The sequence below is a fragment of the Metabacillus sp. 22489 genome, assembly GCF_052044855.1.
Taxonomy (GTDB): Bacteria; Bacillota; Bacilli; order Bacillales; family Bacillaceae; genus Metabacillus; species Metabacillus niabensis.
Window position 1 is genome coordinate 1 of the sequence record NZ_JBQENT010000036.1, and the last position, 55,613, is coordinate 55,613.

The following is a 55,613-nucleotide window of genomic DNA, read 5'->3' on the forward strand; positions in this document are numbered from 1 at the left end:
AATTAATGTAGTGGGACTTGGGGTGACTGGCAAGTCTTTTTTTATGCACCTATCAAATAAAGTGCAGGACTTTGCATTTTTCTCTTGCAAAGGTCTGCACTTCTATTTTGCAATACACATTTTGAGCTTAATTATTATAAAAGCATCCATTTTTAACATCAAATTCCAGAGATTAACTACTCAAAAATCACTTATATTGGATGTGCTTTATTCCTTTTGAACATGCTAATCATTGTTAAAGACAAAATAGTATGAAAGGAGTTATTTATGATGAACAACAAAGACTATTTAACTAATGCTCCAAAACAAGAAAAAATTATATTACAAACTGATGGTAGTTCTCCTAACAAAAGGAATATCGATGGAAATTCCGTCCTTGAGCACAAAAATTTGGAAGTAGCTAATTCCTACATTGCTAGTAAAGAAATCGGACAACAAAGGGAAAATCTTTAATAAATAGAGGTAAACATGTTTAGTTATTCTAAACAGCTTACCTCTTCTATCGTTCAATTCTATTTATTCTTCTATAAAATAGTCTGGAAAGTCTGTAATTACTCCGTCTATTTTTGAATCTAACAGCCCTTTAATCGATTTTTTATCCCGAACTGTATAGGGCATTACCCTCATTTTATATGAATGAATGCGCTTCACAAGGTTCTTTGTGATTAGCGCTTTATTTGGATTTATATATTGAACGAGCTTTGACCAATCTTTTAATTGAACATTTGATATCCCATGAATCCGATATTTTACTAATAGCCCTAATTTGAGAGTTGGCAGCTGTTGATGTACCTTTTCTAATAGTTCAAAATCAAATGATTGCACAATAATATCATTTGTTTGCTGTTTTTCCGATAATATATTTGTTAGTTTTTCAACAATTTCAGGATATAAGTTTGGGTTTTTTATTTCAATCAAAAAACTGATTTTTCCAGAAAACTCTGTTAAAACTTCTTGTAATGTAGGGACCTTTTCTCCTGAAAAATTTTTATGAAACCACTTTCCTGCATCTAATTGTTTTATTTCATTATAAGTAAGATTGCGAATTTCTCCGACTCCATTGGTTGTTCGATCAACCGTAGGGTCATGAATGACAACAAGCTCTCCATCCTTTGACATTTGGATATCAAGCTCAATAAAATCAGCCTTTAATTCTACTGCCTTCCTAAAAGCAGCCATCGTATTTTCTGGAGCATACCCTGCAGCTCCACGATGTGCAACAACGAGAAAATGCTCGTGTTTCCAATATACATTTCCCTTTTTTACACGATATATTTTATTAAATACATTCTTAAGCGACATCTCTCCAACTCCTAATCAACTCTTCTTTTCTATTTAAGCACAATTCTTTGTCAACATTGTTAAAGATCAAGTATAGTTACCATATATATTATAATATAGGAGGATTCATCATGAATGAAGTTATTAAAACCTTAACAAGCCATCGATCTTTTCGACATTTTGAAGACCGAGAAATCCCTACTGAACAGCTAGAAGCTATCCTTACTTCTGCTCAAGCTGCCCCTACTTGGATCCATGGTCAGCAAGTTTCCGTTATTGTAATCAAAGATAAAGCAAGAAAACAAACATTAGCCTCATTATGCGGTAATCAGAAACATATTATTGAAGCTCCGGTATTCCTTATTTTCTGTGCAGATTTTTATCGTACAAAGCTCGCTAGTAAGATTGAACAAATACCAATGGAGGCAATTCATGATGTTGATATGTTATTAGTTGGAGCAACCGATGTCGGTATCTCCTTAAGTAATGCAATTGCAGCATCTGAATCATTAGGTTTACAAATTGTTCCGATAGGTGGTATTCGTAAAAATCCTATAGAGGTTGTTGAGTACTTGAATTTACCTGAATATGTAATTCCAATTTGTGGCTTATGTATAGGCTATGGTTATAATGATCCGGGGCATAATCCACGATTACCAAAAGAAGCATTTATCCATCAAGAAGTCTATAACAAAGATCAAGAGCAAATCATTCATACATATAATAAAACATACCAAGAACATCAAAGAAAATTAACTGATCATGAAAACCCTCCTACATGGACAGCAAGGGTAGCTAGCTTTTATAAGGGAAAGCATTATAATGACCGATATCCTCATGTAGCCTCAATGTTAAAGAAACAAGGCTTCACTTGTGATGACATATAAAATTGAATTAATTTCAGTTTACGATCTGATAAAAACGGGTATTGGCTCTTTGTTTAGCTATTAAATAACAAGCCATGAATTATTCTTGTACAGAAGATATGGAGGGGTGTAAATGAACAAAATAAATAAACATTCGGTCCATCAAGCTGAGAATAGTGAAATTTTAACATTGGCTAACTTAGCAATAGCAAATGGAGTTAGCAAAGAGGCTTTCAAGAAATTTATTGAACAGAAGAAACAACATCTTCGTAAATCATCAAAAATTAAATAATAAAAAAAGAGGGTGACTGAAATGGTCTGCCCCCTCCAATAAACACTGATAAATTGTAAACTAGCCTCAAGATTAGGTCTATTAGTGTTGTTAGGAGTCTGGTACCTTTGGTTTTTGAGACACCCTCTTTTTACTTCATAATTTAAAGAGCTGATTTGAGTTGCTTAAAGGTTTCAATAAACATTTTAGGATTTTCTTTAATAGTATAGCAGTACAAGCCTTTTATCGTATGTAAATAAATAAGCCCCATTTGATTTGAAAAAGGACGAAAAGACATATCTAATACCTCATGTTGGTGAAAAACTTCCCCATCGGTCCAAACAGCTTCTAGCGAAAATGCAATCATATACTCTTCTTCTTTATAATGCTGTTGATTCTCTTCAATAGAGCGTATAACTTTTATATAAGGTAATTGTGCGATCATTTTTTCACCGTTATCCCTCTATTTTAGTTTTATTTATATAAAGCTCCTCTGGTATATTTGCAAGGAATGGAGTAGCTTCCATTGTATAAAAGATCAATAATTCATGCATCGCCCTAGTACATGCTGTATAGAAGAGGTTTCTTGTCTCTTCACTCCCGTATTGTTCATACGAAGCATTAAACAATATTACACAATCAAACTCAATTCCCTTAGCTAAATAGGCTGGAATAATGACTACACCAGAATCAAATTGATTGCTTCTTTTATCAATAAGTTCAACCTCGATACTATCTTTAAGTATGTCAAAAACACGATTTGCTTCCTTTTGAGTTTTACATATGATTGCCGTTGTTTTATATGTGCTGTTATTTTTTATTTTATCAACAATTTGAGCAATTATTTCGTTTTCATCATTTTTTTCTAAAATAATTGGCTTCTGTCCATTACGATTAAAGGGCTCAATTTCTTCGTTTTTTTCTAATATAGCTGATGTAAATTCAATGATTTGCTTTGTAGAGCGATAACTTCTAGTTAATTTAATCGTTTCAATGCTTTCACCATTAAATAAATCCTTTAACACTTCTATCCCAGTATGTGAATGATGTGCATAAATTGCTTGATTTATATCGCCGAGTACTGTAAAACGGGAATTTGGAAATAAATGCTTTAAAAAAGCAAATTGAAACGATGAGTAATCCTGAGCCTCATCAATAAAAACATATTTAACACTTGTGTTGACTTTAAACCCTTCAATCTTTTCCTTTAAATACAAATAAGGTGTTGCATCTTCATAAGGAAGGTGATTGTTATTTAAATGCTTTCTTGTATATTGGCTAATTTCTTGCCAGTCAAGATTTGTTATATGTGAAATCGTTAAGTGCAAGTCAGTTGGGTTAAGAGTAAATAATTGCTGATAAATTGCCTTCATATTAAGAAAGTCAAGCCGTTTTATTTTTTTTATTACAGGACTCAAGGCTCGTTTAACTACATAAATGCTTAATTGTTCTTGCTCTCTTTCAAAATCATCAAACGTATCTTGCGAGAAACGTTTTTGCTTACTTAACTTTTGAAAATAAAACTGATATTCCTCTTTATCTAAATATTGAATTTCATCTTCAACCCACTCTTTTTTTCTCTCACTTTTTTCAAGTCTTTTTAGTTCAGATAGTAACCATGTAGCAGTAAGTTTGACTCGATTAGTAATCGATAGTTGTTTATCTAATGAATAAAAATAATCAGATATTTCTAATGTAGAAATTACAACTTCATTTCTAAACACAATATCTTGAAACACTAAATTTTCATTACTTAAATGTGTTAAATATTGTTCAACAACATGTAAAAATTGGATCGATGACTTATATTTTGCTGATTTTTTTCTTACCTCGTAATCCTGGTCATGTTGAGCAGTTAGCATATATTCCATTTGAGAAAAAGGATCTTCTACATGAAAGGAATCACCTAAGGAAAATTCTAAATACTGTTGGAATGTTGTTTGCTGCATATTTTCTTCCCCTAGCTCAGGCAAAACATTGCGAATATAGCTATTGAACATCGGGTTAGGAGAAAACAATAATATTTCTTCAGCATTTAGTGTCTCACGGTATTTATATAGTAAAAAGGCAACTCGTTGTAAAGCTGCTGATGTTTTCCCACTCCCTGCAGCACCTTGAACGATTAATAGCTTCCCCTTTTCATTACGAATGATTTTATTTTGCTCCTTTTGGATAGTAGCAACAATGCTCTTCATTTGTGCATTTGATTGCTTACCTAATACTTCTTGAAGGAGCTCATCACCTATTGTTAGACCAGTATCAAACATCCCTTCGATAATACCATCTTTTATAATAAACTGCCTTTTTAATTGTAATTCACCTGTAACAGTACCACCTGGTGCCGTAAATTTAGCAGGACCAAGAGAATAATCATAATACAAACTCGAAATGGGGGCACGCCAATCGTAAACTAAAAACTCATCTGATTCGTTATCCAAAAATGAGGCTATTCCTAAATATATTCGTTCTATATCCTGTTCTCCATCTTCCTTAAAATCGATCCGGGCAAAGTACGGCGCCTCAACTAAACGTCTTAAGTTTTTAACATCCTTATGTAAATGTTTATGACGATGTTCACGTTCAGATAAAAATTCAGCTTGCTGCTTGATGCTAGTTGCAGTTTCTCCCGCTTCAACAGCATCGTCCATATTTACAGTAACATCTTCCCAGAAATTTCTTCTAATCGAAAGGATATCTGACTTCACTGTTGATGTCTGCTGTTCCAATAAAGCTAGCTCGCTTTTCATTTTTTCGATGACTTTATTGATTCTTATTTGTTCAATATGTAATTCCTGTTTATTTTCTGACATGAAACCCCGCCCCTCGTAACTTTTTCCAATTGTGAATTATCATCATAACAAATATAAAGTTTTAAGAAAATATATCACTTCTCACTATTTCGTGAAAAAGTTAAAAAACCCTACATTTTTATGTATACTAAATGTTGTGGGCAAAGGAGATTAATTTATCATTTAAATACGAAAAGAAGTTAACAGGAAATGTTAACTTCAATCTGCTACTTTTTGCTTTAAAAATTTTACGCTTATTGAAAATCAAACTCTGATAAAGAGTCCATATGACTTGCGATCATCGCGATAATTGTACTTGCTTCTTCTTTACTAAAAATAAAATTTGTTTCATCTTTAATGAGCTGATCATCGTCTGTTTTTATCCGATTTATTCTTTTAAGCACACCGTCACCAGTCTCTTGAATAATACCGAATTGATATGTTACTTCCACTTCATCCTCGTGCATAAAAGCAGTAACCTCTGGTGTTTCCCACTCTACATCGATTTCCTCAAGAACATTATCTTCTTCGATATCCTGAGATTCATCATAATCCTCTTCATCATCGTCATTCATATACATATGAAAACTTTCGTGAACTGCATCAATGATTTCTTCAATATCAGATAGGATCGTACGAGACATTTGATCATATTCAAAATCAAACGATTCAATGTAAAATTCAACATTGTAAGGGTCAAAGCAAAGCGTACAGAAGTAATCTCGCTCATCATCCTCTGTTTCAACAAAAAACTCAATTCTTGGATGCTTAGCTCCCCTATCGATGGACATATGACCAACTTGATCATATTTTTCACAAATTGATTCAAGATGATCTTGTAATTCTGCACTTATCCTATCAAACCATTCCATACTCATCTTCTTTCACCCTTTCCTACTTCCTCACTTTTCCAAAAAGAACCTAAAGTACTTTTAGCTTTCTTAAGGCGCTAAACAAACCTAGTATGTCCTTATTTCTAGCCATATTTTCATTTTTCATGAAAGTTGTTATCAAAATTAGGTTATCTCTCATAGGATATTAACATCATTTTCTTCAAAGAAGGAGGAGAATCTTTTGGTATATAGTAAAAAGAACGATAATCCGACTTTATATATAAACACCAAAAATATACAAGCAAATTCAAATCAACAAACCTTCCGTCGCAATTATTTACAAGAATTCATGTATCTTCAAGCAGAATTAAATTCGTCATTAACTAATGCTACAAAAGAGGTAAGCAGGCTTATCTCTAAAACGAGTACAGAACAAAAAAACCAATTCAACCATGTATTTAAACATTTACAATTACACGAGGAACGAATTGAGCCGTTGAAAAATTATATAATTAAACAAGAGGAAGCACATAATGCATTAATTTCACGCTTCGAAACACTTAACACCGCTAATCAAGGCCTATTAGAAAAGCATAAGAAAGATGAATTGTTAAACCAAGCGATCATCGACCAATTAACAATACAGGATACGTCACTACATCAGTTAACAAAAAAAGTAGAGCATTTCGAAACTCTCCATAGTCAGTTTCATGACCAATTGGCTGAGCAATTGAATGTAAATGAGTCGATAAAAAATAATTTAGAGCTCCAAGAATCTTTCCATCAAACGATATTAGAACGTGTTGAAAGTCAAGATGCCATTCATCAAAAAATGGCTCGCGATATGGATAGTTTAAGAGCAACACTATTTGAAAGAATTAATTATGTTGTTGAAAAAATTGAAGAAAATTATAAGCAAGTATCCGGTTATATCTTTAAATTATTTAACAAAGCAAATTTCAAGCATAATCATGAGACCGAAAGTGAGAAAAAGAAAAAGGAAACTGTTGGATGAAAATGAATGATAATCGCTAAAAGGGTTAATCTGCTACAGGAATTATATGTATAAAGATTAGCCCTTTTTAGCATTTGAATTAGTCAGATCAAAATCTGCTTTCTACTTCTTCACAATCTTGATGGTCACCATAAATCATTTTTAACATTTCTTCTGCAGCATCATAAGAAACCTCATGATAAACCTTAGCAAAATGCTTTAAACTATCACAAAATCCCACATTGTCCTCGCCAACACTTTCAGACCAGCTTACAAAATTATGAAAATCCTGTAGTGGATCGTAGGAATTAAATTTTGTCACAACATCATCCGAATTTCCAAGAGTGGTCACTTCAATACCTTGATATGTTTCTGGATGCTCCTCTGCATATTTCACACAGGCATAAAAAATCATAGCTCTTGCTCCTTTCATAGAGATGTAAAACAACAATTATGTAAAAAAATGAACTGATACGTTTTTTCTTAAATTAGTCTTTACTTGAGAGATAAAATTATGTGGAGGAGCCTTCATTTACTTAATTTACTTGTTATTTAAAGAAAAATGAAAAAGAATGAAACCAGCTGATTTCATTCTTTTAAATAAGGTTTTATTAAATTGTAGTAAACTTATATTTCGTAGTTGTTTTATACTCTTCTCCAGCCTTTAAAATACATGGTGAAAATTTCGGGTGGTGAATTGAATCTGGCAGCCCTTGTGTTTCTAAACAAATAGCTAAGTATTTTTTTGATTGAACATCTCTTACCTTAAAGCTATCATCCAACATATTTGATGTATACACAACAACACTTTGTTCATCCGTCTCAATAATTAGCTTTCTTCCACTTTCTTTGTCAGCTAACATTATTTCTTCATTATGATTTTCATCTAATAAAAATGGATGGTCTATCCCTTGTCCAACTAATTTAATTTGAGGATGTTCTGACAATACTGCTTCTTTTATTTCTTTACCATCTTTAAAATCAAATGGTGTGCTGTCAACGTTTAAAAATTCACCTGTCGGAATAAAATCATTATTAAGCTCAAGTATTTTTTGACTTTTAATTTTTAATTGATGTGACAATATATCTTTTTTTACATTTCCAGATAAATTAAAATACGTATGATTTGTTAAATTTACCAATGTATCTTTATCAGTTGTTGCATAATATTTTATATGTAATTCATTTTCGTTATTCAACAAATATGAGACTTTAACAGTTAAGTTACCTGGATAACCAGCTTCTCCATCTTTACTGAGATACGAAAATTCAACACCTACTTCACTTTCTGTCTCAATCAATTCAGCATCCCATACTTGTCTATCAAAACCATTTGGCCCACCATGTAAATGATTCGTATTTTCATTTTGTGGCAATGAATATTGTTGCCCATTAAGTTCAAATTCCCCTTTATCAATTCTTCCAGCCACTCTACCAACAACAGCACCGAAATAATTCGTTCTTTCTAGGTAAGAGGCTACATCATCATATCCTAGGACAACGTTTTCAATTTCTCCATTTTGATTAGGAGTTTGTATTTCCGTGATAATACACCCTAATGTAATACATGAAATGCTCATACCTTGATTATTTTCAAGTTTATAAGAATAAACCGTATTCCCTTCATGTTCTCCGAATTTTGTAGTTGTAATTTTCATTTTTCTCTCTCCTTAAAGCACCGCAATGTTTGTCTTAGATATATACAAAATATCTTCTTAATTAATTATAGATTTATCATCTAAATTCCTGCAAAAAACAAAATTTTTCTTAAAAATCGACATTATTTTTAATTATTTCTTTATCATTATCCCATTACAAAAACGAGTGATTTCTTCATTTGCTAATGTCCATCTTTTTGTCAATGTTTGGTGATTTGTTCGCTTAAAAAATACAATCCTTATTCGCTTGTTCTTTTTGCGAAAAATTCGATTATAGCGATTAAATACATCCGATCTCGTTCCATAAATAAGTAAAATTGGCATGGTTAATTTATCTACCTCATCATAAAAATTTGTATGTAAAACCTCTTCATAATAGCGAGCCCAAATTTCCTTTTGTGACTTTTTCATATGTTTATTTAATAGCTTTCTAACGGTTTTATTTTTCGTATGACTTTTTGCTAAAATTGTCGCATACAAGTTTGGATGATTTTCTGCCATATAAAATCCTAATTTATGCTCTATCGCAAGCAAAGTATTATAAACTACAGGGTAACCCCCAAATAAAATCAAGCCCTTCACTCTATCCTGAAAATGGGTTGCAAGATACTGTGCAATTGTCCCACCAGCTGAATAACCACAAATAACTGCAGTAGAAATGTGTAATGTATCTAACAAAGATATTATTTCATTACCATACTCCACAATTAAATTTTCATGTTCATGTAGCCTATCACTGTCACCATGACCTGATAGATCTGGAAAGATCACTCTAAATTTCTTCTGAAGTCTATATTGATAATGAAAAACGTACCTTCCCATTCCTGGAGGATGTATAAAAACGATTGGTATTCCGGAGCCAATATCATCATAAGCAATTTTTTTCCCATCAATATAAGCAAAATTTGTCATATAAACACCCCTCTAAAATAATAGCGATTATATTATCTCTCATAAAAATGAATGTTAGCCTATTAAATTCTAATAAGCTGGTAATATCTGCTTGTTAATATGTGAATAAAATCAACAAAGCTGTGAGAAATTAATGATACTTTCACTCAAAAAACTTTTTAACGAAACTTTAATGTTCACCTAGTAAATATATGGAAAAATAAAATAAGTGAATAATTTTATTGATTTGAAACAAAATATATTTCAAATCAGCAACGGGTTAGCCTAGAGGATAAAGCATGGTGCAATTCCAGCCTAACCCACCAAACAACAACAATATTCATAAGGAGATGGTTTAACATGGCAAGTAACGGTAATAATTCAAACCAACTATTGGTACCTGGTGCAGCACAAGCTCTTGATCAAATGAAATTAGAAATTGCATCAGAATTTGGCGTTAACCTTGGTGCAGAAACAACATCTCGTGCAAATGGATCTGTTGGTGGAGAAATTACAAAACGTTTAGTATCTTTCGCTCAACAACAAATGAGTGGCGGAACACGATAATAAAAACTTCATACACTAATGGCTAAAAAAGGCACCTTTTTAGGTGCCTTTTTCATTCATGAAACGAGATAAGCTGGTAATGATAAACAAGTGGAACTAAATTTATAAGGAGTGAAAGAAATGATTAATGAAGATTTTGATGAGTTTATCCAGGCTGAAGCCCGTCATAAATCCGTGTATCTTGGCTCTGACCAAAAAAATGCGCACAAAAAGAAAATAAAAAAGGATGAAAATTCAAGAGGTAATACAGACTCCTATATAGGTGCAACAGGAAGAGATGTTTTTGATAAATAATGTAAAACGAACAAAAACAGTAGCGACAATGGTTCCCCACTGCCTCTACTGTTTTTTCTTATCTTGCCTTAATAAACATTTGTACCCATGCACCATGATAAAATCCAACACCAATTGTGTCATATTCTGGCTTTAATATATTTGCGCGATGGCCAGATGAATTCATCCATGCATTCATTACCTCTTGCGGTGTTTTTTGACCTTTTGCAATATTTTCACCTGCAGATGAGTAACTAACTCCAAATGTTTTTAACATATCGAAAGGTGAACCATAGTTTGGGCTAGTATGTGAAAAGTAATTTGAATTAATCATATCTTCTGCCTTTTTCTGTGCTACATTTTTCACATCAGCTCGATGTGATAATGCTCTTAATCCTGCTTTAGCTCTTTCCTGGTTAACCAATTGGACAACTTGTTCTTGGAAACCACTAGGACTTTGTGCAGATGCCTTAAGACGAATCACTTCACCTACATGCATATTCCTAGGCTCGACATTTGGATTTAATTGCATTAACTGTCTATAGTCTAAACCGTATCGCTTAGCTATGTACCAAAATGTATCACCTGGAGAAACCTTATAAAATTCAAACGGTGCTTCTTTATAGCTTTTAGTTTGTCCATTTGTCACAGATGGAACGATAAAAAGCAAAATCAATGTTGCCATTAAAAACTTTTTAAACATATCTTTCCTCCTTAGCCAATAAGTTAATTTTCCACTTTTCTAGTTTGGCTAAGTTTCAGAAATGAATGCATTAAATTTTCTCAACACCTTTTTTCATATTAGTTCAATTTACGTTGTTTCTTTAACTAAAGAATACAAACAGTACCATTCATATTCTTCCTCTAACTACTTATTCACCTTTTACTTGCAAGAGACTCATACGTTTTCTTTAAAATATCTTGTAAATAGCCGTTTTATCGCTTACTTTTAAAAAGGATAAGTTTAGTAAAGGATGATTGAACGTTGACAAATAATCAAAATCGAATATTGCAATTAGATATTATTCGTGGGGTTGCACTTTTAGGTATTTTCCTTGTAAATATGCCTAGCTTCCACTCTCCACAGTTTATGTACTCATTTTTTGGTCTTTCGCAAAGCTATTCAGAATTTGAAAAAGCTCTAGCAATTTTCCAAAAATTATTTATTGAAATGAAGTTTTATCCAATCTTTTCATTTCTTTTCGGATTAAGCTTTTACTTGTTCCTTTCCAAATATCCTGTATTTTTCTTTATAAAACGAATGATCGTCCTTTTATTAATTGGTCTTTGTCATTTACTTTTTCTTTGGTATGGTGATATTCTTCATGCTTACGCACTAACTGGCATTATGCTAATTCCTTTTTACCGCCTTAAACCAAAACAAATTCTTATTTGGTCAATAATATTTCTTTTTACTTATCATCTTATTCTGTTAAGTAGTATATTTAGCTCAATAAAATTTGTTTACGACGAAGGATTCATTAATGAAAATATTAAAGCTTATGTCACACATTATCAAAGTGATTCATATTTTCATTGGTTCTTCTCTCATTTACAAATAGAAGTAATTCCAATCCTTTTTCAATTACCATTATCTATTTTTCCTATATTAGGCTTTTTCTTATTAGGCCTATATGCTGGCAAGAAAAACCTTTATTCCATCTCATTACAAAATATACGATTAATAAAGAAACTTATCGTTTGGTGTTCTTTTATTAGTTTGTTATTAGTGATTACAAACTTTATTTTATTGACATATGACATATTTACTTCACCAATTCAACATTCGACAAGCCAATTTGTCAAGAGCTTAAGCGGTGTTTCGTTAAGCATTTTATATATGTGTATCATATCCATATGGGTAACGAAGGAGAAATGGAAAAAAGGACTTCTCCCCTTTCAATATGTTGGACGTATGTCATTAACAAACTATCTTTTCCAATCATTAATTTCTATCGGAGTAATTAGAATTTTCGATTTATATGGAAAGCTCAATTTGATAGAAGGTACTCTATTATGCGTTCTTATATTTGCATTGCAAACGATAGTTAGTTATATTTGGCTCTTAAAATTTAGAAAAGGACCGATTGAGTGGTTTTGGAGAAAAGTAACAAAAACATAAACATTTGTTCATGGATAAATTTACAATGTTCTGAGAAAAATATGTAGAGAATAACTTAGGAGGTTAAAAGATGGACATTAAACGAGTTAAGCAAATTTTATCTTCTTCAGCAGATATTAAAGTGTTATACAATGGAGCATCAATTTGGATTGATGAATTACATGAAAATGAAGGATTAGTTACTTGTCATTTAAGAGGTCCGCTTGAAGAGAGAACACAAGTGGCGGTTTCCGAGCTTGTTGAAGAATAAGTCCTTTCTACCAATTAGTTAAAGTTGGAAACGCCTTGGTGATTTTTATACATATTTTCAGAAAATAAGTGTATAATGTATTTAGAACTTAATCTCCTTTCTAAAGGATGTGTTTAAATGAGATTTCAGCAGCAAGTTGAAAAACCACCTGAGGTAAGCTTAAAAGTTTGGTCTTGTGGTTCAGAAGAATGTAATGGCTGGATGAGGGATAATTTTAAATCAAACGATAATCCTGATTGTCCTCTTTGTGGACACGCCATGGTTGAAGATGAACGTACTTTACCTGTCTTAGAAAATTTTTCAGCAATCCATATGAAAAAAGAATCATAAGAAACACATTGTTTAGAAAATGAAAAAGGCTGTTTTTTGGCCTTTTTTATTTGTCTTTTAAAATTCAAATAGACTTCACTTCCTAAAACTTTCAAAATCATGAATACTCTTCAGCTTTCTTTCTTGTACTTATTTTTTAAATATAGGCAATCAACAATTATGCGAGACATTTCACATAAGATCGCCTACTTAGAGGTGTTGAAATGTCTTCAATAAAACAAGATTTAGTTGATATTGTTAAAATATATAGTAAGGATCCATTTGACCCTGTTTATGTTAGCTCGATTCCACAAGGCTGGACATTACACGGGAAAGGAAATTTTGCCGCAGTTTTTTCACACCCTTCCCTTAAAGGAAAGGTAGTAAAAATCTATGCAGAAAATCGAAATGGAATTGTTGATGAAATTACTGTATATAAAAAGCTTGGGGAACATAAAGCATACTCAGAACTTGAGGAATATGGAGAACGCTACCTCGTGCTAAAGAAATTAGATGGGATAACATTGTACCAAGCGTTTAAAAAAGGTGTGTTCATTCCTAATTCTGTTATAAGTGACATTGATAAAGCAATCAATTACGCAATACAGAGGGGCCTTAATCCTACTGATATTCATGGTAAAAATGTCATAATGAATAATGGGCATGGTTATATTGTTGACGTATCCGATTTTTTAAAACCGTATTCCTGTCCTAAATGGAAGCATTTTAAATTTGCCTATTATACGTTTTATTTACCAGTTTTCAGAAGATTACATATCTCTCTCCCTAATTGGTTTTTAGAACGAATAAGAAAAGGCTATCAGCTATATTTACGAATAAGTGGTTTTAGAAAAAAACAAAAAAATCTTGACTAACTAATGTACCTTGAAAGAAGGAGGAACTTATTCGTTTTCTCCTTTAGCTTTCTTATTTGTTGCTAACACAGCTTTTTTTAATAATTCCTCAAATCCACCTTCTTTTAATACTTTTATCCCTTCAGCAGTTGCACCTCCAGGAGTAGTAACTTGACTTCTTAGTTCTTGAGGCTCTTGACCTGTTTTTAACATTTCGATTGAACCGTAGACCATTTCACTTACTAATTCAGACGCTACCTTTCTTGACACTCCTAATTGCTCGGTAGTGTCAATTATCGCTTCTACAAAAAGGTATAAAAAAGCTGGTGCACTACCAGTTATTGCTGTTAAGAGGTGAATATCATTTTCACTACAATAGTGTGAATGACCGATGGCATTAAGTAGAAATTCCATTGTTTGTTCATGTTGCACTTTTACATGATTTCCATATGTAAATAATGTCATTGAATGCCCTACTTCTGCAGCAGTATTTGGCATCATCCAGGCTACAGGGGTCTTTTCTGGGAGGTATGTTTCAAGAAAAGTTGGACCAATCCCAGCAGCAATTGTAACGATAAATTGATTTGTTATCAATAAATTCATCTGCTCAAGAATGATTGGATGTTGGTCAGGTGGAATAGCAAGAACAATTACTTCCACTTCATTTATTATCTCCTTCCAATCTGCTACCATCTTTACCTCGTATTTTTCAACTAAATATTCTAATCGATTCGAATCGTTTCGATTTGAGATAAACACATTTTCTAAATTCCCACCATTTTTACGATATAAACCTGCTATAATAGATTCTGCCATCCGACCTGCGCCAATAAATAAAATCGATTGCATCATGATGATTCGCCTCTCTTATTTCAATAATGTCTTGATAATTCCTTATATTCCCTTATCTACGTCAGTGCTCATTATAATTTTTTCACTTCAACAACTCCACAAACTTAGAGAAGATCGTTATTTTCAGATTTTTGTATTGAAATGTTCAAAAAATATCATAAAAAAAGACGTCTATTAGACGTCTTTTTTAAACGAATTGAGGCGAAGACTACACGCCACATCGTGTATTACCTATTAAAAGGCTTGTCTTTCGACTTACTCAATTTAGCTCATCGCTATTTCACTATAACACAAAAAAATATAATTGGGAAGACTATATTCTCTTTCAATAGTTTTTATTCTTTTTAACTTTTTAGACAAGTTCACCTCTATTTGTTCATATAGTTGTTGTAGACATGCATTGGGGGGAATAATATGAAATTTATTGTTATTAAACGAAAATGGCTTTTCCTTGTTACTGCAGTAATACTTGCCTGCTGTGCCTATTATTATTCAAAAGGGGCAATTCCTACTTTTCAAAACACTCAAGAAAAGGCAAATTCACTAGAATACCACATGGTTACCGGAGAATTTTCAACAACAACTAAAGATGGCAAAAAAATCGAGGCTTATCGATTTGATCCAGGGACAATCGTCGTTCCAAAAAATGAAGAGGTTTCATTGAGAATTTTTGGTGTCAATGGGGAAGAGCATCCGTTTTATATAGAAGGAACGGATATTAAAGGAACTGTAAAAAAAGGTGAAGAAACTTTAGTTTCATTAAATTTTAAAGAAGCTGGCACTTATAAATTAATTTGTGATACGCATTCCCATGAAGGACATGGAATGCCGATGATAGCTTACATTGTTGTTCAATAGTATTTTTAAGGTCCTAATACGAAAGAAGCTATCTTTCGTATTAGGACTCTTCCTTAACTTTACATAGGTATTTAACCTTGTTTAGCGTCCTTTAATAAATAGTCAATTAGTTTATCATCTTTCGCAAGCCCAACCTGGTAAGTTCTTTTCAAATGACGTTCAGCTGCTTCAAATGATGGAGAGGTATGAGATACCATTTTGTGATTTTTTTCAATTACCCACAAGCCATTTTCTTTTTTATATAATAAGAATAAGTCATCATCCCGATTTTCATAAAGAGCACAACGTTCTTTTACATTGAGTTGATTGTGACGCGCATCCTCTTTTAATGGCTTGAGCTGGAATGGCTTTTCTACAAAAAGTTTAAATGCTTCAGTTGTTAAAGTGCAGCCTGCGGCCTTAGCATGTCCCCCACCGCCAAATTTTCCTGCAAATTCAGAAACATCTATATGATCATGAATCGTTCTAAAACCAACCTTCTTACTACCCATATTCAAAATCACAATACAATCTAAATGTGGGTATTCCTTTCCCAGCGTATTTCCCAATTCTGAGTGATAGGATTCAGCATGAACAATACCTACGCATAGATTTTCTATGAATGTTTGAATTAGCTCCTTCCGCTTCCTGCGGATGTATCTTTCGGTTTTCTTTTCTTCTAAATCTAAAAGCTTTACTTCAAAATCATCAAAACTGAATTGTTCATACTGCTTTATTCTCTCAAGCATACTTTCTTCAAATTCATCAATTGACTGCATATATAATAGATCATTTAATCTTTTAGCGGAAAAATTCGCATTTTTATCCCAATCCCATGTATCATACTGTCTAACAAGTTCGACATAATCCTCGAGCACTTTTGCTGGCTTAATGATCTCTTTTTCGATTAAATATGTATAAAATAACGAAGTAGCTGATGCCTTTTTCCCTTCCGCTTCTTCAACTTTAACATGTCCCCAATTATATTGATTTAAATGTAAAGCTGTTTTATGGTGATCGATTAACTGAACAGAACCACCTTTATTAACGAATTCTTCTAGCCTTTTTTCATTCTCCTGATTTACTGATATATCTGTTATGTACAAAATGTGTTCTTTTTGTTCATTGCTTGTCCTTTTTAGAAACTCCTCTACATGGTAATCTATTCGATTAACAGAAAGATAATGGACGTTTATTTTATCTCCAAAAGCAAGCTTAGCAAGAATGCCACAGCTTACCCCATCTAAATCATTATGAGAAAATAAATGATATTGCATTTACTTCACCGTCTCATTCACTTAAATTTTCGTCTTACTTCAGTATGTGTTTTATTTTAAGTTTCCTATGCATTTTTTAGGATATATTATCGACTCTTTTTCCTAAAATGACTAAGTCCCTTTCTGTTCCTTCCATATCAGCGATTTTAGGAAGGTGAGCCCATTTTTCAAAACTGAATGTTTCAAATAATCGAATGCTTGGTTCATTATGTCCAAACACAAAAGCAAGAATCGTTTTAATTTTTAACTTTGGACAATTAGCAATAGCTTCTTTTATTAGTAACTTACCAAAACCTTTTCCTTGAACACTTGGATCAAGATAAATACTTATTTCAGCTGTTCCGTTATAAGCTGGTCTACCATAAAATGATTGAAAGCTAAGCCAACCCACTATGTTATTATTTTCTTCTAAAACCCATAATGGTCTACGCTCTGCATTATGTTCATGAAACCAGGCTATCCGACTTTCAACCGTTATTTCCTCCAAATCAGCTGTTGCTAGTCTACCTGGAATTGAAGTATTATAAATTTCAACGATTCTCGTTAAATCATCAATATTAGCATCTCTAATGTTTACCTTTTCACTCATAGTCTCTTTCCTTTCACAAATCAATAGATAAAATTTTTTTAATGTTTCGCTTCAGGTATAACAATTGTTGCGATATGTCGTTCACTACGATCTTTAGACGGTTCATTTCCCATTATACTTTTCATTAATTTCGTTAGACCGGTAAGAAATTCATTATATTCTTCATCTGACAAATAAACGATCGCTTCACGAAATAATACTCCATCCCGATACAAATCAAACTCATCCTGATTAAGATATTGTTCGTATTGTCCAAGTAAATAGGTCATAAATGTTAAAAATAAATGAAGCTGTTCATCCTTCGATAAATTTTCCATTTCTTCCTTAGATGCAACTTGGTGATCAGCCAATGCATAAATTTTTTCTACCGTCCCTCGTATTTGATTTTCTTTGATAACTTTAATGATTCCTGCATCTAATAACTTATTTAAATGCCGATATAGCGTTGCTTGAGGTACATTTGTTAATCTCTCCGCCATTTGTCCGACATTTAATTCTTTTCCACCAATCAATGTTTGAACAATTTTCATCCTAACAGGGTGTAAGATTAATTTAGCCTTTGAGTCCAATTTAATCTCCTCCTTAGGTAAATGATAAAAACAGGTAAACAGGTTATTATTTTCATATTTGAGAATAAAAGGGTATTATGCTACGTTTATTTAAAATAGTAGGCAAAACCATCACTTCAAACATCCATATGTAAAAAGAATGACACTTTGGTCATTCTTCATGAACTAAGATTATGCTTGTTCTTCAAAATACTCCTTATAAAAGCCGCCAACTTTACCAGTGTTATCTATGACAAAATAAAATTCTTCTGTTTCATTTTGAACATCATATTGATTTCCAACTGTTAATACATTTTTCACAACATATTTTTTTGCATTAGTATGTATACATGTCACTTTTTTCACTGGTTGTTTCGTTTGCCAAGTTTTATGGATCATATTATTCAGTCCTTTCTATCCTCTAGTTTAACCTGAATGAAAGGAAAATGACAAATAGTATATGACAATTTTTTTAAAAATTCGCAAGTAAAAATGCTATGACAATTTCTCACTTTATTAAAGTGTTGCATAAACAGTTAGATTACTTTCTAATGAGGCAACAAAAAGAGAGGCACATGGTGGAAAAGAAATCACTCGAAATCAAAAATTTCCAGTCAAACTTAAATCCACTCATAACAAACTAGTTTTTGCATATCCATATGCTGAGGTGAACAGTAAATGGTGAATTTCAAGGAAAACATAAAGAAGAAAGTTTCAGTAAGAATAAAGGAATTAGAAATGCTTCAAAATGAGGATGGTACGTGGAATTTTTGCTTTGAAGGTGGGTTGATGACAGATGCATTTTTAATCATTTTATTACGCTCATTACAAATCAATGATGAAGAAAGCTTAATCCTCCGATTAGCAAATCGGATTATCCACTTACAAAATAGTAGTGGTGTATGGGCATCACATCCAGATGAAAAAACTGGTCATCTCTCAACAACAATACAAGCATATACAGCATTACTTTGCTCAAATTATTATACGCGTGAACATCCAAAGCTAAAACAAGCTGAACTTTTCATCCGCCAAAACGGTGGACTATCCAAAGCACATTTTATGACAAAATGGATGCTTGCTGTTAATGGCTTATATCATTGGCCACCACTTTTTTATATACCTATGTCTTTCCTGCTTATACCTTCTACCTGGCCTATCAATATTTATCAATTTAGCGGATACGCGAGAATTCATTTAATCCCAATGATCGTTGCAGCAAATAAAAAATTTTCAATACAAAACTCAAGTCTACCTGATTTAAGTCATCTTATCTCAAATCGTTCTCATAATAATTGGAATTTAGATTGTACTACGAGATCAAATCATTTATTTATTGAAGAAATGAAAAGACTCACTAATTTGCCTCATTATTTTCATCGAAAGGGATATGAGCAAGCAGAGCAGTATATGTTAAAACGGATTGAAGATGATGGAACTCTTTATAGCTATGCAAGTGCTACTTTTTTTATGATTTATGCATTAATAGCTCTAGGATATAATAAGAAATCACCGATCATTCAAAAAGCGATAAATGGATTAAAACAGCTTATTAGTACAAATTGTAATGGAATACACTTAGAAAACTCTACCTCTACCATATGGGATACAGCGCTAATAAGCTATGCATTACAAGAAGCAGGCGTCCCTACTCACCATAAAATGATTAAGAAATCAACCTCATATTTACTATTAAAACAACATAGAAAACTTGGAGACTGGAAGGTTCACAATCCAATCATAGCCCCTGGAGGCTGGGGGTTTTCTCATAATAATACAATAAATCCTGATAATGATGATACTTCAGCCGCTTTAAGAGCAATTACTAGAAGGGCACTGATCGAAAATAAAGCTAGCATCAGTTGGTTTAAGGGAGCAACTTATCTATTATCTATGCAAAATAGAGATGGTGGGTTTGGGGCATTTGAGAAGAATGCAAATTCACTGCTTTTATCATATATTCCACTAGAAAATGCACCAGACGCCGCTATAGATCCTTCAACTCCTGATTTAACCGGGAGAGTATTAGAATTTTTCGGGAATTTCGCAAATTTAACAACACAGCACCCGAGTGTGAAAGCTGCCGTTGATTGGCTTATTTCAAACCAACAGGCAAATGGCTCCTGGTACGGACGATGGGGTGTCTGTTATATATACGGCACTTGGGCTGCAATTACTGGTCTAATTGCAGTTGGATATCCCTCAACTTCTCCGCAAATTGTAAAAGCGATAAAATGGTTAGAATCGATTCAGCACGGTGATGGAGGCTGGGGAGAATCTTGTAAAAGTAGTGAAAAGAAAACATTTATTCCCCTTCCATACAGTACACCTTCACAAACTGCATGGGCTTTAGATGCAATAATCCAAGCTGGTGGCCAAAAAAGGAAATCTGTTGAAAGAGGTATTTCCTATTTATTAAGCAATGAAAAGACGAAAGAAGAAATGTCCTATCCGACAGGTATTGGATTACCTGGCCAGTTTTATATTCATTATCATAGCTACAATAAGATTTTCCCTTTATTAGCATTAGCTCATTATCTACAAAAACAATGATTTTTTTATATATTTAACTCGTTCCAAGCCATTTTCTACTATTACACTGATTTCTTATTTTACTAGATAGTAGATAAATAACTTCAACCTTTTTTTAAAACTGCATATATTGGATACGACGGAAAATGAGGAGGGTTATTGATGTCTGAACAATATCAGATTGTAATGAAGCAATGGTGTGACGATATGCTCGAAGCATATCATCAATATGTTTTAACGCTAAGGGAGCAAATTGGTACAGATACGTTAGAAAAATGGAAGCAACAAATTATTGAATTTCAAGAGGAGCTTTCGAACGAAAAATACATGGATTCAATGGAAATTTATGAACGTGCAAATGAATTATACCTTCAATTTGATTCGTATTTTTCACCTTTTGATCTCCCGCTTGAGGAAAAGTTCATACGGATTCAGCCACAATCAGGAAGTGTTCCAATTGGGGAACATTCTCTCCCACCATTACCATATGAATATGATGCATTGGAGCCTTATATTAGTGAAGAAATCATGCGACTCCATCATGATAAACATCACAAAAGCTATGTCGATGGTTTAAATAAAGCTGAAAAGGAAATGCAAGCAGCCCGTAATTCTAATAATTTTTCCCTTATAAAGCATTGGGCACGCGAGGCTGCATTTCATGGTGCTGGCCATTATCTCCATACAATTTTTTGGAGTATTATGAGTCCAAACGGAGGTGGTGAGCCCTCAGGCTTACTAATGCGCGAAATAACAAATTCATTCGGTAGTTATCAAAAATTTAAAAGACATTTTTCAGAAGCAGCTGCAAATGTAGAAGGTGTCGGTTGGGCAATATTAGTCTGGTCACCTCGCTCAAGACGATTAGAAATTCTCCAATCAGAAAAGCACCAAAATTTAAGCCAATGGGATATTGTCCCTCTTTTAGTTCTTGATGTTTGGGAACACGCTTATTATTTACAGTATAAAACTGACCGAAAAGCGTATATTGAAAACTGGTGGAAAATTGTCAATTGGCGCGAGGTAGAACGAAGATTCCATGAAGCACAACAATTAAAGTGGCAGCCATTTTAATAAAAAGATAAATGAATGAGACTGTTTAAACCGTCCAAATAGCATGATAAACTTCTAAAACAACGTATTAATAAATAAAAAACCAAAAAGGAACGTGTGCCCACGTTCCTTTTTGGATCATGCTTTTATTACTATTTTAAAAAAATTAGAAAATAACTGCTAGTATAAACCAAACAATCATTAGTAATTGAATTAATAATTTAGCAATGCTTCCACCTAAAAACCCTATTACTGTAGCAAAACCAATTTTTGCTGCTTTTTTCGTATCCTTATGAATGATTACCTCAGTAATAAGTACAGCAAGGAAAGGAATGATGATAATACCAAAAGGAGGTAAAATAAACGAACCAATAATCGTAGCAACTACAGCTATTCGTTCAGAGGTTTTTGAACCACCATATTTCTTGACAAAATAACTATTGGCAATAATATCTGCTGCAATCAAGACGATACTTAAGATAATCATACTAATCCAAAACCAAATCGATAAACCATCTGGGTTAATTAGAAACTGGTAAACAGCAAATCCACCCCAGATCATCACAATTGAAGGAATCAATGGGTATACAATTCCAACAAAACTCAAGATAAACAAAATGACAGTGATTCCCCACCATACATATTCCATTTAACTACCTACTCTCTAATATTAAAAATTTAATCCTTTTTGGTACATATCAATTACGTTTGAAATAATCAAAGGTTTCAAAAAATTAAATAAAGGCACAAGCAAATCAATGCTTTGTGCCTCTCTTTATATTTCACTTTCTATTTTATAAAATACCAAGTACATCTAAAAATACAACAATAATCACAATCGGTGCTATATATTTCAAAAGAAAATACCAACATGCAAACACCTTTTTACTTAACTTAGAACCTTGTGTAACCTCATGAAAAAGCATTTCCTTTGAAATCTTAGCTGGCACAAACAATGCAATAAATAACGCACCTAAAGGCATCAAAATATTACTGACAAGAAAATCTGCTGCATCGAAAATTGATTTATCGAATATCAAAACATCGCTTAGAACCCCATATGACAATGTTGAAGGGATGCCGAATATAAAGATACATAAACCAATAATCCATGAGAATTTTTTTCGTTTTGCTTCATTTCCTTTAGCAAGTGGAGCGACAATGATTTCAAGCATAGAGAATGCAGATGTTAATGTCGCAAATAAAAATAGCAATAAAAAAGCGATTAAGAAAAACATTCCAAAAGGCATTTGATTAAAAACTGTCGGGAGCACATTAAATAATAACACTGGTCCTGCATCTGGGGCTAAATCAAATGAAAAAACTGCTGGAAAAATCGCCAAGCCTGCTAATAAAGCAACTAATAAATTTAGAACAACAATGGAAATCGCTGACTGTGGTAAATTTTCCTTTTTCGATAAATAGGAACTATACGTAACCATAACCGAAACACCTACACTAAGGGCAAAAAAGGATTGACCCATTGCATATAAAATCGTCTCAGACGTAATATTTGAAAAATCAGGCTTTAAAAAGAAGATGATTCCTTCCATTGCACCGTCTAATGTAACAGAACGAATAATAAGAACAATAAATAAGATAAAAAGAGCTGGCATCATAAATTGGCTAGCTTTTTCAATCCCATTAGAGACTCCTTTTGAAACAATAAATATCGTAATTGCCATAAACAGTAATTGCGCGAAAATTGTCATACTTGGGTTCGAAATACTTTGATTAAATAGCTCACTATATTGTTGTTCTGTTAGTCCAGATAGTTCCCCTGTTATACCTTTAAAAATATAAATTAATATCCAACCACCAACAACACTATAAAAAGAAAGTAAAATAAAACATGTAATAATTCCTAATCGTCCGATATTGTGCCATAGTGAATTTGGTGCTATTTGTTTATATGATTGGATGGCATCCTTTTGCGTACTCCGTCCAATGATAAATTCCCCCAATAAAAGGGGCAGCCCAACCAATACAGTAAATAAAATAAAAATAAGAAAAAATATTCCCCCGCCACTTGTACCAGCAACATATGGGAATTTCCATATTGCCCCAAGGCCAATAGCTGACCCAGCAGCAGCAAGAATAAATGCAAGTTTTGATGACCATTGTTCAACATTATTACTCACAAAATCACCTCTAAATTTTCTCGTGTTAGCTAGATTGATTAGAAATGATTTTATTCAACCAATTTGATAACCAATACTATTTTAACAACATATTGATAACCATTTTATCATTTTACTACAATAATTTAAATTGCAAATTTTAAAAAAATTCCTTTGTCTTGTAAAATTATTTAGTAAGCTTACAAAGCTACGATAACGAAACATTTTTATATTTACAACGATAACCAATTTGTCTATCTTTTGGTTATTCCTAGTCGACAATTGCTTTTTTGAATTAAAAAGGGGAATGATGTTATTTTCATCATTCCCCTTCATATTATCCTTCTAATAATAAAGATTCTGGGTCCTCAAGTAGCTCTTTAACTGTTGCTAAGAAGCTAACTGCTTCTTTACCATCAACAATCCGGTGATCATATGATAATGCAATATACATCATTGGACGATTTTCGATTTTTTCAGCATCAATTGCAACTGGACGCAATTGAATTTTATGCATACCTAGAATTCCTACTTGTGGTCCATTTAAGATTGGCGTTGACATTAACGACCCAAAAACCCCACCATTTGTAATTGTAAATGTACCACCTTGTAAATCCGATAATCCTAATTTATTATCTCGTGCTTTATTAGCAAGATTTAAAATTTCACTTTCAATCCCCGCAAAGTTCAAGCGATCTGCATCACGAACGACTGGAACAACTAGACCTTCTGGTGCAGAAACTGCAATTCCAATATCATAGTATTTTTTCATGATAATCTCATTGCCTTGTATTTCAGCATTCAGCAATGGGAATTGTTTTAAAGCTGCGACAACAGCTTTTGTAAAGAACGACATAAAACCTAATCGGACTTCATGGGTTTCGAAAAATTTATCTTTGCGACGTTTACGTACTTCCATAACAGCCGTCATATCAACTTCGTTAAATGTTGTTAGCATCGCTGCTGTTTGTTGCACTTCAACTAATCTGTTTGCAATTGTCTGTCTCCGTCTCGACATTTTGATCCGTTCAACTGGTTTACTTGGATTGTCTTGCTGAACTGCAGGTTCTGATGCTTTTGCAACAGGCTTAGATTGTTCTACTCGTACAGGTGTTTCTGTATGTGCTTCAACATCTTGTTTTCGCACTCTGCCTAATGGATCAACTGTTTTTACTTGTTGTAAATCAATGCCACGTTCACGTGCAAGTCTTCTAGCAGCAGGTGAAGCAATTGGACGTTGTTTTATGTCTTCATCATTTTCTACTATTTCGGATGATGCAGTAGGTGCTTCATGGACTTTTACTTCCGCACCTTCATCTTTTCCCTTCTCTAGTGTAGCAGATACAGCTCCTCCATTTTCATCAATTACCCCAATTGTTTCACCAACTTGAACTGTATCACCAGAATCTTTATGTAATTCTTTAAGAACACCTGAATACTCAGCAGTTAACTCAACGTTTACCTTATCTGTTTCAACCTCTAAAAGATATTCACCTTTTTCAACTACATCACCAGGCTGCTTTAGCCATTGTGCGATCGTTCCTTCAGTAATAGATTCAGCAAGCTCAGGTACTTTAATTTCAGCCATGTTGTTTTCCCCCTTAAAGTACTTACTTTTAAAACAAAACTAACATTACATATGATGTAAATGTTTGGTTTTAAACTTAGTAAGTCCCACTTTTTCCTTAATTTTGTTAGTGGGGAGATTATCCCCACATGTCTTTATACATGCCTTCAAAGATTTGCCTTGTTTTCGCCTTTTTTTCAAGAAAAAGGAAAAAAATCCCTTATTTCTTTTCCCAAGTTAACGCTTCAGTAACGATACGATTTTGGTCTTTTCTATGAATATTTGGATCTCCCTCAGCTGGACTCTGTCTTCTTCTTCGACCTATATATTTAACAGGTACTCCTTGTGGTGCTATTTCTCTAAGTTTTGGATCGATAAATAACCAAGCACCCATATTTTGCGGTTCTTCCTGAACCCAGACAATTTCTTCTAATGAAGTTAATTTACTGATAATTGACGAAATAATCTTTTTAGGGAATGGATATAGCTCCTCGACCCGAAGGATATGAACCCAATCCTGATTGCCCTCAAGAGAATTTAATTTATCCGTTAAGTCAATTGCTATTTTTCCGCTACAAAGCACAAGTCTTTTTACCTTCTCAGGAGATTGTCCTAGTCCTGGTTGCTCAATGACAGGCTTAAACTCTCCTTCACTTAAATCAGATAAAGGTGAAACAGTCTGTGGATTTCGCAATAGACTCTTTGGCGTCATTATCACCAATGGTCTTACTTCTTCTCGTTTTAACAAATCAGCTTGTCGTCGTAAAATATGAAAATATTGCGCTGCATTTGTTAAATTCGCTACTTGCCAGCTATCCTCAGCTGCCAATTGTAAGAAACGCTCTAACCGACCGCTTGAGTGCTCTGGACCTTGGCCTTCAAAACCATGTGGTAAAAGCATGACTAATCCAGATTTTTGTCCCCATTTTGCACGACCGGCAGCAATAAATTGATCAAAGAACACTTGGGCAGCGTTTGCAAAGTCTCCATATTGTGCTTCCCATAAAACAAGAGTTTCTGGGGCAAACACATTATAGCCGTACTCGAAGCCAAGAACAGAACCTTCTGATAACGGACTATTATGAACCGCAAATGATGCCTTCGCATCACGCAATCGATGCAATGGTGAATAGGAATCACCTGTCTCTACATCATGAAGAACAATATGTCTTTGTGCAAAGGTTCCCCGTTGTGAATCCTGTCCAGTAATCCGAATTGGTGTACCATCTTCAAGTAAGGAAGCGAATGCTAAAGCTTCACCTAAGGCCCATTCAACTTTCCCTTCTTCTGATAGTGCTTTTGCCCGCTTTTCCAGTATTCGTTTTAATTTAGGAAATACTTTAAAATCCTCTGGCCAACTTACAAGCTCTTCATTTAACTTAAGCAATTGCTTTTTATCGATAGATGTTTTCAATTTTGGTAGACCGCTATTTACAAATTCAGGTAATTGAATTTCATGAACTTGTGAGACTTTTTTATCAGGAACTTTTTGATAGGCCTTTTCCAAAGTAGCTTGAACTTCTTCATTCATTTTTACAAGTTCTTCTGATTTTAAAACACCTTCATTAACCAATTTATTTCCGTAAATCTTACGTACAGTTGGATGTTTTCTTACCTTTTCGTATAACTTTGGCTGAGTCATAGCAGGTTCATCCATTTCATTATGACCAAACCTTCTATATCCGATTAAATCAATTAAGAAATCACTTTTAAATTTATTTCGGTATTCCATCGCGATATGTACTGCAGCTAAACATGCTTCAGGATCATCTGCATTAACGTGTACAATCGGAATTTCATATCCCTTTGCTAAGTCACTCGCATACTTTGTTGAACGAGAATCACGGCTTTCAGTTGTAAAACCAATCATATTATTTGCAATAATATGAACAGTTCCTCCAGTTTGATAGCCATTCAGTTTATTTAAATTTAGAGTTTCTGCTACGATTCCTTCACCTGGAAATGCAGCATCACCATGAATCAAAATTGACATCGCTTTATTGACATCTTGCTTTGGATGACCTTTTTCTGTGCGTTCTTCCTGTGCAGCTCGCGTATATCCTTCAACAATTGGATCAATAAATTCTAAATGACTTGGATTATTTGCTAATGTAACTTTTGCTCGAACAGTATGTTCATCTTTAATTTGCTTATTAGCACCTAAGTGATATTTTACATCTCCACTCCATCCGTAGTTAATACCGATCGAGCCTTCTGAAGGTACAAGCTCTTTATTAGGAGCATGTTGGAATTCAGAAAATATAATTTCATATGGCTTTCCTAGGACATGTGCTAACACATTTAAGCGTCCACGGTGTGCCATACCAATGTTTATCGTATTAGTGCCGACTTCAACAGCACTAGAAATTAATTCATCAAGTATTGGGACTAACATGTCCAACCCTTCAATAGAGAAGCGTTTTTGACCTACAAAGGTACGATGAAGGTATTGCTCAAATCCCTCTACTTCCGTTAGTCTCTTTAAAATAGATTTACGCTTTTCATTTGATAAATCCTTAAAGATTACCCCTGATTCAACTTGTTTTACAAGCCATGTTTTTTCTTCATAATTGTGAACATGACTGAACTCAAATGCGATTGATTTTTTATAAACTTCTTTTAAATATTGAAAAGCCTCAAGCCCATTTGAAACATGGTCTGGTGCATCCTCACAAATAAGATGTGCAGGAATTTCTTTTAAGTCTTCCTTTGTTAAATCATATGATTCTAAAAGAAGAAATTCATTTTTCGTTTTATTCTCTTCTAACGGATAAATAGCAGCATTTAAATGTCCATATCTGCGAATATTAGTCGCAAGATTCACTGCTTCTGCAACTTTTTTCATTTTATCAGCACTAATTGTTTCTTCTGTTGCAAATGTTACTTCATTAGTCTGTATAGAAGGAGAACCCCAGTTATCAAAGATTTCCTTTAATTCTATGTCAATAGAATTAGGATCGGTTTTATATCGATCATACTGTTCCATGACATAGCCGAGGTTTGGACCATGAAAGTCTTCCCAAGGGAATTTCTTCTTCAGTGTGCCTTCTGACATCTAACATTACCCCCAACTATTCTTAAATGATCAGAACTATTCTGATACTTCTCGGGAAGGATAATATTATCCTACAATATCATTAACCATTGAAAGTATAGTAGCTTGATAATAAAACGCTTCCAAAGCTATTTTAACATTGATAGTGCTATATTCCAACCCACATTAATTAAAATTTTCAAAAAAATATATACTTTTTTCGCCTTATATTCCTGACAAACGATCACTCTCTCTTAAAACGCTTATTATTATGATTTTTCATTTAATCCTCAACTCCTATTTTCTTAAAAAATCTACCTTCTATAAATTACAATATTTATTATTTTAGAGTATTTTCCTCATTATTAATTGTCTTTCGTTAGTTTTTCTTACAAAAAAGAGAGTAATGGAAAAAAATATTCCATTACTCTCTAAATTGTCTTTAATAACAAGCGCTTTAACAAAGGAAAAAGCTGTTCTGATAACTCATCGATTTTATTGACAAAAATACTGTACTTACCATATATATTTTGAATTGTTTTTTTTGTTGCTTCATCAATGTCTCCATTAGCTAAAAAGACATTCAACACTTCAATTCCCAGTTTTCTTGCCTCAAGTACAGCCTCATGTGTATCAATAATTCCATTTCTCTCATAACCCATCGCAGCCGGTTCTCCATCTGAAAAAACGAGGAGAAATTTTTGCTTTTCATTTCTTCTTATTAATTGTTTCGTCATATGGCGAATGGCATATCCGTCACGATTATCTTCTTCGGGAGATAATTGCATAATTTCAGGACCCGATTGCTGTTTAAGTGAACTTTCAAAGGAAATGACTGTATGAAAATGGTTTGGTTGCCGCGTTTTTGATGCTTCATTTGTATCTTCCCAAAAACCAACAATTTGGTGTGGTACTTGTACTGACTTTAATGTTTCATGGAAAAGAATAATTCCATATTTTGTTTGCTCCATTTTGTCATACATTGATGCGGAGCAATCGACAAGTAACGTAAAAACTGCATCAATCTGTGGTGCCTTTTCTTGTTTTTTATAAAAGAGCTTCGGATTCTCATCTGTTACTAATCTTAAAAGTTTTTTGTTCAATCTTCCTAGATGTAAATCGTTTCTTGGTAGCGTTTTTTTATGCTCCAGTGTTTTTTGGATCATCATTTTTAATTTTTTCTGAAATAATTGAACTTCATTTCGATTTGTTTTATACTTGTCCATTTCCTCTGGTGTCGGTGTTGTTGAATCTTTAAAAACTGGATAAGCGTATTTATTTTCAAGACCATAAGCAAACTCATTAGATGCATCTCGTTTATCTTTCCTATTCTCGAGTGCTTCTAATTTTGAGTAGTCATTCTTCTTTGCTTTTTTAGATGTTCCTTGTATCATACCAAGTGCTTGATCAGTGTCATCACCTTCACGTATAATACCATCCCCATTTATTGTTGTATTAGTCCCTTGTTCCAGTTCGAACTGCAAGAAACTTTTTGTTGGCTTACTTGTTTCACTATGCCAAGTTGGTAGTTTATTTTCATGGACATCTTCATCACCTTTTTTAGCTTCTTTTAAACTATCTTTATTTTTTAATTTTGTTTTTCTTTTTAAATCATCAAACAAAATTGGATTTTCTAACAGATCATATGGTAAATCCGCTAAGAAAAAATACGTATTTAACATATCTTTTTCTAAAACCTCTTCGATCACTTCCATCATTTCTGTTACAAGATTCAGCACCTGTTTAGTTGAACGACATTCATAAACCTGGAATAGCTTTGATTCAAGAAAAGGAAGGATCCGTTGAATATTTTCAATTAAAGCTGCATGATTATTGATTGGAGATTGCGCTGTTAACTGTAAATAAAGATAATTAAAAAGTGCATCTGTTGAAATACTTCGTTCTTGATGAATTATTAACTGACTTTGAAAATATTTTCGATATAAATCTCTTCTTACTGAAAATACTTTCTTTGTACCAGCACGTTCTTTTTTACACAATTCCTCAATTCGAATATCCTCAAGTAGCATTGCTAATTGCCTAGCAAAGCTTGGAAACTTTAAATGTTTTGTCTTTTCAATAAATAATCCTATTTCATGATAATTTGTGTGATGAAAATTTCCGATGCAACGTAAAAACACATCACTTTTTAATCCATTAACTGTCTCATTTTTTTCACGATGATCCCAAAAATGACTAACATAAATTTTCTTCTCGATCGGATCAAGGTAGGATTGTACACTATAATCAACTTCAACATCATTTCGTTTTGTCAAGGCCTTCGCTAAATCGGATAGTTCCATAAATAAAAATGAATCAATTTGTTCGTCATTAAATTTAATAAACCTCAAGATCGAAAACCTCACTCAAATAGTGTTTCTGCTAAATTTCGAATAGCCGCTTTTTCACGTTCATCCTCTAATTTATCGACAATTCCTCTTTCAATTGCACGTAGGGGTGGCAAATAAATTGCTAAATCACACGTATCAATAAGTGCCCGAATAGATGCAGCCTCTTCAGAAACTTGCCCATTTTGTACAAGGGTAAGCAAATCTGCTGATAGTCTCGTAAACGTATTAATTAATTGCTCGTTTTCTAAACTTGATTGTTGTGCTAAAACTTGCTTTAACTCCTGTCCTTGTATATATGGAACATCAATCACAACAAAGCGATTTTTTAATGCTTCATTAAGAGGAACCGTACCAACATACCCTTCATTTATCGCTGCTATAACTCCAAAATGTTCGTTTCCTTTAATAACATCACCGGTAAATGGATTTGTTATCATTCTTCGATAATCAAGTACACCATTTAATATTGGTAATGTTTCCGGCTTAGCCATATTGATTTCATCGATATATAATAAATGACCACGATCCATTGCTTTAACAACAGGACCTGGCACAAAATCAATTGTTGTTTCACCATTTCGATTCGCAATTGTTTTAAAGCCAAGAAGCGCCTCAGCATCCATGTCAATTGAGCAATTTATACTATGCATCGGTTGTTGAAATAAATAAGAAAGAGTTTCTGCTAGTTTTGTTTTACCAGAACCAGTTGGACCTTTTAATAGAACATTCTTTCCTAAAGATAGAGCAATAATTGCATCATATAAAATCGATTCCTCTGAAGGTGTATATCCTCCCTTACCAATAAGAAGCTTTTCTTCATCATTAACTGTAGTTAAGCTTCGTTTCTGTATACGTAATTTTATTTCTTCTGGTAATTGATAAGAATTAATATTTTCCAATTTGTTTTGCCTACTTTCATTTCACATAATGATAAATCCTTTAATCTTCAACGAGTATACTAGATAATCAACTGTTATTCAAAGATTTCATTCGATTGTTCACATCCTCGTAAATTTCACCCATCATAAACTTCATACCTATAAGAAAAAGAGCCAAAAACTGGCTCTCTTCTAGAAATTGATCTATTAAACTTTTCTTTCTTAGTTTAAATAACGTTTAGCACCTAAATAACGTTTTTTCCAATAGGAGTTATTTAAATTGCTAATGGTAACTCCAGAACTACTCGCATGAATAAATTCATTATTTCCTAAATAAATTCCCATATGTGAGGGACCTTCTTTATAAGTAGTGAAAAATACAAAGTCTCCAACAGAAGGCGAATTAACTGACTTCATAATATCCCAATATCCTGCAGTACTTAAGCGGGATACAGATGTAACTTTATTCAGGACATAATAAATGAATCCACTACAATCAAACCCAGCTGGCGTATTCCCTCCCCAACGGTAAGGAGTTCCCATTAAAGATTTTGCTTCTGAAATAACAGTATTTATTTTAGATGATGAACTAGACGGTTCCTTTGTTCCTGAAGAATTATTATCTGGTTGAATAGTTTCTTTTCCAGATAGCTTTAACTTTTGTCCGACGTAGATCGTATCTGATTTTAAATTATTTGCTACCTTGATTTCTCCAATAGTAACATTATACTGATTTGCAATCTTCCAGAGTGAATCTCCAGCTTTTACAGTATATGTATTCGTTCCACTAGTATTCGGTGAACTAGATGGAGGATTTGATGGAGTCGAATTATTCGGTTTCGTTGTGCTAGTTTTTTTCACGGTTAAGACTTGTCCAACACGAATTAAATCACTAGATAATCCGTTTAATTTCTTCAATTCACTTACTGAAGTATTATATTGTTTTGCAATTACCCACAAAGAGTCACCAGCTTTTACTTTATAAGTAGTAGCCTTTGTTGTAGTACTTGTATTTGAAGAAGTATTTGTATTTGTATTTGTCGGTGTAGTCGTTTTACTTCCAGGTATTTCTAGCACCTGACCAACTTTAATAAAATCTGTAGTTAATCCATTTGTCGTTTTTAATAATTGTACAGTAGTATTATATTCTCTTGATAGCTCCCAGAGTGTATCACCACTTTTCACTTTTACACTTTCAGCGTTTGCCATTGTTGCAAAAAGGGATGAACCTACTACAGCAGTTGCAGTCAGCCCGATAAGTTTTTGTTTCATTTCTTTAAAGTACCTCCTAATTTCTGTGTAATTTTTCCAACTATAAGTTGTATATTGATACAATTTATAGACTAGGTTAAAAGTAACATTTCATCACAACCTAAAAAACTACCAGTCTTTTATCACAACTCACATGCATATTTTAATAGAACAAAAGAAAAAAAACTACAAAATAATAAGCAAAAAGATATAAAACGATAAAAACAGGTATAAAGTTACACTACTAATCTAGTATAATCATACAAAAACATGTAAAAATAGACAATCTTTTTTTCAATAAAATTCTATTCAAACAAAAAAAGAGTAGAAAATTCCAATCCACTCTTTTTCAAATTAATATTAGTTTATCATTAGACTTGTTACATTTTACCTATACTTTTGAAATTTTCAAACTAAAGGCAAGAGAAAAACTCATTTGTTTCCGGGATTACTCCATTTTTATACAAAAAATAGACAAAACAATTATTAACCCCTTTTTTATATAGGTCTTTTTATTCATATTACTGATAAGGTATATATTTTCATGATAATTTTACTAGTGAATTCTCGTTTCCGAGGAGCTAATTGGATATAAAGTTCCATCTAAAGCAAAAGACATTCTTCCTGTTTCTTCAGATACTACTAAGATTAACGCATCTATTTGTTCAGATAATCCAATTGCAGCACGGTGTCTAGTACCTACCTTTTTCGAGCCAAAGCTTTGTGTTGTTAACGGAAGAACATTTGCTGCTGATACAATATAATCCCCTTTTATTAGCAACGCTCCATCATGTAAAGGATTTCCAGGATAGAAAATACTTTCAATTAATTGACTTGAACAATCTGCGTTGATTTGTACCCCTTCTTGAATATACTCCTCTACGGGAGCACTTCTTTCAATTATTATTAGCCCACCATGGCGATTATCTGATAAATTTTGTAATGCCTTCGCAATTTCTATTGTTTTTTTTGTAAAACTTGAGATATAGGCTTTTAAATAAAAAAAGGAAGCAGATGATTGAATGGCATTAAATCTGTCTTTTATTCGTGCAATCTCACATAATAGACAATAGTCTTTTTCATCTATTGAGTTTCTCATTAGTTGGGCTTCTTCGATTATATGTTCTAAATTGGTTGCAATGTGTTCCTTTATTTCACCAATCGTATTCGGATTTTCCACCAATTCCACTCCTTCCTCTAATATTAGTATGGTCGTTAATTTATCATTCCATTAACACTCAATTCAAATCTTAGAAAAAAATGTATGTTTTCTAAGATAAGCACCATACTATTAATGGAGGTTTTACCAATGATTACACAAAAAATATTACAATATACATTTAGTATATTAGGCGTGCTATCTTTAGGCTTCTTTTACTATCAAATGTTTAAAGGTGAAACAAAAAAAGAAAATAAACATCCAAATCGGCAATAATAGTTGGAATAGACATCTGAAAACGTAACAAAATGTTTTTTTCATGTTATAATTCAAAAGTTAGCTTTTTAGAAACGAGGATTTAATATGAAAGAAGCATCAACAAATAAAGAAAAAATCATTACTTTATTAAAGATTCTATTCCCTGTTTTAATAACTCAGCTCGGTCTATATTCGATGAATTTTTTTGATACAACAATGTCAGGAAAGGTTCATCCAAATGATCTTGCAGGAGTTGCTATCGGATCAAGTCTCTGGGTTCCTGTATATACTGGTTTAAGTGGTATTTTATTAGCAATTACACCAATTGTTGCACAATTAATGGGGGCAAATAAAAAAAATGATGTACCGAACGTAGTTATTCACTTTTTACAGTAGATCCTATATTACATATGATGAACTTAGAAGCAGAAGTTTACTCAATTGCTAAAGGATATTTAATTGCGTTATCATTCGGAATATTCCCATTGTTTTTATATGCTGTAATCCGCTGCTTTATCGATGCTTTAGGTTTTACAAGGGTTACAATGTTTATTACATTAGCATCACTCCCGATAAATTTTATACTTAACTCTCTGTTTATTTTCGGCAAACTAGGATTTCCGAAGCTTGGAGGGATAGGTGCAGGAGTTGCTTCTGCAATAACCTATTGGTGTATTGCTTTTATTGCAATTATTATAGTTGTTAAAAAACATCCATTTAAGAAATTTAACATTTTTAATACTTTCTATCGTGCATCTATAAAAGCTTGGAAGGAAATTCTAATCATCGGGATCCCTGTTGGACTAGCAATCTTTTTTGAGACAAGTATTTTTGCGGCCGTTACTTTATTTATGAGCCAATTTAATACAATTACAATTGCATCCCATCAAGCAGCTATGAATTTTGCTTCTTTTTTATATATGCTACCTTTAAGTATTTCAACGGCTTTAACTATTGTTATTGGACATGAAGTAGGAGCTAAAAGGTTTCAACACGCAAAGCAATATAGTTATATTGGAATCGGAATGGCTTTATCCTTATCACTTATCTCAGCTGCGTTCATTTATTTTTTCCGTTCTCAAGTTGCATCTATTTATACCTCTGATATTCATGTATTAAAACTTACACAGGAATTTCTTATTTACGCGATTTTCTTTCAGCTATCAGATGCTATCGCTGCTCCTATTCAAGGTGCTTTAAGAGGATATAAAGATGTTAATATGACATTTATGATGGCTTTAATCTCGTATTGGATTATTGGACTCCCTTTTGGGATTTTCCTGGCAAAATTTTCATCACTTGATGCATTTGGATATTGGATTGGATTAATAACAGGTCTTGCAGCTGGTGCAATTTGTTTATCGATTCGACTTCGAATAATTCAAAAGAGATATTCTTTAAGCATAACTTAATTTATACCCCACAAAAAGCACTTGCTCCTTAATTTGGAACAAGTGCTTTTTTAATTAAAAAAGTACATCATCTTTTGAAATTGTCATTTTTCTAAGCTTTAATATTATAAATTGTCTTATTTAATCATCCCATTTGTAGGTCCAATAAACTTCTTTTTCAAACCATTGCATCGCTTCTTTATCCTTATTCAAGATTTTTTCTTCCATTTGTTTCAGCATGCCTTCGGTTTGTGATCGATGTGCTTTCAATGCATTTAATTTAATATCCATAACATCTGTTATATTAAGAATAACATCAGGTTGACCAACCGCTTCAAATCGATTATTTGTAATTGCCATACAATATGTTGTTGGACGTTTTTCTTTTGGGCGTCGTTTTAAGGCACGGATGACGGCTGCACCACATGCATCATGGTCAGGATGTACCCCATGACCTGGATAGAACGTCACAATTAAGGACGGTTCAATTTCATCAATGATTTCTTCCATCATATCGGCAATTTTTTCATCATCTTCAAATTCAAGAGTTTTGTCCCTAAGTCCTAGCATTCTCAAATCTTGAATGTCCATCGCTTTGCATGCGTCTTCTAGCTCTTTTTTGCGGATTTTTGGTAATGACTCTCGATTCGCGAAAAGTGGATTCCCCATATTTCTTCCCATCTCACCTAAAGTACCACAAGCATATGTAACGGGGATTCCAGCTTTGCGTTTTTGTGCGATTAGACCTGCAACACCATATGATTCATCGTCTGGGTGAGGTAAGATTACTAATACATGTTCTTTCATTTTATTTAATCTCCTTTAGTTTATATTCTTAATAATTAAACGGAGTTTCACTAATTTGTAGTGCAATTGCTAATTGTCCTTCAGAATTATGTCCTGCCATAAGCAGTTGATTTTCATCATTATAAATCCAATCTGTTAACCCTTCTGCATAAACCCAGCCTTCATCAAGTTTAAGTCCAACACGATACGGACCATTACCGGTAATTTTAGCTTGGTTATACACGACCTTTGTATTACGTATAAAAGCAACAACCGTCATGTTCCCTTCATTCTTATGTGCATTATAGGCACCTGTTGTCGTTTCCAGATGAATATAAACGACTTTGTTTAAAAATTGCTCTAAATATGATTGAACTTCTTGTTTTGTTATTGGTTTCATATTTATTTCTCCTTATCATTTTTTACTAATTGTTCTAAACATTGAGAATAAACGTTGATTAACATTAACTTTTCTTTCTCATGTAATGGCGATATAATGATTCTTTTTATAGATTGGTGAAATTTTTCATAATGATTTTTGCGTAGTCGAGGATGAGTCATTTCATCCTTTAATTCTTGCTTCACAAGCTCTAAAAGTATTTCTTCCTCATTACTTCCATTTGAGACAGTACGATTGTTCCATAATCGCTTATACGCAGCTAATAGTTCTTTTGCTTCCATTGGATTCCTCATTTTTTAAAGGCCGATAGAATTTTTTCTTATTAACTTTACTTCTGCTCTTTTAAATAATTTTGAATTTGAAAAAGAAAAGAGTAAAATTGCACTCCATATAAATGTAAATGTAATCATTTCTATTTGCGTAAATGGTTCATGATAGAGAAAAATTCCAATTATTAATGTGATAGTCGGGGAAATATATTGAATTATCCCAACTAAAAACAATGGAATGCGTTTTGCTCCACTAGCAAATAGCAATAATGGAATCGCAGTTGCAACTCCAGCCCCAATGAGTAGCAAATTAGTTTGAGTATCGAACTCAAAGAAGACAGACTCCCCACCGCTAGCTAGAATTGATACATATGTAAATGCAATAGGAGTAACAACCAATGTTTCAAATGTTAAACCAATGACCGAGTTAAATTTAGTCATTTTTTTCGTTAATCCATACAAACCAAAGCTACCAGCCAAAATAAGTGCAAGCCATGGAATCTCTCCATACTGGAGTGTAATAATGAGTACACCTATAAAGGCGAGCCCCATCGATATCTTCTGCCAAAGATTTAATTTCTCCTTTAAGAATATCATTCCTAGCAAAACACTAATTAACGGATTAATATAATAACCTAAGCTCGTTTCAAGAATATGGTGGTGATTAACAGACCATATGTAGACAAACCAATTAATGCTAATTAATAATGACGACAATACAAGCGATAAAAGAACAAGTGGTTGCGAAAACAGCTTTTTGCTAATCTCTACTATATTTCCCCACTCTTTTTGAATTGAAAGCAAAATAAGCATAAAAATAAATGACCAAATAATTCGGTGAGCTAATATCTCTCCTGAAGATACATTGTCAATCTTTTTCCAATATAGAGGTAATACCCCCCAAAGTAAATAAGAGCCAGCTGTAAAAATAATTCCTTTCCGATATGTTAATTCGTCTGATGCTTGCAATATGATTCCCTCATTTCTTATTCACCTATTGACCATTATAAACTTGTTAATCGAAGTCCTACAACTTATAAGCTTTACTAACAGAAGCATTCTTACATGCATAGTCTGCTAATAACGAATTCTTATTAAGGAAGTGACAATATGTTTCCCTGGAATAAGCAATTTCCATTTAACCATTCTGAATTCACAAAACAATTTCAAGAAATGAATCCAAAAGAAATTGAAAACTATATCCAAACTGTTATGTCTAGTATCTTCGGCAATGACTTTTCAAAAAACTTCCCATTTCAAGGTGAAATGCAAAATAATCAATCAAAAAATCTCCCTGCTCAAACTGCTCCTGAAATTTTTGAAACAAATGACTATATATATGTCAAACTTGCTGTTAACAGTTCAGAAATTAACTCTTTAAAAGTTCAACATACAACGACACAATTGATGCTTATCAATAATCAAAATGAGGATATCTCACCTTTAACCTTTATGTTACCTGCACCTGTAAAACGAAAGGGTACAAAAGCAAGATATATTGACGGATTTATTGAAATACAGCTTATAAAATTAAAAGAACACTCAATTACAGAAGTAGAAATCTCAAAATAAAAGGAATTGTAAGTATTGGAAACTTTATGATATTGAAATAAAAAAGAAGACCTTCCACTTAGAAGGCCTTCTCCTTATTTATCGATAAAACCCTGGATAGCCACCACCGTAAAAGTTTCCATAGCCACCATACGGACTACCGTAGCCGTACGGAGCAAATCCTCCTCCATATGGAGGATAATAATAAGGTGGTCTCGGTCTAAAAATGGCTGAGCCGACTAACCCACCAAGTAATCCACCAACAAATGGTGCACCAAAAAAGAAGCGGTCATTTGGATAAGGGTGAATTCCATTACTCATCATATAATGATTCATTCAGGTTACCTCCTCAATTATTTACCTACACTAAAAAGTATTCATATAAGCACCTAATTGAGTGGGCAAATTGCCACATTTAACGAATTTCTACATTTTTATTCTTCATAAATCATTTTCTTTGTCATACCACCATCAACTACAAGGTTAATACCAGTAACAAAATCATTATCCTCCATCGTTAAATATAAGCAAGCTTTTGCAATATCAGTTGGTTTTCCAACTCTATTTGAAAAATGTTGTAGATGGTCTACCTCGGTTAAATCTTCATAATTGCCAGTCTCAATCCACCCCGGAGAAATCGCATTCACTTGGATACGATCATTTCCTAATGAAGCAGCAAGTGCATGAGTTAATGCGATTATTCCTCCTTTTGTAGCAGCATATGCTTCAGAGTTTTCTTCAGACATTAAAGCTCTTGTTGAGGCAATATTGACAATTTTGCCACCATGTTTGTTTTCTCGCATTATTTTTGCAGCTTCCCTTGAGGCAAACATTACACTTGTTAAGTTTGTCGAAATCATTTTTTCCCATTCGCTTTGTGTAATGTCATATGGTGAGCCGAATTTTGATATTCCTGCATTATTAATTAAAATATCAATTGTACCAAAATGGTTCTTTGCTTTATTCATTAATAAAATAATATCATTGATTTTTGAAACATCAGTCTTTATAAATTTTACGTTAAAGGATTGATTTAAACATTGGTCTTCCAAAACAAGCCCTGCTTCTTCATCAATATCAGCAATAATTACATTATAATTCTTCATTGCGTATTGCATTGTAACTTCTTTTCCAATACCATTAGCACCACCAGTTACAATAACTGTTCTAGTCATGATTTATCTAAATCCTCCTTAGGAGTACAAAATGTATTTGCCCATTTATTAAGCTCTTTCATGACTCCTTCAAGACTTTCTCCTTTTTGTGTCAATTGATATGTGACCTTTACAGGAGTCTCATCGTAAACAAATCTTTCCACTAATCCAGCTTGTTCTAACTCCTTTAATCGTTCTGATAGCATTTTTTGACTAATACCGGGAATAATTTCTGTCAAATCTTTAAAACGTTTAGGACCGTCCAATAATACATGTATAATAATTCCAATCCAACGTTTTCCTAAAAGTCGAAAAGCTGTTTCCATTTTAGGACAAAGCTGAATCTTCATAATAATCTCTCCTCAATATAATTTCTTGACTGATTTTTTCACTTCGATTAATATGTTTACTGTCGACTTACTAAAAGTAAGTTTATTACTTTTAGTATAGAATAATTTTCTTAATATATCAACTTAGGAGGAATTTAAGCTTGACTACAACTACCGCTATTGATTTATTTGACATCATAAAACAACGATCATCAGTAAGACATTATGACTCATCAGTCTCTATCTCTAAAGAGGAGTTAACAGAAATATTATCATATGCCACAAAAGCTCCATCGGCTTGGAATTTACAACATTGGCATTTTACAATATTCCATAGTAAGGATTCCAAACAAACATTATTACCAATTGCTTTTAACCAAAGTCAAATTACTGATGCATCTGCAATCATTGCGATTCTTGGTGATGTGGAAGCAAATAAAAATACTGACGATGTTTATGATCCCCTAGTTACAGAAGGATTTATGACATCTGAAATTAAAGAAACACTCGCGGGACAGATTAATCGAGCATACACAAGTGAAGCTTTTGCAAGAGATGCTGCATTTACTAATGCATCTTTAGCTGCCATGCAACTGATGTTAGCTGCAAAAGCAAAAGGCTACGATTCATGTGCGATAGGCGGATTTAATAAAGAACAATTTATGAAGGAATACAAAATCGATAAGAGATATGTACCTATCATGTTAATCTCAATTGGAAAAGCCCTAAAACCTGCTCATCAAAGCTATCGTCTTGATGTTGATAAAGTTTCAACCTGGTTATAAGTATCCCTATAAAAAAAGCAGAGCACAAGTGGCCCTGCAATTTAATCAAACTAATATATAATAAATATGGCAATACCTAATCCGTCGAAACGAATTGGGTATTGCCTTTGTTTATTCCATTTTTTCCTTTAATACACTAATTGCTTTTTCAAGCTGTGTATCATTTTCTTGAAGTTTCTTTTGAATTTCTTCATATAATTTTATTGTTGTTTCTCCAGTAATTTGGCCGTTAACCGTTAATTTATGCTTAGCTTGGAATTCCTTTACTACTTCTTCTGTTTCTTCATCAAAGGAGTTTTCTTCATTAAGGCTTTCATATCCCAATGCTTTTAACATTGTCTTCGCTGATTTCACTTCATCCGAAGATACGCCAATTTTTAGCACACTTTCTGGGTTTACATATGAGACATGAGCATATTCAGGTAGTTCCACTTTTACTTGTGGTTCAATCCCTTTTTCATGTATCCATGTTCCATCAGGTGTTAACCATTTAGCAGTTGTAAATTTCACTGAAGAATTATCTTTAAATGTTTGTGCCGTTTGGATTGTCCCTTTTCCAAAGGTTTTTTCTCCAACTAACGTGATACCTGCTGATTGATTTAGTGCTGCAGCCATTATTTCACCCGCACTTGCAGTTCCACCATCAACTATTACTGTTGCAGGCAAATCAACTACTTGATTATTTTCAGACTTATAAACTTCCTTCGAACCATTATTGTTCTCAACCTGCATAATATTTTTACCTTTAGGTACAAATAATTGGGACATTTCAATAGCGCGATTCATTAAACCACCAGGGTTTTGTCTCAAGTCAATGACTAAGCCTTTAACATTTTTCTTTTGTAAATCAGCTATGGCTTTTTCTAGTTCCTCTGTTGTTGATTCAGAGAATTTCGTAATTTGAATTTTCCCTATATTATCGTCAATAACTTCTGAATATACAGTTTCTAAAGGAATCGTATCACGTGTTATCGTAAAGGTTAGTTCACCAACCCCTTCACGTCTTACGACAAGTTTAACTTTAGAACCTTTCTCTCCTCTTATCTTCAATACAGCTTCATTTACTGTAAGTCCTTCCACAGATTCACCATCTACTGTTAAAATAATATCTTTTGTTTTTAAACCTGCCTCTTCAGCAGGGGAACCTTTAATTGGCGAAACGATCATAATGTTACCATTACTTTCTTGAACCTCTGCACCTATACCTTCAAATGATGAGGAAATATTTTCATTAAAGCTCTTTGCTTCCTCAACATCCATATAAACGGAATATGGATCTTCTAACGAATTTACCATACCTTTAATAGCGCCTTCAACAAGTTTATCTGTTTCAATATTTTTGTAGTACCCTTTTTCTAAAATTTCATATGTTGATTTTAGCTTTGCAAAAGGATCACCTTCATCAACTGATTGGTTTACACCATAAAATTGGAGGAAACTAAATGTTATCCCCGAAGATAATATGGCAGTAATGATGATCCAGATTATAAACTTACTTTTTTTCACAGTACAACTACACCACCTTTATGTATGTTCCTATTATGTCTAAACCATGTTCCATCCGTCAACAAATTTAATTAAGAATATGTATTTTTAGCAGTTCACATATATTTTTTTCCATTCGACAATAACTACGATACTTTTTTATTAATTTATTGTAAACTTTATTACACACATGTAAATACAGGAGGTCTTGATGATGCAACTAGCTGAATATATTGGAAAAACAGACTTTGAAATTATTCGTTTTGCCTATTTATTAATTCAAGATATTGAAATGAAAATAAAAAACAAAGCTTTCTTTTATAAAAACCAAATTATAACATATATAAATAAACAAATAGATTATTTTCTTCTTACACTCCATGAAAAAGATGCCTTACTTAACATATATAAAACCGAAATTCACCAAATCCTTGAGCCAAAATTAAAAGAAATTTATAAAAAGTATCGTCTATTTTATTGTCTATAAGAACCGTACCATTTTCATCCTCATATATTGGATAAGAATGGGAGGAATACGGTTGAATTATTTACATTTATTATCTAGCTTAGGTATAGGCGGTGCACATCCTGGTGGATTAATGTTAACAAAACAAATTTTTGAATCTGAACAATATCCACTTGATTATAAGATTTTAGATGCGGGTTGCGGTACAGGACAAACCACAGCTTATTTGACTCAATTGGGGTATAACGTTACTGGCATTGATATTAATATGCAAATGATCGAACATGCAACAATACGTAATCATATAAATCAATTAAATATTCCATATTATGTTGAGGATCTTGCGCATACTTCATTTTCAGACGCATCCTTTGATTTGGTATTATGTGAATCAGTTTTACAATTTACTTTTTTGACAAAAACACTTTCTGAAATAGCAAGGATATTAAAATCAAACGGTTCTGTCGTTGCTATCGAAATGGTACAGGATGGTACACTGACTAGTGAAGAACAATTTGAAATTAAAAGCTTCTATGGCTGTGAACAAATATATACGATTAGCGAATGGAAACAATGTTTCTTAAAACATCATATTCCTCTTAGTAAAGTGTTAACAAAGACTGACATTCTATTCATAGATGAAAATGAACCAACGACAGAATTTTCACCTATTGAAAATATTCCACAAGATGTTTTCGAACTCCTCTCTGAGCACGAAAGGCTAACACAAAAATATTCAAATAAATTATCATTTTGCATACTTTTTGGACAAAAATGCTAATTCCTTAATTGATAGAAGCTAGGTTATTTGTACAATCTCTTTGTATTTAAAAAACATAAGATATGATGACTAAAATACAAGGAGGAAAAAAATGTCCCAACATTATTATGATTTATGCTGCAGATATAACCGTAAAGTAGTTCGAATACACGATCGTCATGGAAATGTTCATGTCGGGAAAATTTGTAGAGTCACACGGAGCAAGGTTTTTATTCAACCATTTAATCGTCGTGGAAATGGCTTTGGACTAGGTTTTTATGGTGGATATGGTTACTATGGTTATCCATATGGAATCGGATTAGGTCTAATTACAGGTATAGCTTTAGCAGGATTATTTTTCTGGTAATGAGCTAAAAAAATTGGGAGATTAGAGTATCTCCCAATTTTTTATTTCATTATAGTTAATACTTCTTTATATATACTAACAACATCATCCATTTTCATTCGCACTAACCCACTTGATGAGGGAGCAACAAAATCGATTACACCTTCAACTATTTGTTTATTTTGCCTGCCCCAATGTGTTTTACTTATTTGCGCATATTTCAAATAAACACCTTTGCCTACAAAAAAAGCAATTTTTGGTCTGTAGGTTGTTATTTTATTCCTAAGAATCTGTCTTCCTATTCTGTATTCATCTGACGTAATTTCATCCGCACTTTTAGTTGGTCGAGATACAATATTAGTAAATCCAATGCCCATTGATAATAAAATATCGTCTTCATCAGGCTTGTAGAGTCTATCCGTTATCCCTGCTTGAAAAAGAATTTTCCAAAAACGATTAGATTTACTTGCGTAATGATGTCCTACTTCACCTGAGACGAGACTTGGATTAAAGCCAATAAAGAGTATGTCTAGATTTTCCTTAATTCTATCCATCCGATCACCAAACATAAAATATTAACTACAGCAAACTTTTCAAAAGCTAGATTTTTTTTACTTTATTAAAATATTCTTCTAATGTTAATTTATTTTTATAAATCACAGATGCCTTTTCTTTACCGATATAGCGTAAATGCCATGGTTCAAACTGATAACCAGTAATGTTTTCCTTTCCCTTTGGATATCGAATAATAAATCCTGCTTTGTGTGCATTTGCATCTACCCATTTTCCCTCTGCAGTATTTCCAAACTCCTCAGTTATTTCAAGATTCACACTTTTACTCGTTATATCCATTGCTAAGCCTGATTGATGTTCACTTTGACCAGGTAAAGCTACTGCGTGTAGGGCTGCTTCTTCCCCTTTTGCTTTTTTCTCAGCATCAAATATCCCTTTTTGTCTTGAATAGGAACGATAACCAGAAACAGCTATTAATTCAATGCCATCCTTTTTAGCAAGTTGAAATAGCTCTTCCAACGCATTTGCTGCTTCCTTTCGTAAATATGCTTGAGGAATATCTGCATCTCCGAAAGAAAATTCAACATTAGGTATTACTAAATCGTTTGGCTCATAATCTTCTGGTAAGGTAAACTCTTTATTAACCATTGCTAAAATATTTGTTGGATTTTCAATTACTTGATTTCCATCAACTTGTTTAACCGAATTAAAATATTGTCCCTCCAAGAGGAAATCTGGATCTATTTGCTCCTCATTCGTTTCGGTATTTTCAGGCTCAACTGTTTCTAACTGCCGTTTTTCCCCTGATTGTCTAATTTGTTCTCCTTCCTGCTCGCCACTAAAAGGGTTTGCATTTGGAAGTGAAAAACTAGTACATGCTGTTAATGTTACAAGACATACTAGTACAAGACTATTTTTTACAAAATATGACATTTCATCACCCTATCTATCTCAATCCTTCATCAATTTTATCATGAAACGCTATGTTATTTAAGAATCTTCCAACCTACATTCATCTTTACCTTTTTTCCTATAGGTTAAAACATGATAAAAATTTCTTTTCATCCAATTATATCGACAATATTTGCATAGGAACAAGTAGGAGATTTGTCAAACAAGTGGCGATATTATGACTTTAACGAATTTCTTTTTTAATTGAAGGCAATTTTTTATAAACTTTGTTGCATTTTACATAGCTGTCGTATATAGATTACCTCTTGTTACAATACTCGGTTTACGCGGTGTGTATGGTGAGTCTCCTTTATTGTAAGTCCTTGCTTACATTAACCTTTTCCACGCATCTCGCAGGAGTCCCGCAATGCACTCCGATCACCTTTATGCAAAAATAACAATCTTTCAGAAAATGCCAATTGAAAGAAATTCCGGTCGTTCCCTTCCATTTTTACCTTCTAACTCGAAATTTAACTTCAAGGAATTATTTTGTTTATATGTTATTTACAATAATTGTACTAAAGCAAAAAGCTGTCGAGTTGCACTCGACAGCTAAACTACTGTTAAAATAATCATTTTAACAATATATCCTATTAATTTTTACTTATTGCAGCGTCTAAAGCAACAACAATCATATCATTGAAAGTTGTTTGTCTTTCTTCTGAGCTAGTTTCTTCACCTGTAAGAATATGATCGCTAACTGTTAATACAGATAGAGCTTTACAATTGAACTTTGCCGCAATTGTATAAAGAGCTGCTGTTTCCATTTCAATTGCTAAAATGCCATATTTTGCCCATTTCTCATGCTCAGCATTATCATTATAGAACATATCAGCTGTAAATACATTTCCAACCTTGAGATTGAGTCCTTTTTCTACACCTGTATCATACGCTCTCTTTAACAGATCAAAGTTAGCAGTTGGTGCATAATCAACTCCACCAAAGGTTAAACGATTCATTTGTGAATCAGTTGAAGCACTCATCGCGAGAATGACGTCACGCACACGAACATCTTTCTGAATTGCGCCACATGTTCCTACTCGTATTAAATTTTGCACACCGTAGCTATTAATTAATTCATTTATGTATATTGAAATAGAGGGAACTCCCATACCTGTGCCTTGTACAGATATCTTTTCTCCCTTATATGTTCCAGTAAAACCATACATGCCCCTTACTTCATTGTAACAAATGACATCCTCTAAAAAAGTTTCTGCAATATACTTTGCGCGTAATGGATCTCCAGGCAGCAATACAGTTTCTGCAATTTCATGTTGTTTTGCTCCAATATGGACACTCATCTACTATCCCTCCTATTAGTTATTAAAACAATAGCACATAAACTATATCATATTACTTAGGTAATTTAAAAGGACTATATCATTGTGAAAAACATGTACAGTTATCTTAAAAACTATGAAATTTTCTAATTATCTAACGTGTATTCGATTAATTCTTTTCCATCCCTCAGGCTTAAGTTTATAATAAAATTGACCTTTCTTCCCCTCATCAATTAAAACAATATCACCTGTACTCAAATATCTTGCTTCATAATCAGATGGCATTGTGTCGGCAACATTAAATGTTTGAAAGACCTTTTCCATAACATGCTGATGAGACTGTCCCTTTATCATGCAACGATACACTTCATGGTAGCCCTTTTTTTCGCCGAATTTTGGCGTTTGAAAAATTGTAATATCATAAGACTGTATCCGTTTCTTTAATAATAAGGAATATACCACACATATCACCCTCCAATTAAGCTTATTATCTTACTTATTAGAGGTCTATATGAAAAGTCCTTTCTCTAAACAGATCTAATTTTGTCGAACAACTTATTTATTTTATTATTTAAGAAGGAAATGACTATAAACATCGAAAATCCCGCACAAAAACCTGCTAACACGTCAGTAAGATAGTGAACACCTAAATATATTCTGCTCATTCCAATTAATCCAATCAAAATTGTTGTCGTCGCGATACAGAATTTTCGTATTTTTTCACTTTCAATATATTGAATAAATAAATAACAAATAAAACTGTAAATAGCTATTGAATTCATAGAATGTCCACTAGGAAAACTGTAAAATGCCTCTTTATAGACTGCGTCAAAATGGGGCCTTTCTCTACTAAATAATTCTTTAAGTTCACTATTTATCCACCTAACACTAAATAATAAGATAAATAAAAAGAGAGCGGAAATAATTCTTTTTTTATAAAGTAAAAGAATAGTGAAAAAGATGCAAATAGGAAACATATACTTAATCGAGCCAACTTCTGACAGGAATAAAAAAATATTCGTTAATAAGGTTGTTCTTAACGTTTCAAATAAGAGGGTTATTTTAACATCGATTAGATAAATGAATTCATAACGATATAAGAAGGCCAATCCAAGAAACAATATAACCGAAAGGAAAAACCACTTTTTCATATGTATCCTCCTGCACTGCATGCTTTGTCCATATCTCCCATTTTATTTCTTTAAGATCCTTTTTATACTCCATACGTTTAAATAATAAAAAAGCTTCAAAGCCAAAAAAAGAGGGTCGCTCAAAAGGGTCTTATCCCTCAAACACTGATATATAATAACTAACCTCATCATTAGTCTATATATAGTGTTTGAGGGATTTGAACCAATGGTTTTGAGCCACCCTCACATTATTTTATAAAGCTTCACAAAATTTCTTTAATTATTTATATACTTTTCAAATATTTCTCCAAAATCCTTCATATGATATTGCTCATGTGCGTCTAGAAGCCATTGGAATCCAACCTCTGTCAAACCTTTAAATGTATCTGGAAGTTGATTATCATCCGTACGGGAGTTTTGTAATACAGATACTGCTTTATTAAAACTTTCGGTAGCAAGATTATGCTTCACTTCATTTTCATATGTTATTTCAGATATACGTAGCAATGCTTTATAAAGATCTTTTAATTCCTCTATTTGTTCTTTTCTTACATCGATATCAAAGACATTGCTTCCAATCGTGAATTTTATTTCAACATCCATGTCAATTTTCCCAGCAGTTTCAAGCAATACGCCAGAAATTCGATGCTGTGAATATGGATACCGCTTTAAAGTTCTTTTTGAAGATGTCGCACTTTCCCCATCAACATGGATGACCGCTAAGTTTGTAAAACAATATTCATCTGCTTTTGTTTTAATTAAAAAGTAAATTTTTTCATTGTCTTCATGCATAACATAATCATCTGCGTCAGTTTTATCATAATCTGATGGTTTAATAATAGTACCAATATCAGACAAACCTAATGCATCAGCAGCAATCTTTTTAAACATTTCCCCATCACAGCCTCTCATATGTATCAAATTTAACGCCTAAATTATATCAATTCTACTAGTCTTTTCAAAGGTATTTTTAGATTTTAAAAATTGCCATCTTATACTTTATAAAAGTGCAACACATTTAAATTCAAAACACCTTTTTAAATGCTGTTTTTTTCTAAAATGGTCTCAATTTTATTTTTTAGAGTTGCTAATTCACTTTTAGAAACAGTGATTTTTGTTATTGTTTCATCTAAGTCTAATGCTTCTGATAAGAAACCTGCAAAACCACGGGCACGTCGATCAACTTCAATGATAATCTCTATTCTCTCATCATCAATTGGAAAAAATATCACTTCAACCTCATCAAATTTTCGGAAATATGGGCCAGACGTCGGAACAAATTCAAATTCTTGAATAAATGGCAATCGTTTTCTTATTTTAAAGGAAGCTTCTTCGTTTTTCACCTTTCTTAATTTAAACCCTAATTGATTAAATATTTGTAACGTTTCTTTGACCAAATGATGTGGAAGCACATTTATAATATCTTGGTCAGACGGGTCAATCGAACCTTTAATATCCATTCCAGTCTTAATCCACACTTTTGAACCACTCATACTTATTGGTGTATCAATTGGTAATTGAAACTGAACCGGGATCGATTTTGATTCCTCAGGCATAATAACGAATGGTTCATTTAATTTAATCGTTGATATGACAGCTTTTTTTTGAACTTTTTTATCATCGACCTCTTTTTCATAATACGTATTAAGCGTCAAATAAATTTCATCAATCTTTTGTTCTATATTACCACCTTTAATTTCTACAACTCCATCGACTAATTCCCCTGCTTTAATAGAAGCATGTGTTAATTTCGTATCTACCTTTGCCGAACCGATTCCAATACTTGCAAGCATTTTATTAAACAATGACAAACTAAATACCTCCATTAAATAATTTTACATCCATTAAAAGTTGTTCAATATCATGATATGGTTCATCAAGCTGAAGCATTTTTCGTAATATTTTTTTACTAGTTACTGAAAGCTCTAATTCATCCTCCCATGAACGACTCTTTCTTGTTTCTGGTTCATAACCTGAATAAAGTAAAAATAAGACAAAATGACCTAATGCATAAAAATCACTCTTAAAAGCGATTTCACGAAATAGTTGTTTTGCAAGAATTTCATTTACTTCCTCATTACTTTTCTTATCACTAACCTTTCGTGCTAATCCAAAATCAATAATATAATATTCATTTCCATTCATGAGAATATTCGGAATTCTTAAGTCCCGATGAACTATTCCAAGATTATGAATGGGTCTAACAATTTCTAAAATTCGCTCCAAATGGTAAAATGACGCTTTTTCATCATAGATATGGTTTTCGTTGAAAATCAGCTGTTCGAACGTAAAACCTTGCTTATATTCCATTAAAATAAAACTTCTACCATCTTCCTCAAATTGTTCATAAAAAGCAGGGTATGCTGAATGTCGTAAAGTTTTTAAAATGTCCGCTTCCCTTTGAAATGAAGCTCTTCCATGGTCATCGAGCATTTTATATTTTCGTAGTTGCTTTAAAACATACCTGGTACCTTGCTTATCATCTACTAAATAAGTAAACCCATAGCTCCCTTTTCCTAAAAGCTTTTTTATTGTGTATTTTTGTGAGATTTGGGCTTTTATTTTTAACGGTCTTTCACTTATCTCATGCCATTTTAAAATAAGTTTATTCATTAACTACTGTAAGAACCAAAAGAGCCAAAGGAACTAAAGAAACTACCCGATCTACGCTTTCTCTTATAATGATGATGACCGTATGAGGATGGGTGATGAGAATGGTATTTTCTTTTTTTAAAATCACTTGAGCTATAATGCCTTGAGTGTGAATGTTGGCTCGAAACAATTGATTTTAATAACTTCTTCAACATTGTTTATCCCTCTTTTCAATTTGTTAAATAATATACGGAGACAGACAATAAAAGTTTCATTTTTTCATACATATAGTATATCAAATAAAAGTCTGATCAGAATTTGGTGATATTGGATGTGCGGATTCATAAAATCTTTAAGTTCGAAAACTGAAAACTTTTCTATTTTAAAGGAGAAGGAAAGAGAAAGGATATATTCACAACTTCAAAAAAATTTAGAAACTGATAATTCTCCGATTGTTACCACGCAAAAAGAACGTCAGTTAGTTGAAAGGGTGGAGAATAAAACAAAAATAAATAATGTGAATAATGTAACACGAACAAAGGCATATCTCGAGTTTTTCAACCGAAATCCAGAAATTCATTGGGCATTTTTAGCCCATATGGTGTCACGCAACGGTGGTTATCATATGACTGACTTAAGGGGAACCTTAGTTGGAGGATTACTAGACGAGGAAAAGAGAGTGGACTTATTTCATTTTTTAGAGCATGCAAATTATCTTATTTTCCAAGATGCCTATCCACAACTTCTCTTATATGAAGAAAGCAAACAGAACAATAGCTCCTATTTCTATTTATTAAAGCTTCTTCATATATCTAAATTTATGTATACAGCTTGGGAATACTTTTTCAAGACAAAAAATTCAGCTTTTATTACCTATTCACTAATTACAAATGAACAAAACTATATAGAAAAGCATTTATTTTCAACAAAAGGCATAAAATCTTCCTTATTCCATACGCTAGCATTTGTTATCCAAGAAAAATTAGGATTTACTCATGTGATTTTTCCATACAAGCGCAATCTGTTTTCAACTAACTACTCCCTTGCTGGACTTGAAATACATGATTTTTCTTCCATACAAAAACGAATTAATATCGGAAAATGTCTCTACTCTATCCTGTTTTCTAAAAAATATTACAAATCATGTCTAAAGTTTGCTACCAATCAACCTCATACAGCATCAAGGAGTGATTATTGGCCACACATATTTTCATTAACTAGTTACAATTCAGCCAAATCGTATAGCCCACCTCTTGAAGTTGCATGGGGAAATATCCAAAACAAATCACCTTCAACTGTCGATTGGTTCCAAGACATTAATCAAATTAAAGATTTTGATCGATACCTATCATATATACAAGCTGATATTACAAAAAATGTATTAAGCGATGTTAAATTTCTATCAACTTTAAACAAAATAATTCATTGAAAATGGGCTTGTTAGACAAAAATAGGACTGAGCTATCAGGTGGAAAAATTCCTGGTAGTCAGTCAGTTTGCTATTACATGTCAATCTTCATTGTCAAAATCAACATCTTCATCAATTATGCATTTGTTTAATAGATAGTCAAACGTTATATCTGCTAATTCTTCTAGCTCGCTTTCACCAGGTACATACCCTCTTTTAGTGAGCTCATTGTAAAAGAACTCTGCAATCTCCTCAGTATCAATAATTACTTCAATTTCCTTCACAATATCGCCCCCCCTTAATTGTTTATGTCCGTAATGTGGGACATATGTCTTGAAATTGGAAACTATTTTTTAAGAAAAAATCTATCAAATTGGAATAACGAGCTAATAGATTCATATAGATAGATTACATAGACAAGCTTAAGGAGGAAAAAGCGAATGAACAAACGATTCCAAATGAGTATAGAAGAGAATAAACTAAGTAGAGCTTTTCTTAAATTTATCGATGGAGATGGATTTGACCGATTTTTAAATAAAATTATTCAGGGGTTATTTTTTATAATAGTTGGATTTGGTGTTCCTTATTTTATTTATGTGTTGATTTCTTGCTTATTTTAATGTTGACTATCATTGGATTTACTATGTCTTTGCAAGCTATTCATAATTAGGACCATAATTTCCTTATATTCAGGATTTTCAAACATTTGATATAATGTTTGATAGTCATTATATATATCTAATAACTCATCAACCATTTTCTTATAATGCTGATTCTCATCGATTATTCTCGCCTTTTTTAGTTTAATCGGCTTCGTAAATAGAGTGGAATAATCTTTTAAATCATTGGATTTCTTTGTTTTATATTGAAGCTTTTGCAGAATTGAAAGTGTTGACTTTGGAGAACTATTTAATAAAGTCATTTCATCAGCTGTTGCTTCAAGCCATTCTCCATCCGATAATCTAGTTAATTCATACGTAACCTCTTCCCATCCATCGTCTTCGTATCTCCATGCTTCTATACGAATGCCGACAATCCGGAAACAGGTTTTTCCATATCCATTTACTAGAACTGTATCACCTATTTGATAGTCGATATCAATCGTAATTTCTTCAACATCGATAATTGTCCCCTCATAATCTGAATACAATTGAAGTACATTTTCAAAAAATAACATGTCACTATAATTCACTTCATAAACAAAGTGCTGGTCAAGTTTATGAACCTTAGTAATTGTCCCAACAGTTCCATATAACGTAATCACGACGACGTCTCCTATTTTATAATTTGGATGATTAATGTTTCCCATTCACTATCTCTCCTTTATGTCGTGATTCGTTGGATATGATAGTATATGCTAATTTTCTTTATTCGATATAGGCAAATGAAAAAAAGAAGGCAATTTACCTATTGAAAACAGATAAAGCCTTCCTCTCTAAATATTAATTGCAAGTTGATAATGATTCACTTTATTGTTTTGCTATATCAATTTGATAAAGCTCCCATGCATCATCAAATACTGACATACTCGGTAAATAATTCCCATTCATTTCAAGATAAGAACTCAATTCATTATAATCATTAGAGTTTTTTGGGAAACTATGATCAAGATATGCATTATTTGCAAATTTCGCTATATCATCCTTAGGCTTTGGATGACGGTATTTTAATAAGTAATGATAAAAGGATTTCACGTCCATTCCCCCAATCGACAAGATTTTTCTATTATAGCTTGTTCCTTAAGGGAAAGAAACCATAAAGCTTTCGTTCAATTAAATAGTTGATTTGAAAATTATTCAATCTTACTAAAGAAAGCTTTTCACTACTATTTTTAAGAAATTACTGATGCTTTATTATTCGTTTCCACATGTTGAAAGTCAATCTCAAACCCCAAATCCTCAAGCATCTTATGATCAGCAGTACTATCTTGTCCTCTCGTTGTTAAATAATCCCCAACAAAAATGGAATTAGCAGCATATAACCCTAAAGGCTGTATTGATCTTAAATTTACTTCCCGTCCTCCCGAAATTCTTATTTCCTTCCTTGGATTTATAAATCGAAATAACGCAAGTACTTTTAAGCAAAATCTTGGATTTAATTCATTTGTCCCTTCAAGTGGTGTACCATCAATCGCGTGCAAAAAATTTATTGGTATCGAATCTGCATTTAATTCTTTTAAATGAAAAGCCATATTTATTACATCATCTACTGTTTCCCCCATACCGATTATTACTCCTGAACATGGTGAGATTCCACTTTTTTTTACTGATTTAATTGTTTTTATTCGATCATCGTATGTATGTGTTGTTGTTATGGAAGGATGATACTCCCTAGATGTATTTATATTATGATTATATCGATCGACACCAGCTTCCTTTAATTTTTCCGCTTGTTCAGGCTTTAATAAACCAAGACATGCACAAACCTTCAATCCAAATTCAGATTTTATTTCTTTAACAACTGAAGCAACATGATTTATTTCTTTGTTCGTAGGTCCTCTTCCACTAGCAACGATGCAAAAAGTGCCAACTTGTAATTGATGTGCCCTTTTTGCTTTTTCGATTATCGTATCCTTCTCAAGCATTTGATACCTTTCGACCGGAGCAGTTGATACACTAGATTGAGAGCAATATCCACAGTTTTCCGGACATAACCCCGACTTAGTATTCATAATCATATTTAATTTTACCTTTTTTCCAAAAAAAAATTTTCTAATCTTAAATGCACTATTTAATAGGAGTAATATATCGTCATCATCACTTTGTAAAATTGCCAGAGCTTCATCCATTGATAAGACCTTTCCTTGTAAAACTTCATCTGCCAACTTGCTCCAATTCATTTTCATTCCTCCTTTTGATTATAAACTATCGTAAAGAAGGAAAAGAAAATTGTCAACTATATCTATATTTTAGTTAACATTTAAACTGTATTTACGGTTGAGAGAAAATTAAAAAAGAGTCCCATTATAGGGACTCACAGACTGTAGACAAACTCGATAAAATCGAGTTTGCTTACAGTCTTTTTTAATTTAAAATATTTAATAAGAGATTTTAAGAGGTGATGGATAATGATGACAAGAAACAATAATACTGAAAGAGATCAGTTAGAAGTAATCGCAATTGACCAATTAGTACCACAAGATCATTTGGTGCGTAAAATTGAATCTGCTATTGATTTCTCCTTCATTTATCCATTGGTTGAAAAACTCTATTCAACAATAGGCCGTCCGAGTATTGATCCTGTTGTATTGATTAAGATGACATTTATTCAATATGTATTTGGTATACGCTCTATGAGGCAAACCATTAAAGAAATTGAAACAAATGTGGCATATCGCTGGTTCTTGGGATTCGGTTTTTATACAGAAGTTCCTCACTTCTCTACCTTCGGTAAGAACTATGAGCGTCGTTTTAAAGAAACCGATCTATTTGAACAAATCTTTTATCGAATTCTAAAAGAGATTACAGATAAAGGTTTATTGAGCGCAGATCATGTATTTATTGATTCAACTCATGTTAAAGCAAGTGCTAATAAACGTAAATTTGAAAAGAAAACAGTGAGAAAAGAAACTCGAGCTTATGAAGCGAAACTTCAGGCTGAATTAAATCAAGACCGTATTGATAACGGAAAGAAACCTTTTCCACCTGAAAAGTTTGAAAAGGAAGAGATAAAGGAAATTAAGGAAAGTACTACTGACCCTGAAAGTGGGTACTACGTAAAAGATGAAAGAACAAAACAGTTTGCTTATTCTTT

At 32.8% G+C, this 55,613-nt stretch carries 64 protein-coding genes and 1 pseudogene; 23 read left to right on the forward strand and 42 right to left on the reverse strand.

All coding sequences use genetic code 11. The features are described from left to right. Positions 1–267: 267 nt before the first annotated feature. Positions 268–453 carry a hypothetical protein gene (locus ACTJJ9_RS18370; protein ID WP_440768800.1) on the forward strand — a complete coding sequence of 62 codons (186 nt, stop codon included), beginning with the start codon at positions 268–270 and terminating at the stop codon, positions 451–453. A 63-nt stretch (positions 454–516) separates the two neighbouring features. Here ACTJJ9_RS18370 and ACTJJ9_RS18375 read toward each other — a convergent pair whose 3' ends face one another. Continuing rightward, the gene (locus ACTJJ9_RS18375; RefSeq protein WP_095302667.1) at positions 517–1,302 is read right to left on the reverse strand and encodes a glycerophosphodiester phosphodiesterase; all 786 of its coding nucleotides are present in this window, start codon (positions 1,300–1,302) and stop codon (positions 517–519) included. A 110-nt stretch (positions 1,303–1,412) separates the two neighbouring features. Between ACTJJ9_RS18375 and ACTJJ9_RS18380 the strand changes: the two genes are divergently transcribed. Both ACTJJ9_RS18380 and ACTJJ9_RS18385 read left to right on the forward strand, forming a co-directional pair. Beyond that, complete coding sequence (locus ACTJJ9_RS18380) at positions 1,413–2,168, forward strand: NADPH-dependent oxidoreductase (protein ID WP_145584094.1); 756 nt, start codon at positions 1,413–1,415, stop codon at positions 2,166–2,168. Between the two features lie 112 nt (positions 2,169–2,280). Beyond that, positions 2,281–2,439 (forward strand): hypothetical protein, encoded by a 159-nt coding sequence (locus ACTJJ9_RS18385; protein WP_170944475.1) that lies wholly within the window; start codon positions 2,281–2,283, stop codon positions 2,437–2,439. Positions 2,440–2,581: 142 nt separating this feature from the next. Here ACTJJ9_RS18385 and ACTJJ9_RS18390 read toward each other — a convergent pair whose 3' ends face one another. The 3 genes from ACTJJ9_RS18390 to ACTJJ9_RS18400 all read right to left on the reverse strand — a co-directional run bounded on the left by ACTJJ9_RS18390 (position 2,582) and on the right by ACTJJ9_RS18400 (position 6,085). Further along, complete coding sequence (locus tag ACTJJ9_RS18390; protein ID WP_145584092.1) at positions 2,582–2,863, reverse strand: hypothetical protein; 282 nt, start codon at positions 2,861–2,863, stop codon at positions 2,582–2,584. Positions 2,864–2,873: 10 nt separating this feature from the next. Continuing rightward, the gene (helD, locus tag ACTJJ9_RS18395; RefSeq protein ID WP_145584090.1) at positions 2,874–5,228 is read right to left on the reverse strand and encodes an RNA polymerase recycling motor HelD; all 2,355 of its coding nucleotides are present in this window, start codon (positions 5,226–5,228) and stop codon (positions 2,874–2,876) included. Between the two features lie 233 nt (positions 5,229–5,461). Further along, the gene (locus ACTJJ9_RS18400; RefSeq protein WP_145584088.1) at positions 5,462–6,085 is read right to left on the reverse strand and encodes a hypothetical protein; all 624 of its coding nucleotides are present in this window, start codon (positions 6,083–6,085) and stop codon (positions 5,462–5,464) included. Between the two features lie 196 nt (positions 6,086–6,281). Here ACTJJ9_RS18400 and ACTJJ9_RS18405 point away from each other — a divergent pair, with 196 nt between their 5' ends. Further along, a complete protein-coding gene (locus ACTJJ9_RS18405; RefSeq protein WP_145584086.1) occupies positions 6,282–7,055 on the forward strand; it encodes a hypothetical protein in 774 nt (257 codons plus the stop codon). Between the two features lie 88 nt (positions 7,056–7,143). Here the strand turns inward: ACTJJ9_RS18405 and ACTJJ9_RS18410 are convergent, their stop codons facing one another. The 3 genes from ACTJJ9_RS18410 to ACTJJ9_RS18420 form a co-directional block, all read right to left on the reverse strand. Further along, the gene (locus ACTJJ9_RS18410) at positions 7,144–7,449 is read right to left on the reverse strand and encodes a hypothetical protein (RefSeq protein ID WP_145584084.1); all 306 of its coding nucleotides are present in this window, start codon (positions 7,447–7,449) and stop codon (positions 7,144–7,146) included. 196 nt (positions 7,450–7,645) lie between these two features. Then, complete coding sequence (locus ACTJJ9_RS18415; RefSeq protein WP_145584082.1) at positions 7,646–8,692, reverse strand: aldose epimerase family protein; 1,047 nt, start codon at positions 8,690–8,692, stop codon at positions 7,646–7,648. Positions 8,693–8,824: 132 nt separating this feature from the next. After that, on the reverse strand, positions 8,825–9,604 hold the full coding sequence (locus tag ACTJJ9_RS18420; RefSeq protein ID WP_145584080.1) for an alpha/beta fold hydrolase: 780 nt from the start codon (positions 9,602–9,604) through the stop codon (positions 8,825–8,827). A 339-nt stretch (positions 9,605–9,943) separates the two neighbouring features. Between ACTJJ9_RS18420 and ACTJJ9_RS18425 the strand changes: the two genes are divergently transcribed. Both ACTJJ9_RS18425 and ACTJJ9_RS18430 read left to right on the forward strand, forming a co-directional pair. Continuing rightward, positions 9,944–10,150: an alpha/beta-type small acid-soluble spore protein gene (locus tag ACTJJ9_RS18425; RefSeq protein WP_095302684.1), complete on the forward strand. Its 207-nt coding sequence runs from the start codon at positions 9,944–9,946 to the stop codon at positions 10,148–10,150. Positions 10,151–10,270: 120 nt separating this feature from the next. Beyond that, complete coding sequence (locus ACTJJ9_RS18430; protein ID WP_170944392.1) at positions 10,271–10,444, forward strand: hypothetical protein; 174 nt, start codon at positions 10,271–10,273, stop codon at positions 10,442–10,444. Positions 10,445–10,502: 58 nt separating this feature from the next. Here ACTJJ9_RS18430 and ACTJJ9_RS18435 read toward each other — a convergent pair whose 3' ends face one another. Continuing rightward, entirely contained in the window at positions 10,503–11,126 is a 624-nt protein-coding gene (locus tag ACTJJ9_RS18435) for a CAP domain-containing protein (RefSeq protein ID WP_095301231.1), read from the reverse strand. Positions 11,127–11,408: 282 nt separating this feature from the next. On the opposite strand from ACTJJ9_RS18435, the gene ACTJJ9_RS18440 reads away from it, so the two are divergent. From ACTJJ9_RS18440 to ACTJJ9_RS18455, 4 genes are all read left to right on the forward strand, one after another. Next, positions 11,409–12,545, forward strand: a complete 1,137-nt coding sequence (locus ACTJJ9_RS18440; RefSeq protein WP_145584078.1) for a DUF418 domain-containing protein — start codon at positions 11,409–11,411, stop codon at positions 12,543–12,545. Positions 12,546–12,615: 70 nt separating this feature from the next. Further along, complete coding sequence (locus ACTJJ9_RS18445; RefSeq protein ID WP_095301233.1) at positions 12,616–12,795, forward strand: H-type small acid-soluble spore protein; 180 nt, start codon at positions 12,616–12,618, stop codon at positions 12,793–12,795. Positions 12,796–12,912: 117 nt separating this feature from the next. Continuing rightward, on the forward strand, positions 12,913–13,125 hold the full coding sequence (locus tag ACTJJ9_RS18450; protein ID WP_095301234.1) for a cold-inducible protein YdjO-related protein: 213 nt from the start codon (positions 12,913–12,915) through the stop codon (positions 13,123–13,125). A gap of 203 nt (positions 13,126–13,328) precedes the next feature. Further along, complete coding sequence (locus ACTJJ9_RS18455) at positions 13,329–13,979, forward strand: serine/threonine protein kinase (protein WP_145584076.1); 651 nt, start codon at positions 13,329–13,331, stop codon at positions 13,977–13,979. A gap of 27 nt (positions 13,980–14,006) precedes the next feature. Here the strand turns inward: ACTJJ9_RS18455 and proC are convergent, their stop codons facing one another. Continuing rightward, on the reverse strand, positions 14,007–14,810 hold the full coding sequence (gene proC / locus ACTJJ9_RS18460; protein ID WP_440768801.1) for a pyrroline-5-carboxylate reductase: 804 nt from the start codon (positions 14,808–14,810) through the stop codon (positions 14,007–14,009). 414 nt (positions 14,811–15,224) lie between these two features. Here proC and ACTJJ9_RS18465 point away from each other — a divergent pair, with 414 nt between their 5' ends. Beyond that, entirely contained in the window at positions 15,225–15,668 is a 444-nt protein-coding gene (locus ACTJJ9_RS18465) for a cupredoxin domain-containing protein (protein WP_145584074.1), read from the forward strand. A 71-nt stretch (positions 15,669–15,739) separates the two neighbouring features. Here the strand turns inward: ACTJJ9_RS18465 and ACTJJ9_RS18470 are convergent, their stop codons facing one another. From ACTJJ9_RS18470 to ACTJJ9_RS18485, 4 genes are all read right to left on the reverse strand, one after another. Further along, a complete protein-coding gene (locus ACTJJ9_RS18470; RefSeq protein ID WP_145584072.1) occupies positions 15,740–16,924 on the reverse strand; it encodes a DHHA1 domain-containing protein in 1,185 nt (394 codons plus the stop codon). Between the two features lie 76 nt (positions 16,925–17,000). Beyond that, the gene (locus ACTJJ9_RS18475; RefSeq protein ID WP_095301238.1) at positions 17,001–17,513 is read right to left on the reverse strand and encodes a GNAT family N-acetyltransferase; all 513 of its coding nucleotides are present in this window, start codon (positions 17,511–17,513) and stop codon (positions 17,001–17,003) included. 38 nt (positions 17,514–17,551) lie between these two features. Next, positions 17,552–18,082, reverse strand: a complete 531-nt coding sequence (locus ACTJJ9_RS18480; protein ID WP_095301239.1) for a helix-turn-helix domain-containing protein — start codon at positions 18,080–18,082, stop codon at positions 17,552–17,554. A 171-nt stretch (positions 18,083–18,253) separates the two neighbouring features. Next, on the reverse strand, positions 18,254–18,460 hold the full coding sequence (locus ACTJJ9_RS18485) for a DUF6501 family protein (RefSeq protein WP_095301240.1): 207 nt from the start codon (positions 18,458–18,460) through the stop codon (positions 18,254–18,256). A gap of 279 nt (positions 18,461–18,739) precedes the next feature. Between ACTJJ9_RS18485 and ACTJJ9_RS18490 the strand changes: the two genes are divergently transcribed. Together ACTJJ9_RS18490 and ACTJJ9_RS18495 are read left to right on the forward strand one after the other, a co-directional pair. Then, positions 18,740–20,614, forward strand: a complete 1,875-nt coding sequence (locus ACTJJ9_RS18490; RefSeq protein WP_095301241.1) for a terpene cyclase/mutase family protein — start codon at positions 18,740–18,742, stop codon at positions 20,612–20,614. A gap of 141 nt (positions 20,615–20,755) precedes the next feature. Further along, positions 20,756–21,667 carry a superoxide dismutase gene (locus tag ACTJJ9_RS18495; protein WP_095301242.1) on the forward strand — a complete coding sequence of 304 codons (912 nt, stop codon included), beginning with the start codon at positions 20,756–20,758 and terminating at the stop codon, positions 21,665–21,667. A gap of 145 nt (positions 21,668–21,812) precedes the next feature. Here the strand turns inward: ACTJJ9_RS18495 and ACTJJ9_RS18500 are convergent, their stop codons facing one another. From ACTJJ9_RS18500 to cdaS, 8 genes are all read right to left on the reverse strand, one after another. Then, positions 21,813–22,295: a DUF456 family protein gene (locus ACTJJ9_RS18500; RefSeq protein WP_145584070.1), complete on the reverse strand. Its 483-nt coding sequence runs from the start codon at positions 22,293–22,295 to the stop codon at positions 21,813–21,815. A gap of 145 nt (positions 22,296–22,440) precedes the next feature. Then, the gene (locus tag ACTJJ9_RS18505; RefSeq protein ID WP_145584068.1) at positions 22,441–23,787 is read right to left on the reverse strand and encodes a sodium-dependent transporter; all 1,347 of its coding nucleotides are present in this window, start codon (positions 23,785–23,787) and stop codon (positions 22,441–22,443) included. Between the two features lie 316 nt (positions 23,788–24,103). Next, positions 24,104–25,354 (reverse strand): 2-oxoglutarate dehydrogenase complex dihydrolipoyllysine-residue succinyltransferase, encoded by a 1,251-nt coding sequence (gene odhB, locus ACTJJ9_RS18510; protein WP_095301245.1) that lies wholly within the window; start codon positions 25,352–25,354, stop codon positions 24,104–24,106. A 199-nt stretch (positions 25,355–25,553) separates the two neighbouring features. Next, complete coding sequence (gene sucA, locus ACTJJ9_RS18515) at positions 25,554–28,388, reverse strand: 2-oxoglutarate dehydrogenase E1 component (protein WP_145584066.1); 2,835 nt, start codon at positions 28,386–28,388, stop codon at positions 25,554–25,556. Positions 28,389–28,798: 410 nt separating this feature from the next. Continuing rightward, the gene (locus ACTJJ9_RS18520; protein WP_095301247.1) at positions 28,799–30,718 is read right to left on the reverse strand and encodes a vWA domain-containing protein; all 1,920 of its coding nucleotides are present in this window, start codon (positions 30,716–30,718) and stop codon (positions 28,799–28,801) included. 11 nt (positions 30,719–30,729) lie between these two features. Next, on the reverse strand, positions 30,730–31,581 hold the full coding sequence (locus ACTJJ9_RS18525; RefSeq protein WP_233452188.1) for an ATP-binding protein: 852 nt from the start codon (positions 31,579–31,581) through the stop codon (positions 30,730–30,732). A 237-nt stretch (positions 31,582–31,818) separates the two neighbouring features. After that, positions 31,819–32,868 carry a peptidoglycan endopeptidase gene (locus tag ACTJJ9_RS18530; protein WP_145584061.1) on the reverse strand — a complete coding sequence of 350 codons (1,050 nt, stop codon included), beginning with the start codon at positions 32,866–32,868 and terminating at the stop codon, positions 31,819–31,821. A 535-nt stretch (positions 32,869–33,403) separates the two neighbouring features. After that, positions 33,404–34,027 carry a sporulation-specific diadenylate cyclase CdaS gene (gene cdaS, locus ACTJJ9_RS18535; RefSeq protein ID WP_249922007.1) on the reverse strand — a complete coding sequence of 208 codons (624 nt, stop codon included), beginning with the start codon at positions 34,025–34,027 and terminating at the stop codon, positions 33,404–33,406. 129 nt (positions 34,028–34,156) lie between these two features. Between cdaS and ACTJJ9_RS18540 the strand changes: the two genes are divergently transcribed. Both ACTJJ9_RS18540 and ACTJJ9_RS18545 read left to right on the forward strand, forming a co-directional pair. Continuing rightward, positions 34,157–34,282, forward strand: a complete 126-nt coding sequence (locus ACTJJ9_RS18540; protein WP_255451909.1) for a hypothetical protein — start codon at positions 34,157–34,159, stop codon at positions 34,280–34,282. A gap of 87 nt (positions 34,283–34,369) precedes the next feature. Next, positions 34,370–35,676, forward strand: a pseudogene (locus ACTJJ9_RS18545) (MATE family efflux transporter). A gap of 120 nt (positions 35,677–35,796) precedes the next feature. Here the strand turns inward: ACTJJ9_RS18545 and bshB2 are convergent. Genes bshB2 through rarD form a run of 4 tightly spaced genes read right to left on the reverse strand, consistent with a single transcriptional unit; the run spans position 35,797 to position 38,079 of the window. Further along, on the reverse strand, positions 35,797–36,462 hold the full coding sequence (gene bshB2 / locus ACTJJ9_RS18550) for a bacillithiol biosynthesis deacetylase BshB2 (protein ID WP_095301251.1): 666 nt from the start codon (positions 36,460–36,462) through the stop codon (positions 35,797–35,799). A gap of 28 nt (positions 36,463–36,490) precedes the next feature. Beyond that, the gene (locus ACTJJ9_RS18555; RefSeq protein WP_095301252.1) at positions 36,491–36,841 is read right to left on the reverse strand and encodes a YojF family protein; all 351 of its coding nucleotides are present in this window, start codon (positions 36,839–36,841) and stop codon (positions 36,491–36,493) included. A gap of 2 nt (positions 36,842–36,843) precedes the next feature. After that, positions 36,844–37,122 (reverse strand): hypothetical protein, encoded by a 279-nt coding sequence (locus ACTJJ9_RS18560; protein WP_095301253.1) that lies wholly within the window; start codon positions 37,120–37,122, stop codon positions 36,844–36,846. Positions 37,123–37,137: 15 nt separating this feature from the next. Beyond that, positions 37,138–38,079, reverse strand: coding sequence for an EamA family transporter RarD (gene rarD, locus ACTJJ9_RS18565; RefSeq protein ID WP_095301254.1), 942 nt, complete (start codon positions 38,077–38,079; stop codon positions 37,138–37,140). Positions 38,080–38,220: 141 nt separating this feature from the next. Here rarD and ACTJJ9_RS18570 point away from each other — a divergent pair, with 141 nt between their 5' ends. Then, entirely contained in the window at positions 38,221–38,682 is a 462-nt protein-coding gene (locus ACTJJ9_RS18570) for an Hsp20/alpha crystallin family protein (RefSeq protein WP_095301255.1), read from the forward strand. 78 nt (positions 38,683–38,760) lie between these two features. Here the strand turns inward: ACTJJ9_RS18570 and ACTJJ9_RS18575 are convergent, their stop codons facing one another. The 3 genes from ACTJJ9_RS18575 to ACTJJ9_RS18585 form a co-directional block, all read right to left on the reverse strand. Continuing rightward, positions 38,761–38,997: a hypothetical protein gene (locus ACTJJ9_RS18575; RefSeq protein ID WP_255451910.1), complete on the reverse strand. Its 237-nt coding sequence runs from the start codon at positions 38,995–38,997 to the stop codon at positions 38,761–38,763. Positions 38,998–39,095: 98 nt separating this feature from the next. Beyond that, on the reverse strand, positions 39,096–39,836 hold the full coding sequence (locus ACTJJ9_RS18580; protein WP_145582329.1) for an SDR family oxidoreductase: 741 nt from the start codon (positions 39,834–39,836) through the stop codon (positions 39,096–39,098). Further along, a complete protein-coding gene (locus ACTJJ9_RS18585) occupies positions 39,833–40,165 on the reverse strand; it encodes a winged helix-turn-helix transcriptional regulator (protein ID WP_145582330.1) in 333 nt (110 codons plus the stop codon). The genes ACTJJ9_RS18580 and ACTJJ9_RS18585 overlap by 4 nt, the downstream gene beginning before the upstream one ends. A gap of 140 nt (positions 40,166–40,305) precedes the next feature. Here ACTJJ9_RS18585 and ACTJJ9_RS18590 point away from each other — a divergent pair, with 140 nt between their 5' ends. Continuing rightward, positions 40,306–40,929, forward strand: coding sequence for a nitroreductase family protein (locus ACTJJ9_RS18590; RefSeq protein ID WP_145582331.1), 624 nt, complete (start codon positions 40,306–40,308; stop codon positions 40,927–40,929). A 111-nt stretch (positions 40,930–41,040) separates the two neighbouring features. On the opposite strand, the gene ACTJJ9_RS18595 is transcribed toward ACTJJ9_RS18590, so the two are convergent. Next, positions 41,041–42,435, reverse strand: coding sequence for a S41 family peptidase (locus ACTJJ9_RS18595; RefSeq protein ID WP_145582332.1), 1,395 nt, complete (start codon positions 42,433–42,435; stop codon positions 41,041–41,043). 193 nt (positions 42,436–42,628) lie between these two features. Here ACTJJ9_RS18595 and ACTJJ9_RS18600 point away from each other — a divergent pair, with 193 nt between their 5' ends. The 3 genes from ACTJJ9_RS18600 (at position 42,629) to ACTJJ9_RS18610 (ending at position 44,007) form a co-directional block, all read left to right on the forward strand. Then, the gene (locus tag ACTJJ9_RS18600) at positions 42,629–42,901 is read left to right on the forward strand and encodes a hypothetical protein (RefSeq protein ID WP_145582333.1); all 273 of its coding nucleotides are present in this window, start codon (positions 42,629–42,631) and stop codon (positions 42,899–42,901) included. A gap of 52 nt (positions 42,902–42,953) precedes the next feature. Then, the gene (locus ACTJJ9_RS18605) at positions 42,954–43,661 is read left to right on the forward strand and encodes a class I SAM-dependent methyltransferase (protein ID WP_440768802.1); all 708 of its coding nucleotides are present in this window, start codon (positions 42,954–42,956) and stop codon (positions 43,659–43,661) included. Between the two features lie 91 nt (positions 43,662–43,752). After that, positions 43,753–44,007, forward strand: a complete 255-nt coding sequence (locus ACTJJ9_RS18610) for a hypothetical protein (RefSeq protein ID WP_145582335.1) — start codon at positions 43,753–43,755, stop codon at positions 44,005–44,007. A gap of 41 nt (positions 44,008–44,048) precedes the next feature. Here ACTJJ9_RS18610 and ACTJJ9_RS18615 read toward each other — a convergent pair whose 3' ends face one another. From ACTJJ9_RS18615 to ACTJJ9_RS18655, 9 genes are all read right to left on the reverse strand, one after another. Continuing rightward, positions 44,049–44,540, reverse strand: coding sequence for a mismatch-specific DNA-glycosylase (locus ACTJJ9_RS18615; protein WP_145582336.1), 492 nt, complete (start codon positions 44,538–44,540; stop codon positions 44,049–44,051). A 46-nt stretch (positions 44,541–44,586) separates the two neighbouring features. Next, positions 44,587–45,432, reverse strand: coding sequence for a M15 family metallopeptidase (locus ACTJJ9_RS18620; RefSeq protein WP_145582337.1), 846 nt, complete (start codon positions 45,430–45,432; stop codon positions 44,587–44,589). Positions 45,433–46,043: 611 nt separating this feature from the next. After that, positions 46,044–46,751, reverse strand: coding sequence for a purine-nucleoside phosphorylase (gene deoD / locus ACTJJ9_RS18625; RefSeq protein WP_145582338.1), 708 nt, complete (start codon positions 46,749–46,751; stop codon positions 46,044–46,046). Between the two features lie 129 nt (positions 46,752–46,880). Further along, positions 46,881–47,192 (reverse strand): YodL domain-containing protein, encoded by a 312-nt coding sequence (locus ACTJJ9_RS18630; protein ID WP_145582339.1) that lies wholly within the window; start codon positions 47,190–47,192, stop codon positions 46,881–46,883. 65 nt (positions 47,193–47,257) lie between these two features. After that, entirely contained in the window at positions 47,258–47,881 is a 624-nt protein-coding gene (locus ACTJJ9_RS18635) for a phosphatase PAP2 family protein (RefSeq protein ID WP_170944394.1), read from the reverse strand. A 255-nt stretch (positions 47,882–48,136) separates the two neighbouring features. Continuing rightward, positions 48,137–48,751 carry a PH domain-containing protein gene (locus ACTJJ9_RS18640; RefSeq protein ID WP_095301296.1) on the reverse strand — a complete coding sequence of 205 codons (615 nt, stop codon included), beginning with the start codon at positions 48,749–48,751 and terminating at the stop codon, positions 48,137–48,139. A gap of 146 nt (positions 48,752–48,897) precedes the next feature. After that, positions 48,898–49,671 carry a sporulation protein gene (locus ACTJJ9_RS18645; protein ID WP_145582342.1) on the reverse strand — a complete coding sequence of 258 codons (774 nt, stop codon included), beginning with the start codon at positions 49,669–49,671 and terminating at the stop codon, positions 48,898–48,900. 1 nt (position 49,672) lies between these two features. Continuing rightward, on the reverse strand, positions 49,673–50,473 hold the full coding sequence (locus tag ACTJJ9_RS18650) for a serine/threonine protein kinase (RefSeq protein WP_095301269.1): 801 nt from the start codon (positions 50,471–50,473) through the stop codon (positions 49,673–49,675). Further along, entirely contained in the window at positions 50,473–50,667 is a 195-nt protein-coding gene (locus tag ACTJJ9_RS18655; RefSeq protein WP_145582343.1) for a hypothetical protein, read from the reverse strand. Before ACTJJ9_RS18655 ends, ACTJJ9_RS18650 begins: the two co-directional genes overlap by 1 nt. A 116-nt stretch (positions 50,668–50,783) precedes the next feature. Here ACTJJ9_RS18655 and ACTJJ9_RS18660 point away from each other — a divergent pair, with 116 nt between their 5' ends. Beyond that, entirely contained in the window at positions 50,784–51,881 is a 1,098-nt protein-coding gene (locus ACTJJ9_RS18660) for a DUF2515 family protein (protein WP_145582344.1), read from the forward strand. Between the two features lie 80 nt (positions 51,882–51,961). Here the strand turns inward: ACTJJ9_RS18660 and ACTJJ9_RS18665 are convergent, their stop codons facing one another. Then, positions 51,962–52,144 carry a YozD family protein gene (locus tag ACTJJ9_RS18665; RefSeq protein WP_095301272.1) on the reverse strand — a complete coding sequence of 61 codons (183 nt, stop codon included), beginning with the start codon at positions 52,142–52,144 and terminating at the stop codon, positions 51,962–51,964. Positions 52,145–52,300: 156 nt separating this feature from the next. Between ACTJJ9_RS18665 and ACTJJ9_RS18670 the strand changes: the two genes are divergently transcribed. Then, positions 52,301–52,480 carry a hypothetical protein gene (locus ACTJJ9_RS18670; protein WP_095301273.1) on the forward strand — a complete coding sequence of 60 codons (180 nt, stop codon included), beginning with the start codon at positions 52,301–52,303 and terminating at the stop codon, positions 52,478–52,480. Here ACTJJ9_RS18670 and ACTJJ9_RS18675 read toward each other — a convergent pair. From ACTJJ9_RS18675 to bioB, 3 genes are all read right to left on the reverse strand, one after another. Then, positions 52,477–53,169, reverse strand: a complete 693-nt coding sequence (locus tag ACTJJ9_RS18675; RefSeq protein WP_095301274.1) for a hypothetical protein — start codon at positions 53,167–53,169, stop codon at positions 52,477–52,479. The genes ACTJJ9_RS18670 and ACTJJ9_RS18675 overlap by 4 nt on opposite strands. Positions 53,170–53,329: 160 nt before the next feature. Beyond that, the gene (locus ACTJJ9_RS18680) at positions 53,330–53,554 is read right to left on the reverse strand and encodes a YozE family protein (protein ID WP_095301275.1); all 225 of its coding nucleotides are present in this window, start codon (positions 53,552–53,554) and stop codon (positions 53,330–53,332) included. Between the two features lie 137 nt (positions 53,555–53,691). After that, entirely contained in the window at positions 53,692–54,699 is a 1,008-nt protein-coding gene (gene bioB, locus ACTJJ9_RS18685) for a biotin synthase BioB (RefSeq protein WP_145582345.1), read from the reverse strand. 228 nt (positions 54,700–54,927) lie between these two features. Between bioB and ACTJJ9_RS18690 the strand changes: the two genes are divergently transcribed. Next, positions 54,928–55,613, forward strand: a 686-nt coding sequence (locus ACTJJ9_RS18690) for a transposase (protein WP_440768803.1), incomplete at its 3' end; no start/stop codon positions are given.

What these genes read in the sequence shown, in the direction of transcription:
- ACTJJ9_RS18425 (WP_095302684.1), top strand. Translation starts at nt 9,944, where the DNA reads ATGGCAAGTAACGGTAATAATTCAAACCAACTATTGGTACCTGGTGCA.
- ACTJJ9_RS18455 (WP_145584076.1), top strand. Translation starts at nt 13,329, where the DNA reads ATGTCTTCAATAAAACAAGATTTAGTTGATATTGTTAAAATATATAGT.
- ACTJJ9_RS18415 (WP_145584082.1), bottom strand. Translation starts at nt 8,692, where the DNA reads ATGAAAATTACAACTACAAAATTCGGAGAACATGAAGGGAATACGGTT.
- helD (WP_145584090.1), bottom strand. Translation starts at nt 5,228, where the DNA reads ATGTCAGAAAATAAACAGGAATTACATATTGAACAAATAAGAATCAAT.
- ACTJJ9_RS18530 (WP_145584061.1), bottom strand. Translation starts at nt 32,868, where the DNA reads ATGAAACAAAAACTTATCGGGCTGACTGCAACTGCTGTAGTAGGTTCA.
- ACTJJ9_RS18575 (WP_255451910.1), bottom strand. Translation starts at nt 38,997, where the DNA reads ATGAATCATTATATGATGAGTAATGGAATTCACCCTTATCCAAATGAC.
- ACTJJ9_RS18485 (WP_095301240.1), bottom strand. Translation starts at nt 18,460, where the DNA reads ATGATCCATAAAACTTGGCAAACGAAACAACCAGTGAAAAAAGTGACA.
- ACTJJ9_RS18375 (WP_095302667.1), bottom strand. Translation starts at nt 1,302, where the DNA reads ATGTCGCTTAAGAATGTATTTAATAAAATATATCGTGTAAAAAAGGGA.
- ACTJJ9_RS18420 (WP_145584080.1), bottom strand. Translation starts at nt 9,604, where the DNA reads ATGACAAATTTTGCTTATATTGATGGGAAAAAAATTGCTTATGATGAT.
- ACTJJ9_RS18675 (WP_095301274.1), bottom strand. Translation starts at nt 53,169, where the DNA reads ATGGGAAACATTAATCATCCAAATTATAAAATAGGAGACGTCGTCGTG.
- ACTJJ9_RS18555 (WP_095301252.1), bottom strand. Translation starts at nt 36,841, where the DNA reads ATGAAACCAATAACAAAACAAGAAGTTCAATCATATTTAGAGCAATTT.
- ACTJJ9_RS18620 (WP_145582337.1), bottom strand. Translation starts at nt 45,432, where the DNA reads ATGTCATATTTTGTAAAAAATAGTCTTGTACTAGTATGTCTTGTAACA.
- sucA (WP_145584066.1), bottom strand. Translation starts at nt 28,388, where the DNA reads ATGTCAGAAGGCACACTGAAGAAGAAATTCCCTTGGGAAGACTTTCAT.
- ACTJJ9_RS18560 (WP_095301253.1), bottom strand. Translation starts at nt 37,122, where the DNA reads ATGGAAGCAAAAGAACTATTAGCTGCGTATAAGCGATTATGGAACAAT.
- ACTJJ9_RS18385 (WP_170944475.1), top strand. Translation starts at nt 2,281, where the DNA reads ATGAACAAAATAAATAAACATTCGGTCCATCAAGCTGAGAATAGTGAA.
- ACTJJ9_RS18610 (WP_145582335.1), top strand. Translation starts at nt 43,753, where the DNA reads ATGTCCCAACATTATTATGATTTATGCTGCAGATATAACCGTAAAGTA.
- ACTJJ9_RS18400 (WP_145584088.1), bottom strand. Translation starts at nt 6,085, where the DNA reads ATGAGTATGGAATGGTTTGATAGGATAAGTGCAGAATTACAAGATCAT.
- odhB (WP_095301245.1), bottom strand. Translation starts at nt 25,354, where the DNA reads ATGGCTGAAATTAAAGTACCTGAGCTTGCTGAATCTATTACTGAAGGA.
- ACTJJ9_RS18410 (WP_145584084.1), bottom strand. Translation starts at nt 7,449, where the DNA reads ATGATTTTTTATGCCTGTGTGAAATATGCAGAGGAGCATCCAGAAACA.
- bioB (WP_145582345.1), bottom strand. Translation starts at nt 54,699, where the DNA reads ATGAATTGGAGCAAGTTGGCAGATGAAGTTTTACAAGGAAAGGTCTTA.
- ACTJJ9_RS18470 (WP_145584072.1), bottom strand. Translation starts at nt 16,924, where the DNA reads ATGCAATATCATTTATTTTCTCATAATGATTTAGATGGGGTAAGCTGT.
- ACTJJ9_RS18370 (WP_440768800.1), top strand. Translation starts at nt 268, where the DNA reads ATGATGAACAACAAAGACTATTTAACTAATGCTCCAAAACAAGAAAAA.
- ACTJJ9_RS18580 (WP_145582329.1), bottom strand. Translation starts at nt 39,836, where the DNA reads ATGACTAGAACAGTTATTGTAACTGGTGGTGCTAATGGTATTGGAAAA.
- ACTJJ9_RS18465 (WP_145584074.1), top strand. Translation starts at nt 15,225, where the DNA reads ATGAAATTTATTGTTATTAAACGAAAATGGCTTTTCCTTGTTACTGCA.
- ACTJJ9_RS18585 (WP_145582330.1), bottom strand. Translation starts at nt 40,165, where the DNA reads ATGAAGATTCAGCTTTGTCCTAAAATGGAAACAGCTTTTCGACTTTTA.
- ACTJJ9_RS18500 (WP_145584070.1), bottom strand. Translation starts at nt 22,295, where the DNA reads ATGGAATATGTATGGTGGGGAATCACTGTCATTTTGTTTATCTTGAGT.
- ACTJJ9_RS18380 (WP_145584094.1), top strand. Translation starts at nt 1,413, where the DNA reads ATGAATGAAGTTATTAAAACCTTAACAAGCCATCGATCTTTTCGACAT.
- ACTJJ9_RS18435 (WP_095301231.1), bottom strand. Translation starts at nt 11,126, where the DNA reads ATGTTTAAAAAGTTTTTAATGGCAACATTGATTTTGCTTTTTATCGTT.
- ACTJJ9_RS18600 (WP_145582333.1), top strand. Translation starts at nt 42,629, where the DNA reads ATGCAACTAGCTGAATATATTGGAAAAACAGACTTTGAAATTATTCGT.
- ACTJJ9_RS18490 (WP_095301241.1), top strand. Translation starts at nt 18,740, where the DNA reads ATGGTGAATTTCAAGGAAAACATAAAGAAGAAAGTTTCAGTAAGAATA.
- ACTJJ9_RS18570 (WP_095301255.1), top strand. Translation starts at nt 38,221, where the DNA reads ATGTTTCCCTGGAATAAGCAATTTCCATTTAACCATTCTGAATTCACA.
- ACTJJ9_RS18430 (WP_170944392.1), top strand. Translation starts at nt 10,271, where the DNA reads ATGATTAATGAAGATTTTGATGAGTTTATCCAGGCTGAAGCCCGTCAT.
- bshB2 (WP_095301251.1), bottom strand. Translation starts at nt 36,462, where the DNA reads ATGAAAGAACATGTATTAGTAATCTTACCTCACCCAGACGATGAATCA.
- ACTJJ9_RS18615 (WP_145582336.1), bottom strand. Translation starts at nt 44,540, where the DNA reads ATGGATAGAATTAAGGAAAATCTAGACATACTCTTTATTGGCTTTAAT.
- ACTJJ9_RS18475 (WP_095301238.1), bottom strand. Translation starts at nt 17,513, where the DNA reads ATGAGTGAAAAGGTAAACATTAGAGATGCTAATATTGATGATTTAACG.
- ACTJJ9_RS18445 (WP_095301233.1), top strand. Translation starts at nt 12,616, where the DNA reads ATGGACATTAAACGAGTTAAGCAAATTTTATCTTCTTCAGCAGATATT.
- ACTJJ9_RS18655 (WP_145582343.1), bottom strand. Translation starts at nt 50,667, where the DNA reads ATGTTGAAGAAGTTATTAAAATCAATTGTTTCGAGCCAACATTCACAC.
- ACTJJ9_RS18670 (WP_095301273.1), top strand. Translation starts at nt 52,301, where the DNA reads ATGAACAAACGATTCCAAATGAGTATAGAAGAGAATAAACTAAGTAGA.
- ACTJJ9_RS18390 (WP_145584092.1), bottom strand. Translation starts at nt 2,863, where the DNA reads ATGATCGCACAATTACCTTATATAAAAGTTATACGCTCTATTGAAGAG.
- ACTJJ9_RS18540 (WP_255451909.1), top strand. Translation starts at nt 34,157, where the DNA reads ATGATTACACAAAAAATATTACAATATACATTTAGTATATTAGGCGTG.
- ACTJJ9_RS18635 (WP_170944394.1), bottom strand. Translation starts at nt 47,881, where the DNA reads ATGAAAAAGTGGTTTTTCCTTTCGGTTATATTGTTTCTTGGATTGGCC.
- ACTJJ9_RS18660 (WP_145582344.1), top strand. Translation starts at nt 50,784, where the DNA reads ATGTGCGGATTCATAAAATCTTTAAGTTCGAAAACTGAAAACTTTTCT.
- ACTJJ9_RS18495 (WP_095301242.1), top strand. Translation starts at nt 20,756, where the DNA reads ATGTCTGAACAATATCAGATTGTAATGAAGCAATGGTGTGACGATATG.
- ACTJJ9_RS18450 (WP_095301234.1), top strand. Translation starts at nt 12,913, where the DNA reads ATGAGATTTCAGCAGCAAGTTGAAAAACCACCTGAGGTAAGCTTAAAA.
- ACTJJ9_RS18650 (WP_095301269.1), bottom strand. Translation starts at nt 50,473, where the DNA reads ATGAATAAACTTATTTTAAAATGGCATGAGATAAGTGAAAGACCGTTA.
- ACTJJ9_RS18640 (WP_095301296.1), bottom strand. Translation starts at nt 48,751, where the DNA reads ATGTTTAAAAAGATTGCTGCTGATGCATTAGGTTTGTCTGATATTGGT.
- proC (WP_440768801.1), bottom strand. Translation starts at nt 14,810, where the DNA reads ATGATGCAATCGATTTTATTTATTGGCGCAGGTCGGATGGCAGAATCT.
- deoD (WP_145582338.1), bottom strand. Translation starts at nt 46,751, where the DNA reads ATGAGTGTCCATATTGGAGCAAAACAACATGAAATTGCAGAAACTGTA.